The sequence below is a fragment of the Streptomyces sp. NPDC002835 genome, assembly GCF_053591995.1.
Genome location: NZ_JBSFUW010000034.1, coordinates 1 through 54,872, shown reverse-complemented (window position 1 = coordinate 54,872; position 54,872 = coordinate 1). Strand labels below are relative to the sequence as shown.

55 protein-coding genes and 2 pseudogenes (1 of these 57 running past the window's edge) are annotated in these 54,872 nt (G+C 71.5%); 24 read left to right on the top strand and 33 right to left on the bottom strand.

Going from position 1 to position 54,872, the window contains the following annotated elements; translation table 11 throughout:
* Positions 1–315, top strand: the final stretch of a protein-coding gene (locus ACWD01_RS28870) for an LCP family protein (protein WP_451165740.1). The gene continues 1,398 nt to the left of window position 1, outside the view; 315 of the gene's 1,713 nt are visible here — the last part of the coding sequence; the start codon falls outside the window, past its left edge; its stop codon occupies positions 313–315.
* 113 nt (positions 316–428) lie between these two features.
* On the opposite strand, the gene ACWD01_RS28865 is transcribed toward ACWD01_RS28870, so the two are convergent.
* The gene (locus ACWD01_RS28865) at positions 429–1,442 is read right to left on the bottom strand and encodes a glycosyltransferase family 2 protein (protein ID WP_451165738.1); all 1,014 of its coding nucleotides are present in this window, start codon (positions 1,440–1,442) and stop codon (positions 429–431) included.
* A gap of 61 nt (positions 1,443–1,503) precedes the next feature.
* Here ACWD01_RS28865 and ACWD01_RS28860 point away from each other — a divergent pair, with 61 nt between their 5' ends.
* Entirely contained in the window at positions 1,504–3,087 is a 1,584-nt protein-coding gene (locus tag ACWD01_RS28860; RefSeq protein WP_451165736.1) for an LCP family protein, read from the top strand.
* An 84-nt stretch (positions 3,088–3,171) separates the two neighbouring features.
* Here ACWD01_RS28860 and ACWD01_RS28855 read toward each other — a convergent pair whose 3' ends face one another.
* On the bottom strand, positions 3,172–3,720 hold the full coding sequence (locus ACWD01_RS28855; RefSeq protein WP_451165734.1) for an acyl-CoA thioesterase: 549 nt from the start codon (positions 3,718–3,720) through the stop codon (positions 3,172–3,174).
* Positions 3,721–3,828: 108 nt separating this feature from the next.
* On the opposite strand from ACWD01_RS28855, the gene ACWD01_RS28850 reads away from it, so the two are divergent.
* Positions 3,829–5,088, top strand: a complete 1,260-nt coding sequence (locus ACWD01_RS28850; RefSeq protein ID WP_451165732.1) for an LCP family protein — start codon at positions 3,829–3,831, stop codon at positions 5,086–5,088.
* Positions 5,089–5,370: 282 nt separating this feature from the next.
* A complete protein-coding gene (locus ACWD01_RS28845) occupies positions 5,371–6,972 on the top strand; it encodes a peptidoglycan recognition protein family protein (RefSeq protein ID WP_451165730.1) in 1,602 nt (533 codons plus the stop codon).
* 55 nt (positions 6,973–7,027) lie between these two features.
* On the opposite strand, the gene ACWD01_RS28840 is transcribed toward ACWD01_RS28845, so the two are convergent.
* Together ACWD01_RS28840 and ACWD01_RS28835 are read right to left on the bottom strand one after the other, a co-directional pair.
* Positions 7,028–7,234 carry a DUF397 domain-containing protein gene (locus tag ACWD01_RS28840; RefSeq protein WP_451165728.1) on the bottom strand — a complete coding sequence of 69 codons (207 nt, stop codon included), beginning with the start codon at positions 7,232–7,234 and terminating at the stop codon, positions 7,028–7,030.
* The gene (locus ACWD01_RS28835; RefSeq protein ID WP_451165726.1) at positions 7,231–8,088 is read right to left on the bottom strand and encodes a helix-turn-helix domain-containing protein; all 858 of its coding nucleotides are present in this window, start codon (positions 8,086–8,088) and stop codon (positions 7,231–7,233) included. The genes ACWD01_RS28840 and ACWD01_RS28835 overlap by 4 nt, the downstream gene beginning before the upstream one ends.
* Positions 8,089–8,232: 144 nt before the next feature.
* Here ACWD01_RS28835 and ACWD01_RS28830 point away from each other — a divergent pair, with 144 nt between their 5' ends.
* The 3 genes from ACWD01_RS28830 (at position 8,233) to ACWD01_RS28820 (ending at position 10,408) form a co-directional block, all read left to right on the top strand.
* On the top strand, positions 8,233–8,661 hold the full coding sequence (locus ACWD01_RS28830; RefSeq protein ID WP_451165725.1) for an ATP-binding protein: 429 nt from the start codon (positions 8,233–8,235) through the stop codon (positions 8,659–8,661).
* Between the two features lie 282 nt (positions 8,662–8,943).
* Entirely contained in the window at positions 8,944–9,828 is an 885-nt protein-coding gene (locus ACWD01_RS28825; protein ID WP_451165723.1) for a helix-turn-helix domain-containing protein, read from the top strand.
* 43 nt (positions 9,829–9,871) lie between these two features.
* Entirely contained in the window at positions 9,872–10,408 is a 537-nt protein-coding gene (locus ACWD01_RS28820; protein WP_451165793.1) for a Uma2 family endonuclease, read from the top strand.
* Between the two features lie 60 nt (positions 10,409–10,468).
* On the opposite strand, the gene ACWD01_RS28815 is transcribed toward ACWD01_RS28820, so the two are convergent.
* The 4 genes and pseudogenes from ACWD01_RS28815 to ACWD01_RS28800 all read right to left on the bottom strand — a co-directional run.
* Positions 10,469–11,227: a hypothetical protein gene (locus ACWD01_RS28815; protein WP_451165721.1), complete on the bottom strand. Its 759-nt coding sequence runs from the start codon at positions 11,225–11,227 to the stop codon at positions 10,469–10,471.
* A gap of 251 nt (positions 11,228–11,478) precedes the next feature.
* A complete protein-coding gene (locus ACWD01_RS28810) occupies positions 11,479–11,682 on the bottom strand; it encodes a hypothetical protein (RefSeq protein ID WP_451165719.1) in 204 nt (67 codons plus the stop codon).
* 323 nt (positions 11,683–12,005) lie between these two features.
* The gene (locus ACWD01_RS28805) at positions 12,006–12,674 is read right to left on the bottom strand and encodes a hypothetical protein (RefSeq protein ID WP_451165718.1); all 669 of its coding nucleotides are present in this window, start codon (positions 12,672–12,674) and stop codon (positions 12,006–12,008) included.
* Positions 12,675–13,179: 505 nt separating this feature from the next.
* Positions 13,180–13,476 (bottom strand): annotated as a pseudogene (locus ACWD01_RS28800) (hypothetical protein); the annotation flags it as partial.
* 189 nt (positions 13,477–13,665) lie between these two features.
* Here ACWD01_RS28800 and ACWD01_RS28795 point away from each other — a divergent pair.
* Positions 13,666–14,283 carry a dihydrofolate reductase family protein gene (locus ACWD01_RS28795; protein WP_451165716.1) on the top strand — a complete coding sequence of 206 codons (618 nt, stop codon included), beginning with the start codon at positions 13,666–13,668 and terminating at the stop codon, positions 14,281–14,283.
* Between the two features lie 51 nt (positions 14,284–14,334).
* Here the strand turns inward: ACWD01_RS28795 and ACWD01_RS28790 are convergent, their stop codons facing one another.
* Positions 14,335–15,357, bottom strand: a complete 1,023-nt coding sequence (locus ACWD01_RS28790) for a DUF5954 family protein (protein WP_451165714.1) — start codon at positions 15,355–15,357, stop codon at positions 14,335–14,337.
* 311 nt (positions 15,358–15,668) lie between these two features.
* Between ACWD01_RS28790 and ACWD01_RS28785 the strand changes: the two genes are divergently transcribed.
* Entirely contained in the window at positions 15,669–16,253 is a 585-nt protein-coding gene (locus tag ACWD01_RS28785; protein WP_451165712.1) for a dihydrofolate reductase family protein, read from the top strand.
* A gap of 182 nt (positions 16,254–16,435) precedes the next feature.
* Here ACWD01_RS28785 and ACWD01_RS28780 read toward each other — a convergent pair whose 3' ends face one another.
* Positions 16,436–17,593 carry an acyl-CoA dehydrogenase gene (locus ACWD01_RS28780; protein ID WP_451165711.1) on the bottom strand — a complete coding sequence of 386 codons (1,158 nt, stop codon included), beginning with the start codon at positions 17,591–17,593 and terminating at the stop codon, positions 16,436–16,438.
* Between the two features lie 176 nt (positions 17,594–17,769).
* On the opposite strand from ACWD01_RS28780, the gene ACWD01_RS28775 reads away from it, so the two are divergent.
* Positions 17,770–19,113: a UDP-glucose dehydrogenase family protein gene (locus ACWD01_RS28775; protein WP_451165709.1), complete on the top strand. Its 1,344-nt coding sequence runs from the start codon at positions 17,770–17,772 to the stop codon at positions 19,111–19,113.
* Positions 19,114–19,188: 75 nt separating this feature from the next.
* Here ACWD01_RS28775 and ACWD01_RS28770 read toward each other — a convergent pair whose 3' ends face one another.
* Positions 19,189–19,686, bottom strand: coding sequence for a CGNR zinc finger domain-containing protein (locus ACWD01_RS28770; RefSeq protein WP_451165708.1), 498 nt, complete (start codon positions 19,684–19,686; stop codon positions 19,189–19,191).
* Between the two features lie 86 nt (positions 19,687–19,772).
* Between ACWD01_RS28770 and ACWD01_RS28765 the strand changes: the two genes are divergently transcribed.
* Positions 19,773–20,147: a VOC family protein gene (locus ACWD01_RS28765; protein WP_451165706.1), complete on the top strand. Its 375-nt coding sequence runs from the start codon at positions 19,773–19,775 to the stop codon at positions 20,145–20,147.
* A gap of 15 nt (positions 20,148–20,162) precedes the next feature.
* On the opposite strand, the gene ACWD01_RS28760 is transcribed toward ACWD01_RS28765, so the two are convergent.
* From ACWD01_RS28760 to ACWD01_RS28745, 4 genes are all read right to left on the bottom strand, one after another.
* Complete coding sequence (locus ACWD01_RS28760; protein ID WP_451165705.1) at positions 20,163–21,305, bottom strand: membrane dipeptidase; 1,143 nt, start codon at positions 21,303–21,305, stop codon at positions 20,163–20,165.
* Positions 21,306–21,438: 133 nt separating this feature from the next.
* Entirely contained in the window at positions 21,439–22,668 is a 1,230-nt protein-coding gene (locus ACWD01_RS28755) for a dipeptidase (protein ID WP_451165704.1), read from the bottom strand.
* A gap of 21 nt (positions 22,669–22,689) precedes the next feature.
* Entirely contained in the window at positions 22,690–23,211 is a 522-nt protein-coding gene (gene purE, locus ACWD01_RS28750; protein ID WP_451165791.1) for a 5-(carboxyamino)imidazole ribonucleotide mutase, read from the bottom strand.
* A 5-nt stretch (positions 23,212–23,216) separates the two neighbouring features.
* The gene (locus ACWD01_RS28745; protein WP_451165703.1) at positions 23,217–24,410 is read right to left on the bottom strand and encodes a 5-(carboxyamino)imidazole ribonucleotide synthase; all 1,194 of its coding nucleotides are present in this window, start codon (positions 24,408–24,410) and stop codon (positions 23,217–23,219) included.
* Positions 24,411–24,519: 109 nt separating this feature from the next.
* On the opposite strand from ACWD01_RS28745, the gene ACWD01_RS28740 reads away from it, so the two are divergent.
* Positions 24,520–25,041 carry a GtrA family protein gene (locus tag ACWD01_RS28740; RefSeq protein WP_451165702.1) on the top strand — a complete coding sequence of 174 codons (522 nt, stop codon included), beginning with the start codon at positions 24,520–24,522 and terminating at the stop codon, positions 25,039–25,041.
* 17 nt (positions 25,042–25,058) lie between these two features.
* Here the strand turns inward: ACWD01_RS28740 and ACWD01_RS28735 are convergent, their stop codons facing one another.
* Together ACWD01_RS28735 and ACWD01_RS28730 are read right to left on the bottom strand one after the other, a co-directional pair.
* Positions 25,059–26,324, bottom strand: coding sequence for an ATP-binding protein (locus tag ACWD01_RS28735; RefSeq protein ID WP_451165701.1), 1,266 nt, complete (start codon positions 26,322–26,324; stop codon positions 25,059–25,061).
* A 74-nt stretch (positions 26,325–26,398) separates the two neighbouring features.
* Entirely contained in the window at positions 26,399–27,076 is a 678-nt protein-coding gene (locus ACWD01_RS28730; RefSeq protein WP_451165700.1) for a response regulator transcription factor, read from the bottom strand.
* A gap of 493 nt (positions 27,077–27,569) precedes the next feature.
* Between ACWD01_RS28730 and ACWD01_RS28725 the strand changes: the two genes are divergently transcribed.
* Positions 27,570–29,075 carry a peptide MFS transporter gene (locus ACWD01_RS28725; protein WP_451165699.1) on the top strand — a complete coding sequence of 502 codons (1,506 nt, stop codon included), beginning with the start codon at positions 27,570–27,572 and terminating at the stop codon, positions 29,073–29,075.
* 84 nt (positions 29,076–29,159) lie between these two features.
* Here the strand turns inward: ACWD01_RS28725 and ACWD01_RS28720 are convergent, their stop codons facing one another.
* The 6 genes from ACWD01_RS28720 to ACWD01_RS28695 form a co-directional block, all read right to left on the bottom strand.
* Positions 29,160–30,548 (bottom strand): hypothetical protein, encoded by a 1,389-nt coding sequence (locus ACWD01_RS28720; protein ID WP_451165698.1) that lies wholly within the window; start codon positions 30,546–30,548, stop codon positions 29,160–29,162.
* Positions 30,549–30,562: 14 nt separating this feature from the next.
* A complete protein-coding gene (locus tag ACWD01_RS28715; protein WP_451165697.1) occupies positions 30,563–31,573 on the bottom strand; it encodes a hypothetical protein in 1,011 nt (336 codons plus the stop codon).
* Between the two features lie 2 nt (positions 31,574–31,575).
* Entirely contained in the window at positions 31,576–32,322 is a 747-nt protein-coding gene (locus tag ACWD01_RS28710; protein ID WP_451165696.1) for a COG1470 family protein, read from the bottom strand.
* Positions 32,323–32,325: 3 nt separating this feature from the next.
* Positions 32,326–32,994, bottom strand: coding sequence for a peptidase (locus ACWD01_RS28705; protein ID WP_451165695.1), 669 nt, complete (start codon positions 32,992–32,994; stop codon positions 32,326–32,328).
* Between the two features lie 130 nt (positions 32,995–33,124).
* Positions 33,125–33,637 (bottom strand): ATP-binding protein, encoded by a 513-nt coding sequence (locus ACWD01_RS28700; protein WP_451165694.1) that lies wholly within the window; start codon positions 33,635–33,637, stop codon positions 33,125–33,127.
* 186 nt (positions 33,638–33,823) lie between these two features.
* Positions 33,824–34,192 (bottom strand): STAS domain-containing protein, encoded by a 369-nt coding sequence (locus ACWD01_RS28695; RefSeq protein WP_451165790.1) that lies wholly within the window; start codon positions 34,190–34,192, stop codon positions 33,824–33,826.
* A gap of 282 nt (positions 34,193–34,474) precedes the next feature.
* Between ACWD01_RS28695 and ACWD01_RS28690 the strand changes: the two genes are divergently transcribed.
* On the top strand, positions 34,475–35,380 hold the full coding sequence (locus tag ACWD01_RS28690) for an RNA polymerase sigma factor SigF (RefSeq protein WP_451165693.1): 906 nt from the start codon (positions 34,475–34,477) through the stop codon (positions 35,378–35,380).
* 184 nt (positions 35,381–35,564) lie between these two features.
* Positions 35,565–35,841, top strand: a pseudogene (locus tag ACWD01_RS28685) (DegT/DnrJ/EryC1/StrS family aminotransferase); the annotation flags it as partial.
* Positions 35,842–35,843: 2 nt separating this feature from the next.
* Here the strand turns inward: ACWD01_RS28685 and ACWD01_RS28680 are convergent.
* Complete coding sequence (locus tag ACWD01_RS28680) at positions 35,844–36,926, bottom strand: GNAT family N-acetyltransferase (RefSeq protein WP_451165788.1); 1,083 nt, start codon at positions 36,924–36,926, stop codon at positions 35,844–35,846.
* Positions 36,927–37,062: 136 nt separating this feature from the next.
* The gene (locus ACWD01_RS28675) at positions 37,063–37,752 is read right to left on the bottom strand and encodes an aspartate/glutamate racemase family protein (protein WP_451165692.1); all 690 of its coding nucleotides are present in this window, start codon (positions 37,750–37,752) and stop codon (positions 37,063–37,065) included.
* Positions 37,753–37,842: 90 nt separating this feature from the next.
* Here ACWD01_RS28675 and ACWD01_RS28670 point away from each other — a divergent pair, with 90 nt between their 5' ends.
* Positions 37,843–38,724, top strand: a complete 882-nt coding sequence (locus ACWD01_RS28670; protein WP_451165691.1) for an NAD(P)H-binding protein — start codon at positions 37,843–37,845, stop codon at positions 38,722–38,724.
* A 6-nt stretch (positions 38,725–38,730) separates the two neighbouring features.
* Here ACWD01_RS28670 and hutI read toward each other — a convergent pair whose 3' ends face one another.
* The 4 genes from hutI to hutU form a co-directional block, all read right to left on the bottom strand.
* The gene (gene hutI / locus ACWD01_RS28665) at positions 38,731–39,978 is read right to left on the bottom strand and encodes an imidazolonepropionase (protein WP_451165690.1); all 1,248 of its coding nucleotides are present in this window, start codon (positions 39,976–39,978) and stop codon (positions 38,731–38,733) included.
* Positions 39,979–40,013: 35 nt separating this feature from the next.
* Positions 40,014–41,351 carry a formimidoylglutamate deiminase gene (locus ACWD01_RS28660; RefSeq protein WP_451165689.1) on the bottom strand — a complete coding sequence of 446 codons (1,338 nt, stop codon included), beginning with the start codon at positions 41,349–41,351 and terminating at the stop codon, positions 40,014–40,016.
* On the bottom strand, positions 41,342–42,547 hold the full coding sequence (locus ACWD01_RS28655; protein ID WP_451165786.1) for an allantoate amidohydrolase: 1,206 nt from the start codon (positions 42,545–42,547) through the stop codon (positions 41,342–41,344). The genes ACWD01_RS28660 and ACWD01_RS28655 overlap by 10 nt, the downstream gene beginning before the upstream one ends.
* Positions 42,548–42,615: 68 nt before the next feature.
* Positions 42,616–44,352, bottom strand: coding sequence for a urocanate hydratase (hutU, locus tag ACWD01_RS28650; RefSeq protein ID WP_451165688.1), 1,737 nt, complete (start codon positions 44,350–44,352; stop codon positions 42,616–42,618).
* 109 nt (positions 44,353–44,461) lie between these two features.
* On the opposite strand from hutU, the gene ACWD01_RS28645 reads away from it, so the two are divergent.
* The 6 genes from ACWD01_RS28645 (at position 44,462) to ACWD01_RS28620 (ending at position 48,671) form a co-directional block, all read left to right on the top strand.
* Positions 44,462–45,778, top strand: coding sequence for a diaminopimelate decarboxylase (locus ACWD01_RS28645; protein ID WP_451165687.1), 1,317 nt, complete (start codon positions 44,462–44,464; stop codon positions 45,776–45,778).
* 68 nt (positions 45,779–45,846) lie between these two features.
* The gene (locus ACWD01_RS28640) at positions 45,847–46,311 is read left to right on the top strand and encodes an SRPBCC family protein (protein WP_451165686.1); all 465 of its coding nucleotides are present in this window, start codon (positions 45,847–45,849) and stop codon (positions 46,309–46,311) included.
* A gap of 209 nt (positions 46,312–46,520) precedes the next feature.
* Positions 46,521–46,919, top strand: a complete 399-nt coding sequence (locus ACWD01_RS28635; RefSeq protein ID WP_451165685.1) for a hypothetical protein — start codon at positions 46,521–46,523, stop codon at positions 46,917–46,919.
* Positions 46,916–47,692 (top strand): transcriptional regulator, encoded by a 777-nt coding sequence (locus tag ACWD01_RS28630; RefSeq protein ID WP_451165684.1) that lies wholly within the window; start codon positions 46,916–46,918, stop codon positions 47,690–47,692. The genes ACWD01_RS28635 and ACWD01_RS28630 overlap by 4 nt, the downstream gene beginning before the upstream one ends.
* Before the next feature lie 79 nt (positions 47,693–47,771).
* Positions 47,772–48,158 (top strand): roadblock/LC7 domain-containing protein, encoded by a 387-nt coding sequence (locus tag ACWD01_RS28625; protein WP_451165683.1) that lies wholly within the window; start codon positions 47,772–47,774, stop codon positions 48,156–48,158.
* Between the two features lie 141 nt (positions 48,159–48,299).
* Complete coding sequence (locus ACWD01_RS28620) at positions 48,300–48,671, top strand: hypothetical protein (RefSeq protein WP_356894236.1); 372 nt, start codon at positions 48,300–48,302, stop codon at positions 48,669–48,671.
* Between the two features lie 13 nt (positions 48,672–48,684).
* Here the strand turns inward: ACWD01_RS28620 and ACWD01_RS28615 are convergent, their stop codons facing one another.
* From ACWD01_RS28615 to ACWD01_RS28605, 3 genes are all read right to left on the bottom strand, one after another.
* Entirely contained in the window at positions 48,685–49,251 is a 567-nt protein-coding gene (locus ACWD01_RS28615; protein WP_451165682.1) for a hypothetical protein, read from the bottom strand.
* A 102-nt stretch (positions 49,252–49,353) separates the two neighbouring features.
* Entirely contained in the window at positions 49,354–50,190 is an 837-nt protein-coding gene (locus tag ACWD01_RS28610) for a MurR/RpiR family transcriptional regulator (RefSeq protein ID WP_451165681.1), read from the bottom strand.
* Between the two features lie 313 nt (positions 50,191–50,503).
* Positions 50,504–50,899 (bottom strand): glyoxalase, encoded by a 396-nt coding sequence (locus ACWD01_RS28605; protein ID WP_451165680.1) that lies wholly within the window; start codon positions 50,897–50,899, stop codon positions 50,504–50,506.
* Between the two features lie 143 nt (positions 50,900–51,042).
* On the opposite strand from ACWD01_RS28605, the gene ACWD01_RS28600 reads away from it, so the two are divergent.
* Positions 51,043–51,462, top strand: a complete 420-nt coding sequence (locus ACWD01_RS28600; RefSeq protein WP_451165679.1) for a hypothetical protein — start codon at positions 51,043–51,045, stop codon at positions 51,460–51,462.
* A gap of 338 nt (positions 51,463–51,800) precedes the next feature.
* On the opposite strand, the gene ACWD01_RS28595 is transcribed toward ACWD01_RS28600, so the two are convergent.
* A complete protein-coding gene (locus ACWD01_RS28595) occupies positions 51,801–53,186 on the bottom strand; it encodes a cystathionine beta-synthase (protein WP_451165678.1) in 1,386 nt (461 codons plus the stop codon).
* A 351-nt stretch (positions 53,187–53,537) separates the two neighbouring features.
* On the opposite strand from ACWD01_RS28595, the gene ACWD01_RS28590 reads away from it, so the two are divergent.
* Complete coding sequence (locus ACWD01_RS28590; protein WP_451165784.1) at positions 53,538–54,551, top strand: SGNH/GDSL hydrolase family protein; 1,014 nt, start codon at positions 53,538–53,540, stop codon at positions 54,549–54,551.
* Positions 54,552–54,872: the final 321 nt, after the last annotated feature.

Here is a 54,872-nt window from a genome sequence, read left to right as displayed (position 1 = left end):
GACAAGGGCTTCGGCCTGGCCAAGCCCGACACGACGCTCGACCCGCAGAAGACGACGGTCGTGCTGTACTCCAACGCCGAACTGGAGGGCGACGCGCAGGCGGTCGCCAAGGCGCTGGGGATTCCGCAGAGTTCGGTGAAGAGGTCCACGGACGCCACGGGCATCCAGCTGATCGTCGGCGCGGACTGGCGGGAGGGCGACACCTATCCGAAGTCGTCCGCCGAGCCGGACAACAAGACCCCGGACACCGCGAACGTCCTCCGGGGCGACAAGGAAGACGAGTGCATGCCGGTCCAGGACGGCTTCACCTGGTAGCAGGGCCATGAGGAAGGGCCCGGTCGCCATGACCGGGCCCTTCCTCATGGCCGTACGAGATGTGCCTGCGCGATGTGCCTGCGCGATGTGCCTACGAGCTGTCCGTACGAGCGTCAGGCCGCGGTCTTGACCGAGGGGCGCCTGCTGGCGATGACCTTCTTCGCCAGCGAGCGCGGGCTCGTGAGGAAGCCGTACCCCCACGACATGTGCATCGTCGCCAGTGCCACCGGGATCTGGAGGCGGGCCTTCAGCGAGAGGCCCTTGCCCGCCGGGAGCGAGCCCGCGGTGATCGCCGCGAGGTAGCCGCCGGGGACGACGAACGCCCACGGGGTCAGCGCGACACCGGCGACGACGCCCGCGGCGATGGCGCACACGGCGGTCGGCGGGGCCAGGTAGCGCAGGTTGATCGAGCCCTGGTGGTAGCGGGCGACGACGTGGCGCCAGCGGCCGTAGTCCTTGTACTGCTTGGCGAGCGCCCGCACGGACGGCCGCGGCCGGTACTGGACCTTCAGCTCCGGCGAGAACCAGATCAGCCCGCCGGCCTCGCGGATGCGGAAGTTCAGCTCCCAGTCCTGGGCGCGGATGAACTCCTCGTTGTACCCGCCCTGCTGCTCCAGCGCCTCGCGGCGGAACACCCCGAGGTAGACGGTCTCCGCCGGGCCGGCCCGGCCGCCGGTGTGGAACGCCGCGTTGCCGACGCCGATCTTGGAGGTCATCGCGGCGGCGACCGCGTCCTCCCAGGCGTTCTCGCCCTCGGCGTGCATGATGCCGCCGACGTTCTGCGCGCCGGTCTCCGCCAGCAGCCGGACCGCGGTCGCGATGTAGTTCGGCGAGAGCATCCCGTGCCCGTCGACGCGCACCACGACGGGGTGGCGCGAGGCGTTGATCGCGGCGTTCAGCGCGGCGGGGGTGCGGCCGGTCGGGTTCGGCACGGTGTGGACCCGGGAGTCCTCCCGTACGAGCTCGGCGGCGATCTCGTCGGTGCGGTCCGTGGACGGTCCGAGGGCGATCACCACCTCCATCTCTCCGTCGTACTCCTGCTCGAGGATGTGGCGGACGGAGTTGCGCAGATGCCGCTCCTCGTTGAGGACCGGCATGATCACGGAGACAGCGGGCGTGGCGTTCATCGCCCGCCACGTTACCGCGAACGGGGGACGCCCAGGCGCGGCGGCCGGTGCCGCAGATCGTATGGGCCTACGGTGCGGTGAATCCCCTGTCGTCCGCGGAGGTGTCCTCTTGCCCCCACCGCCCCGTCCGCGTCCCCGCCCCCGTCCGGCCCCGCAGCGCGGCGGCAACGGGCGGCCTGCCGCACGTCGGACGGCAGGGCCGGCGGCTCGGCGGGCGGGCGGCGGTGGCGGACGGCCGGGACGCCGGGACGGGCGCCCCGCGCGGCCGCGCCGCTGGGGCATGCGGATCGTGACATCTCTCTCGGTGCTGGTACTGGGCGTCGGCGGCATCGGGCACGCCGTCGTCACCGGTCTCGACACCGGGATCGACCGGGTCGACCCGTTCCGCGACATGAAGAACCGCCCGGAGGGCGGCCGCGGCACGAACATCCTGATCGTCGGCACCGACGGTCGCGACAAGATCACCGCGGCGGAGCGGAAGAAGTACCGGCTCGGCGGCGCGCCCTGCAACTGCACCGACACGGTCATGCTGGTGCACGTCTCGCAGGACCGGGAGCGGGCCAGCGTCGTCAGTCTCCCCCGCGACAGCTACGCGGAGATCCCCGCGCACACCGACACCACCACCGGCAAGCACCACGAGCCGCACCCGGTGAAACTGAACGCCGCCTACGCGGAGGGCGGTCCGGCCCTGACCGTGCGGACGGTCGAGAGCATGACCAAGGTGAAGATCCACCACTATCTGGAGGTGGACTTCACCAGCTTCATGAAGACGGTGGACGTGGTCGGCGGTGTGGAGGTCTGCACCGCGCGGCCCATGAAGGACTCGCACACCGGCCTGGACCTGCCGGTCGGCACCCACCGGCTGGACGGCGGCCAGGCGCTGCAGTATGTGCGCTCGCGCCATGTCGACGGCGCGGCCGACCTGGGGCGGATGCAGCGCCAGCAGCGTTTCCTGGCGGCGCTCGTCGACCGGGCGACCAGCGGCGGTGTGCTGCTCAACCCGGTGAAGTTCCGGAAGGTCACCTCGACCGTGCTGGGCGCGGTCCGCGCCGACAAGGGTTTCGGCACCCGCGAGATGCTCGCCCTCGGCAGGGCCATGCGGAACTTCTCCCCGGCCTCTTCCGAGTTCACGTCCGTGCCCGTCGGCGACGTCGACTTCCGCGTCAAGGGCATCGGCTCCACCGTGAAGTGGGACGACGCCAAGTCGGAGAAGCTCTTCGACCTGCTGCGCCACGACAAGCCGCTGGCACCGCACCGCCCGAAGCGCCCCAAGGCCACCGCCGTCGACGTCGCCCCGAAGCAGATCCGGGTGCAGGTCTACAACGGGACGCACGTCACGGGCCTCGGCGACGAGGTCGACAAGGCGCTCCACGGCATGGGCTTCGACACGACCCGCGCCCCGCGGAACGGCGGCAGCGGCCAGGTGAAGAAGACCTATGTGACGTACGACCCACGCTGGGACCGCTCAGCGAAGTCGCTCCAGGCCGCGCTGCCGGGCGCGGAGCTGCGCCCGGTGAAGGGCCAGGGCGCCACGCTGAAGGTGATGGCGGGCGCGGACTACAAGGGCGTTGCGGCGGTGCGGGCCCGGGAGACGCACCGCGGGGAGTTCGGCGCGGTGACGGGCGACCAGGTCGTCTGCCCGTAACGCCGGGCCGGCCGCGGCGACCGGTTCGTACGCCCGTGGCCCCGGGCCGGGATCGGAGTCGGGGGCCGGGGCCCCGGGCGGCGCTCAGTCCTCCATGCCGTCGGCCGCGCGCTTCTCCCGCAGCTCCCGGATCGCCCGCCGCCTGGCCAGCCGGTGCGTGCGCCGGATCTGCGCCTCCTGGTAGCGCCGCCGGTCCCGTTCCGTCTCCGGCATCACCGGCGGCACGGGACGGGGCTTGCCGTCCGCGTCCACGGCCGCGAAGACGAGGTACGCGCTGCCGACCTGCGTCGCCGGCGTCGACTCGTTCCAGCGCTCGGCCAGGACCCGTACGCCGACCTCCATCGACGACCGGCCCGTCCAGTTGACCTGTGCCTTCACATGGACCAGGTCACCCACCCTGACCGGCTCGAGGAACACCATCTCGTCCATCGAGGCGGTGACCGCGGGCCCGCCCGAGTGCCGGCCGGCGACCGCTCCGGCGGCGTCGTCCACCAGTTTCATGATCACGCCGCCGTGCACGGTGCCGAGGAGATTCGTGTCACTGCCGGTCATGATGTGGCTCAGGGTGGTACGGGACGCCGAAGTGGGCTTGCCCGGAATTTCATCCTCCGGGCGCGGGGCCTGATCTGTCATGCCGTCCACCTTATGCCTGGCCGGAAATGCATCAGCTTCGCTACAGCCCTGGTCCGAATCGCCACCCGCCCTGTCTGGGCGGGCACCGCGACCGGCACACTGTTCGCCATGAATGACTGGCCCGAGGGATGGTCCGCCAACGGCGGCAACGGCGACGCACGCGGCTACGGACGCGGCAGCGCCGGCGCACAGCCGGAGAGCGCGCGCGTCATGCGCCACGTCCAGCGACCTGCCGCGCCCCCGCACGGTGTGCCCCCGCAGCAGCGCGGTTACGACCAGGGCCAGGGCGGCTACGCGGAGCCCGGTTACAACACCGGCCAGGTCTACGGCGGCGGCCGCGGCAACATCCCGCCGCAGGGCGGCGCCCCCTACGGGCAGCCGGGCCCGGCGCCCGACTGGCGGCGCCGGTTCAAGGTCGGCTCGATCGTCGTCCTCGTGGCGGTGCTCGCCACGACCATCGGCACGTACTTCTGGGCCGACTCCAAGGTGCGGCGCGAGGTCGACCTCTCCAAGGTCATCGAGCGTCCGGCCGAGGGCGACTGCACCACGTACCTGATCGTCGGCTCGGACAGCCGTGAGGGCCTGTCGGCCGAGGACAAGAAGCGCCTCCGCACCGGCTCGGCCGAAGGCAAGCGCACCGACTCCATGATGATCCTCGCCGCGTGCGGCAGCGGGAACACGATGGTGTCGCTCCCTCGTGACTCGGACGTCGAGATACCGACGTTCGTCGGCTCGGAGTCCGGCAAGACGTTCCCGGGCACAGGCCGCCGGGTCAAGCTCAACGCGGCCTACGCGGAGGACGGCCCGGAGCTGCTCGTGCGCACGGTCGAGCACAACACCGGTCTGCGCATCGACCATTACGCGGAGATCGGCTTCGCCGGCTTCGCGAACATCGTGGACGCGCTCGGCGGTGTCGAGATGGACATCGAGAAGGGCTTCAAGGACAAGAATTCCGGCGCCGACTTCAAGGCAGGGAAGCAGACCCTCGACGGCGAGCAGGCCCTCGCCTTCGTCCGGACCCGTTACGCGTTCGCGGGCAGCGACCTGGACCGGACGAAGAACCAGCAGAAGTTCCTCTCGACGCTGGCCAACCAGGCCGCGACCCCGGGCACGATCCTCAACCCGTTCAAGTTGTACCCGACGCTGGGCGCGGGGCTCGACACCCTGGTCGTCGACAAGGACATGTCCCTGTGGGACCTGGGGTCGATGTTCTTCGCGATGAAGGGCGTCAGCAGCGGCGACGGCACGTCGATGAACATGCCGATCTCCGGCAGCCGCGGCGGCAACCTCGTCTGGGACAAGGCGAAGGTGCAGCAGTTGGTGCAGCAGATCCAGAACGACGAGAAGGTCACCGTCACGGGCAAGTGACCGGCGGTGCCCACGGGCCCGTGTCGCGCTCGAAGCGCGGTACGGGCCCGTTGCCGTGCGGCGGCACCACGTGTCGTTCTGAAATGCTCGGTCTGACATGTTCCTGCGGACACCTGACCTGGACGCGTCGGTGTGCTTGAGTTGTCAACGCGCGTAGCTGCAGGGTGAGTTGGAAACTCATCATTGTCATGGCCATGTCTCTTTTGCCCTTGCGGCGAAGACCTCACCTCCCCCTGCCGCGCGCACGAGCGACCGCTGTCCCACCACTCTCAGGAGCCCCCCATGTCCCTGTGCACGACAGCAACCCGTCGACGCCTCACGACGGCGACCCTGGTCGCTGCGGCCCTCTGCGGACTGACCCTCGCCTCGGTGCCCGCCGCCGCGATCCCCTCACCCGCGATCCCCTCCCCCGCACCGCACGCCACCGCCGACCAGGCCCAACAGGGCCCCGTGGGCCGCGCCTTCGCCGAGGCCGCCGCCCGCCACGACGTGCCACGCGACCTGCTCGTCGCCCTCGGCTGGAGCGAGACCCACCTCGACGGCCACGGCGGCGCCCCGAGCCAGGCGCACGGCTTCGGCGTCATGCACCTCACCGACAACCCCCGCAACCGCACCCTCCGCGAGGCAGCCGCGCTCACCGGCCACTCGCTCGCCCGGTTGCGTACCGACACTGCCGCCAACATCCACGGCGCCGCCGCCGTCCTGCGCTCCTACGCCGACGACCTCGGGCTGAACGCCGCCGAGCGCCGCGACCCGGGCGCCTGGTACGCGGCCGTCGCCCGCTACAGCGGCGCCGGCAAGCAGGCCGCCGCCCTGTACGCGGACAGCGTCTACGGCTTCCTCGCGGACGGTCTGCTCGCCCGGCCGGGCGGCCCCCGCGGCACAGAGGAGGTCGTCGTCCTCGGACAGTCCGTCAACCCCGACAAGGGCGCGTACGCCAAGGCCGGGCTGTCCATCCAGAGCACCGACTACGGGCCGGCCCGGTGGGTGCCCGCCTCGTCGACCAACTACACGTCCGGGCGCTCCGCCTCGATCAACAAGGTCGTCGTCCACGTCACCCAGGGCTCGTACGCCGGCGCGATCAGCTGGTTCCAGAACCCGTCCTCGAACGTCAGCGCGCACTACGTGATCCGCTCCTCGGACGGCGAGATCACCCAGATGGTCCGCAACCGCGACACCGCCTGGCACGCCCGCTCCGCCAACTCGTCCTCCCTCGGCATCGAGCACGAGGGCTGGGTGGACAACCCGAGCTGGTTCACCGACACGATGTACCGCTCCTCGGCCGCCCTGACCAAGCACCTGTGCGACACCTACGGCATCCCCAAGGACCGGGCGCACGTCACCGGCCACAACGAACTCCCCGACAACGACCACACCGACCCCGGTCCGCACTGGAACTGGACCTACTACATGCAGCTCGTCGGCGGCACCTCCGGCAGCGTGGACGGCATCAGCTTCACCTCCTACCCGACGCTGACCAGCGGCGCGACCGGCCCCCACGTCAAGGCACTGCAGACGCTGCTGAAGTCGCAGTCCTTCGACCCGGGCTCGGTGGACGGGCAGTTCGGGCCGGCGACGCTGAGCGCGGTGAAGGCCTTCCAGACGTCACGGAAGCTGGCCGCCGACGGCACGGTGGGCCCGAAGACCTGGACCGCGCTGCTCTCTGCCGGTGACCGGCCGACCCTCCGCCAGAGCAGCACGGGTGAGGCCGTCAAGCGACTGCAACGCGCCCTGACAGCCGCGCTCGGCAAGACCGTCACCATCGACGGCAGCTTCGGCCCGGGCACCGACTCCGCGGTCCGCTCCTACCAGAGCAGCCGTGGCCTGGTGGTGGACGGCATCGTCGGCGCCGGCACCTGGACCGCGCTGCAGGCGGGCCGCTGACACCTCGCCCACGCGTACGCGCGCCCCGTCTGCTTACGGGGCGCGCGTACGCGGGTCAGTTGCCGGACGCGTACGTCACGAAGTCCGTCCACGCGGAGGGCGTGAAGCCGAGCTCGGGACCGGGCACGTTCTTGGAGTCCCGGACGTGTATCGCGCCGGGGGCGACGGCGGCTTCGACGCAGTCCGGGCCGTCGTTGGTGCTGTAGCTGCTCTTGAACCACGCGAGCGTGGGACCGCCTCCGTTGGAGGGCTTGAGGATCATGTCTCTCCCCGCAGTTTCTCGATGAAGGCCAGCGACTGGCGTGGCGTCAGGGCTTGCGCCCGGATCATGCCGTACCGCATCTCAAGGATCTGGACCTCCTTGGGATCGGAGACCAGCCGACTGGTGAGCTGTACTTCATCGTGCCCCACCGCTGTGCCGTCCTTGAGCTTCAAGACGCGCAACGAGCCAGCCAGCCCTGCGTGTTCACCGTTCTCAGTCGGCATGACCTGAATCGCCACCCAACCCAAGCTCCCCATTTCCAGCAGGTGTTCGAGCTGGCGCCGCAGGACCATTCTGCCTCCAACCAGCCTCCGGAGAGTCGCCTCCTCCTGGACGAAAGTCAGCAGCGGGGCAGGGCGTCGCTCAAGGACCGCCTGCCGCCCGATGCGAGCGGCGACCAGTTGCTCCACGCGCTCCGGCGTGTACGCGGGCTGGCGTTGCTCGAACAGTGCTCGCGCGTACTCCTCGGTCTGCAACAAGCCCTGAATGCCGGTGTTGACGTACGCACCCATCTCGACCGCGTCCGCCTCCAGCTTCGCCAGGTCGCGGACCTTCTTCGGGTATCGCGCCTCCGCGACGTCCTTCTTCATCGCGGCCAGCTTGCCGCCCGCGCCCAGGACTTCGTCCGCCCGGTCCAGGAACTCGGGCTTCGGGATGCGCTTGCCCGCCTCCACCTTGTAGACCTGGTTCTCGCCGTAGCCGATCGCCGCGCCCAGCTCCGCCGCCCTCATGCCCGCCGCCTCGCGCCAGAGGCGGACCTGCCGGCCGACCGCCGCGATGACCGCGCCCGAGTCGTCGTCGTCCACGTCGAGCTCCCGGTCCGGTTCCTCCGTGCCCTCAGCACCCTCCGTCATACGAAACCCGCCTCCGCCCGTACTTGTACCGCGACTTGGACGACGCCGTACCGGTTGGACAGGGCCGTACACCGCCGGGACGGTCACGGTCCGTACACGCGTCGCTCTGTTCAGCGTAAGCACGAACCGGCCACGCTGAGTCACGTGAATCAGGAAATCACTCGAACCGAACCTTCCGCTCCTGCTCGCCAGTTCACCGTGCTGCTCTCCCCCACCCGCCGGGGAGCCCGGCTGGCGCGGCTGCTGACCACGGCCCAACTGGGCTCCTGGGGCCTGCCGTCCGAGTCGGCCGCGCAGATCGTCGCCGAGCTGGCGACCAACGCGGCGGTGCACGGGCGTGTGCCGGGCAGGGACTTCCGGCTGGAACTCGCCGTCGAGGACGGCGGCAAGCGGCTACGGATCGCGGTCAGCGACACCCGTGGCGACCGCCTCCCCCGCGCCTCCGCTCATGCCGCCGACTCCGAGTCCGGGCGCGGGCTGTTGATCGTCGAGGCGCTGGCGGACCGGTGGGGCGTGGCGCTCGGGTCCGTACCCCGGAAGACCGTCTGGGCGGAGCTGGATCTTGTTTCGTGACTGGTGGGACCGGGTCGCGGAGACACGCGACCCGGTTGTCCGCGACGCGGGTCCGCACGATGCAAAAGCTCTAAAGAACGCTTGAAAGAAACGGGTAAAACCACCCACCCCACCCGACCCCGGTGCTGTCACTCGCGCGGGTGACATTGACCAATCGGACTGGATTTCGGGCGGGTTGGCGGGCATATGCTCGCCGCGACAACACCAGACATGCGACGGCCCCCGGCCGGGACTGCGAATCCCGATCGAGGGCCTGACCACCGAGGAAGTTAGGGCTTCCCGATGGACACCCAGCAGATTAGCGCGCCCTCGCGCGCCTCGTCCCGTGTTCCCGGCCGCGCCACGGTCTTCGGCGTGATCCATGTGAACTCGATCCACACCACGCGCTTCACGATCGTCGGCAACCATCTCGCCCAGCACGGGCAGTTGTCGCTCACCGCGATCGGGCTGGCCGTGCACATCCAGTCGCTGCCCGAGGGGGCGAAGGTCGGCATCAAGGTGCTCGCCGACCGCTTCCCGGAGAGCGAGGCCAGGATCGCGGCGGCGCTGCGCGAGCTGGAGGAGCACAGCTACCTGGCGCGCAGGCTGGAGCGCCTGCCCGGGGGCAAACTCGTGACGCGCACGATCTCGTACAACCATCCGGAGGCGGCGGCCGCCGCGTGCCCTCCTCCTGTACGGGAACCGGAGCCTGCGCCGGAGCCCGCGCCGGAGCCCGAGCCCGTACCGGAACCGGAACCGGCCCCCGCACCTCCGCCCGCACCCGCACGCCCGCCGCTGCCGCAGCCCGAGGCCCCCGACCTGGAACGCCACCGCGTGGCCACGGACCTGCTCGCCGGCCTGCGCCGCGACGAGCCCCGGCTGATCCTCGGCGAACGGGACGTCCGCCGCCTGGCCCCGGCCGTCGCGGCCTGGCTGGAGCGCGAGGCCACCCCGGAGGCCGTACGCCAGGCGCTCACTACGGGGCTGCCCGATCTCGTGAAGCAGCCAGCCGCGCTGCTCGCCCACCGCCTCACCGCACTCCTGCCCCCACCGCTCCCGGCCCTGGCCCCGCCCCCACCACCCAGGGCCCCGCTCCAGAACTGCGACAAATGCGACCGCGCCTTCCGCGCCCCGACCCCGGGCGAATGCCGCGACTGCAGACCCGCCGCCCTCGCACAGGCCGCCTGACGTGACCGGGGCACCTCCGCACGACGCCCACCGCTACCGGGCCATGCGGCGCTCCGTGACGTCGATGGACGACGCCCTTCCCGGGAAGTTCGAGATCACCAAGGAAGGGATCGTCCACGACCTGGCGTCGCCCGCCAGACCGCACGAGCTCACCGTGCTGCGGCTGCGCAAGCGCCTCGAAAAGATCCTGCCGGACGATCTGGTGGCCCACACCGGCACCCCGGATGTCGAGTACGTGCCGGAGGGCATCATGCGGCACCCCGACGTGATGGTGATCGCCGAAGCGGACATGGAGGGCGAGGGACCGTTCGATCCCCGCACCCTTTTCGCGGCGATCGAGGTCGTTTCCAGCTCGAACCCGGACAACGACTGGGTGAGCAAGATGCGGGACTACCCACTCCTCGGCATCCCCGTCTACGCCCTCTTCGACCCGCGTACCGCCTCGGGGGCCGTGCTCAGCGACATCCACAGCACCCCTCGCGGTCCTCGCTACGCGACCCGCAAGGAGTTCGTGTACGGCGAGGACGTCACCATCGGCGAGTGGACGATTCCGACCACGGACCTTCCCCGGTACACGTAGCACCCGTCGCACGGCCGACCCGCTCAGCGACGGGCCCGCGACAGCTTGCCCCGCCGGGCGTCACGAGCTGCCGTAATCCTCCACGTACGTCGCGATCAGCTCGAGCAGGGCGTCGGCCCGGTGTCGGTCCTCGCGCTGGGCGCGCAGAGTCGCGTCGGCGGCCCGGAGACGGGCCACGGCGGCCGGCTCACCGTCCACCAGGTCGTCGACCACCGACGTATTCATCAGGTCCAGGCACTCGGTGAGCATCCGCCGAGTGGCAGGGGAGGGCGGGGTGGGGTCCGGATCGGCGTACGCCGTGGTCAAGTACTTTGCCGGATCGGTGAGGCTCCAGCCCACGACGGCACCGTGCTGGACGAGGAGCGCCACATCAGGGGCGATGCCGACGCGGGCCTCCAACGGCTCATCGAGGACGTCGAGATCGCGGAGACAGGTCAGCACGGCGTCCCCGGGAGCGCGGCACAGCACCGTGCACATCTCGTGCCGGAAGTCCCGGACCTCGTCCGCGCGGAGCCCGCCCTGGCGTACGGCTGGCATGACGGGAACGCGATCGGAAGTCTCGGAGTAAGCGGAAACGTAAGGCATCTGGAGTTCGGCCCCGACCAGCTTCCGGCTGTCCGGAGCGAACCGGAAGACGTCAGGCATGTCCCACAGCCAGTGCTCGCTGCCAAAGGTGTCCGCGACGAACAGCTCACGCTCCTTCACGTCCGCGTAGGCCACGAGGCTCACGGAACCGCCTGCGAAGCGGGGGGTGACGGTAAGCGGATCGTCCGTCACCGTGGCGCGCCAGTCGCCGTCGAACGACAGTTTCGAGCTCATTCCCGCCTCATCTGATCTGCGTTCGTCCCCCAGGCCGGGTTGCCGACCTGCCAGGAATTCTGCCCTCCACGAGGTCCTCGTGAGCAACCGGTTTACCGGGGTCCCGACCGACTGGCTCCGGGCCGCTGCCGCAGCTCCGGAGCCGACGACCTCGCCGAGGCCGCACAAGCCTCGCGGGGAGTCCTCGTGGGCGAAAGGCGTCGGGGCGAAGGCAGCCGGCGGCTTTCACGACCTGCTGACTCATGGACGCATTACGAGCCCGGCGGAAGTTGCTTCTTCTCGGCGTAATAGGCGTAGGCAAAACCGCCGTCCTCGGAGCCGGTGAGGATGGCGCCGAAGCTGAGAGGGCGAGTTGAGGACACGTCGACGCTCCGCTGGAAGATGGAGCCGTCGCACTTCTGGGAACCGGCTGCCGACGGAACCTCTTTGCCTCCGACAGCGACTTCCAGTCCCACCTCGGCGCCACCTGTACATGTGAACGCGAATGTCACGCTCAGGACGCCGTCAGGGGTACCGGGGTGGGTATTGCCGAAGTGTGACGTCAATCGGCCTGACCCGCCACCGAGGGATTCCCTGCCGACAAAGCTTCCGTCCAGGACGGCCTTTGCCCCACCGTCCACGGGAGTACCCGTACCGGTTGAAGGCTTCTCGGATCCCGCCGGGCTCGAACCCGAAGCGGACGAGTTGGGCCCATCCTCCGGACTGCAGGCCACCGCGAGGAGCAGGGCGGCAGCCGAGAAACTCAGAACGGCCTTCCGGTTGGGTCCACTGACGCGCTTCATGAATTCTGCCGCCCGATCGACATGTCGCCCTTGCGGGGAGCCAGGACGACGATGGTCTTCTTCTTGACGTTGCAGGGACGAGCAATCCATGTCTTGACACCCGTGAGCTTCCAGCCGACTTGGCCGAGCACGGCTCGATAGCCCTTCGAGGTGGTGTTCGTGTCGGTGACGGTCTGGGTTCCGGTCCACGTCCACGCGTTGCTGATCTTGGTGTCGACACTGACCTTGGCCTTGGCGAGGATGGCTCCTGCCTCAGCTTCGGCGCTGGCCCCGATGTCCCAGGTGAAGGTGTGGCTGCCGGTCACGGTCCACGCCACGGTCTGGCGGGGCAGCAGCCACGTCGACTGCGGCTTGGCCTTGTCGGGAATGAAGTACGGCGTTCCCTTGACGGTGTACGTCGGTTTGTTGTTCACCTCGGGGCATGCCATCACGGTCGCGTCCCCCTCCCCCGGCCTGGGCAGGGCCTCGGACTCCTCGTCGCCCTCGAACATGAAGGAGATCGTTTCACCGACGCCCACGACACGTCCGTCGTCCAGGACAATCTTGGCGCTCTCGGCAGGACGCGGTTCCTCGACCGTGTCGGCGGCACCGGTCCCTGCCCCTGCAAGCAGTAGGACTCCGGCGGCAAGGAGAGGAAGTGCGGTGCGTATCGTGGCGTGGCTCATGAGCCCCCCGTTTCGATGAGTGCTACGAGACGACTCCTGGTCAGGGAGCCGGGGCAGGCCACGTGTCCCATCGCGGCATCACGTGGCGTGCACACGCCATTACTAGCCCTTCGTGACCCTGAATCACAATCAGAAGTGATGCACATCACTCGATTACCCGAATCAGACGTCAGTAAATCGCAGAAAGCTCAAGCAAGCCTCAAATGACGAACACGGGAAGGAGCCTCCCCGTAGCCCTCGGGGCAGGAGGCAAGCCGCCTGCACAGCAATTTACCGCCTAGCGAATGGATGAAAATGAATCTTGCAGCGAAATTTAGCGACGACATCGTCGTCAGGCTAATATTTGCCCCATTCATGCTCACGCTTGGCCTTTTGTTCTTGCTTAATCACAGAAGGTTTATCGATCGAGCCTACTTTCACGCTCACGGGAAGACGCCCCCGCCTTACCGGGTAATCGCTTTCCGCATAGTTGCCTCCGTATGGGTGATCGCCGCAATCACCTTGCTCATTGGCATCTGGTGACGGCTGCGACCGTGCGGCCGATGCGGTTGGTGTTGCAGCGGGCTTTGCGGAGGATCCGCCATTGCTTGAGGCGCGCAAAGGCGCGTCCGCCCGGCACGCGCAGCCGGGCGTGGTCCCGGTTGAACTGGGCGTACTTCTCGGCGGCCACGACCTGCACGTTCATCCCGTGACGGCGGTGCTTCATCGAGTAGTACGGCTCGTCCGCCGCGATGCGGTCGGTGGCGGTCAGGGTGCCGTCGAGGATGGCGAACCCCTCCGGCGGCAGCTCGTGCAGGCTCGGGCGCGACCGGCGAGCCGGTGTTGTCGCACCGGACGGAGAGGGCGCGGTCCGTCGGCACCGGGCCGGCCGGGGCCTCGCTCTCCGGCGACCATGAACCGATTCGGCGCCGCGTCACCGATGAGTTCCGGCGGCTCCCGTCGTCTACTAGGGCGAGAACCTACGAACCCACAACTTGGTTGGAGAGCCGACATGAGGAAGATCGTCGCTCAGCTGTTCATCTCGCTCGACGGCGTTGTGGAAGCGCCCCACGAGTGGCACTTCCCCTACTTCAACGACGAGATGGGCGCCGCCGTCGACGCCGCGCTCGGCGGCGCGGACACCTTGATCCTGGGCCGCAAGACGTACGACAGCTTCGCCGGCGCATGGCCCGAGCGCGAGGCCGCGGGTGGCGAGGACGCGCCCTTCGCCAAGGCCCTCGGCGACGCGCGGAAGATCGTCGTGTCGAACCAGCAGCTCGATCTCACCTGGCGGAACTCGGAGCAGCACAAGGGCGATCTGCTCGACGCGGTCACCGCGCTGAAGAACGAGCCCGGCGACACCCCCATCGGCATCAGCGGCTCGGTGTCCGTGGTCCGCCAGCTGCTGGCCGCGGGGCTGCTCGACGAGCTGAACCTGCTGGTGCACCCGGTCGCCGTCCGCAAGGGCATGCGCCTGTTCGACGAGGGCGAGGCGCCGATCCCGCTGAAGCTGCTCTCCTCGCAGAGCTTCGAGACGGGCGTGCTCAACCTGTTCTACGGCCCGGCCGCGCCGGCCGCGGAGGCGACGTACGAGGACGCCAAGGCGCACCTGTCCCAGCCGGAGGAGTAGCGGGGCCGGGCCCCGCCGTACAGCCGGGACCGGGACGGAACCGGCCCTGGGTCAGGCGTCGTCGCTCTCGTACGTGATGGTCCCCCACTCGTCCATCGTCGGATGCAGCTGCATCGGCTCCTGGCCGTTCAGGTCCGACGGGCGCGGCGTCTCCGGGCCGTCGGGCCCGATGCGCACCATGCGCTCCACCCGGGCGATGTGGAAGCGCCGCCCGCGCACCACCAGTTCGTCGGGCCGGGTCCGCTGCTTGAAGCGCTCGGCGGCCCGGGCGTACACCGCGGCCTCCTTCTCTTCGATGTCCTCCAGCATCGGCATGAACTCCTGGAGGTAGTTCACGAGAGAACGCCGGGCGTCCTGCGGCGTCGGAAGCGGGGCGGAGACCATCGACCATCCGTCCTCGCTTCTCTCCGTCACCCGGAACGCCACCGGCAGCAGCACCACTCCCGGATGCGTGCGCAGGGCACGCCGGGAGTCGGCCCGCACGTCGGCGGGGTAACGCTCCGAGGAGTACGCGAAGTTGACCAGCGTCGCCCGGTCGAGACCCTCCGACAGCCCTACCGCGGAGGCGTGGTCGAGCACGAATCCCTTCGTACGCGACTCGCTGCGCACCGAGCGGTCCCAACCCACGGAATCCACGTCCGTGGGCCGTGGCGGCTCCGGCCGGCCGTCGCCGATCCTCACGAACTCGTCGGCGCGGACGATGCGGTAGCGCGTCCCGGCCACCTTCAGCTCGTCCACCCGCTCCTTCTCGAGCCGGGCCACGGCGTCCAGCAGTTCGCGTCGCTCACGCGGATCCTCGGTCTCGTCCTTGGCCTTGAACCAGAGATACGAGTTGAGCGTGTCCCGCGCCACCTGCGGACACCCGGAGGAGTCCAGGTCCGCCAGCAACCGCCACCGGGGCCGCTCCCCGCGCCGTTGCTCCGCCACCCCGAACAGCGGTCCGCGCACCACGATCTTCGAATACGTCGCATGGGAGGCGAAGGCGTCCACCTCGGTGACCTCGGCCACCGGGTCGTCCTGCTGCTGGATCCTGATGACGAGATGGCTCGGAACTTCCGAGGGGTGATCGACCATGCACACAGTGTGGCGGTGACCCGGTCAACTCGTCAGAGATTCCGGCGAATTGCGGTGCGAAAGCACAGGCGGGCGCGCTCGGAGGACCGGGCGTGAGCCACCGTCAGCACAAACCGTTCGATCATGCCTGCGCCCACCCGTACAGCTGGCCGAGTGACGTGTGCACGACCGTGCCAGGATCGGCAGGGGCGTTCGTCGTCGGCGCAGGGGCCCGCTACGGCAGGTTGCGGGCAGGTCCGACGGCGATGAGTTTCACTGTGGGCTCCGGTCTGAATGCGCGTACCCGACCGGCCACACTCGAGGAGAGCGTCATGACCGCGACCTACACCTTCGATGTCTTCTGCAGCCTCGACGGCTTCGGCTCCTACAACGACGACGGTGACTGGGGCGGCTACTGGGGCAAGCAGGGCCCCGAGTTTCTCGACCGGCGTCTCGCCCTGTACGGCGAGGAGCAGCGCATGGTCCTGGGGGCCAACACCTTTCGGCAGTTCGTGGAGGTGCTGGGCCCGAGCACCGAGGCCGCCCGGGTCAGCGACCCGGTGAACACCCGGATGAGGAACATGCCGACCACGGTCGTGTCGACGACACTCGAAGGCCCCCTGGACTGGCCGGACGCGACCCTCGTCAACGGCGACGCCGTCGACGTCGTCGCCCGGCTCAAGAAGGAGTCCGACCTGCCGTTGCGCTCGCACGGCAGCCTGTCGATGAACCGGGCGCTGATGGCCGCCGGCCTGGTCGATCGCGTCCAGCTCACGATCTTCCCTGTGATCACCGGCCGGACCGGACTGGACCCGGCCTTCCAGGGCGCGGCCGACTTCGACCTCGAACTGATCGAGAGCCGGACGCTCGACGGCCACACCCAAGAACTCATCTACCGGCCCACCCTGCACGCCTGAGCGGCGCGGTCGGGGGCCGTCGCCGCGCGCGGCGGCGCCGCCGCACCCGAGCACCGGGCCCGGACTTCCCGCCAGTTCGACCGGACCGGGGCCATGACAACGGCCCCCGGCGTGCTGCCGGGGGCCGTCCGAGCCAGTCGCCCTGTCCGGCCGGACAGGGGAGGTTGACCTGCGCGATCCCGCTACGGCAGGTTGCGGGCCATCACGATCCGCTGGACCTGGTTGGTGCCCTCGTAGATCTGGGTGATCTTGGCGTCGCGCATCATGCGCTCCACCGGGTAGTCGCGGGTGTAGCCGTAGCCGCCGAGCAGCTGGACGGCGTCCGTGGTGACCTCCATCGCGACGTCCGAGGCGAAGCACTTGGCGGCCGCGCCCTGGAAGGTGAGGTCGGCGTCGCCGCGCTCCGACTTGGCCGCGGCCGCGTACGTGAGCTGGCGGGCGGCCTCGATCTTCATGGCCATGTCCGCGAGCATGAACTGGACGCCCTGGAATTCCGCGATCGGCTTGCCGAACTGCTTGCGCTCCTTGACGTACCCCTTGGCGTAGTCGAGGGCGCCCTGCGCGATGCCGAGGGCCTGGGCGGCGATGGTGATGCGGGTGTGGTCCAGCGTCTTCATCGCGGTGGCGAAGCCGGTGCCCTCCTCGCCGATCATGCGGTCGGCGGGGATGCGGACGTTGTCCAGGTAGACCTCGCGGGTCGGAGAGCCCTTGATGCCGAGCTTCTTCTCCGGAGCGCCGAAGGAGACACCCTCGTCGCCCTTCTCGACGACGAAGGCGCTGATGCCCTTGGAACGCTTCGACGGGTCGGTGACGGCCATCACCGTGTAGTACTCGGAGACGCCGGCGTTGGTGATCCAGCGCTTCACGCCGTTCAGGACGTAGAAGTCGCCGTCACGGACGGCCTTCGTCTTCATGCCCGCCGCGTCGGAGCCCGCGTCGGGCTCGGACAGGCAGTACGAGAACATCCCGTCGCCCTTGGCGAGCGGCCCCAGGTACTTCTTCTTCAGCTCCTCGGAGCCGGAGAGGATCACCGGCAGCGAGCCCAGCTTGTTCACGGCCGGAATGAGGGAGGACGAGGCGCAGACCCGGGCCACCTCCTCGATCACGATGACCGTGGCGAGCGCGTCGGCGCCGGCACCGCCGTACGTCTCCGGCACGTGCACCGCGTGCAGGTCGGAGGAGACCAGTGCGTCAAGCGCCTCCTGCGGGAAGCGGGCCTCCTCGTCCACCGCGGCGGCGAACGGCGCGATCTTCGCCTCGGCGAGAGAGCGGACGGTCTCCCGGAGCATGTCGTGCTCCTCGGCCGGGCGGTACAGGTCGAAATCAGCGGTTCCCGCCAACGTCTCTCACTCCCCAGAATGTTAACTACCGTTAAGTATTTCAATTTTAGACGCCCGCTCCGCACAAGGCATACGTGACCTTGGCGACAGCGGCTCCACCTCATGCGGAACCTCCCCCGCAGCCGCCCGGATATGCTCGGGCGCGCACCTCTCCCGCGTCACCACTGGAGCACCCCATGGCCCTCAAGATCACCGTGATCGGCACCGGCTACCTCGGCGCCACGCACGCCGCGGCCATGGCGGAGCTGGGCTTCGACGTCCTGGGGCTGGACGTGGTCCCGGAGAAGATCGAGTTGCTCGCGGCCGGCAAGGTCCCCATGTACGAGCCGGGCCTGGAGGAGCTGATGCGGCTGCACGTGGCCGGGATCGAGGGCTCCAGCGGGCGGCTGCGTTTCACCACCTCCTACGAGGAGGCGGGGGAGTTCGGCGACGTCCACTTCATGTGCGTGAACACTCCGCAGAAGCATGGCGAGTACGCGTGCGACATGAGCTACGTCGACGCCGCCTTCGCCTCGCTCGCCCCGCACCTGAAGCGCCCGGCGCTCGTCGTCGGCAAGTCGACCGTGCCGGTCGGCTCCGCCGAGCGGCTCGCCCGGCTGCTCGCGGAGAAGGCCCCGGCCGGGCAGGACGTGGAGCTGGCCTGGAACCCGGAGTTCCTGCGCGAGGGCTTCGCCGTCGACGACACGCTGCACCCGGACCGGATCGTGGTGGGCGTGCGGAGCGAGCGCGCGGAGAAACTGCTGCGTGAGGTGTACGCGACGCCGCTCGGCGAAGGGTCGCCGTTCGTGGTGACCGACTTCCCGACGGCGGAGCTGGTGAAGACGGCGGCGAACTCGTTCCTCGCGACGAAGATCTCCTTCATCAACGCGATGGCCGAGGTGTGCGAGGCCGCCGGCGGCGACGTCGTGAAGCTCGCGGAGGCCATCGGGCATGACGAGCGGATCGGCAAGAAGTTCCTGCGGGCCGGGGTCGGCTTCGGCGGCGGCTGCCTGCCGAAGGACATCCGCGCGTTCATGGCACGCGCGGGCGAGCTGGGCGCGGACCAGGCGCTCACCTTCCTCCGCGAGGTCGACTCGATCAACATGCGCCGCCGCGGGCACATGGTGGAACTGGCGCGGGAAGCGGTGGGCGGCACGTCGTTCCTGGGCAAGCGGGTCGCCGTGCTCGGCGCGACGTTCAAGCCGGACTCGGACGACGTCCGCGACTCGCCCGCGCTGAACGTCGCCGGTCAGATCCACCTCCAGGGCGGCCAGGTGACGGTCTACGACCCCAAGGGCATGGACAACGCGCGCCGCCTGTTCCCCACGCTGGGCTACGCGGACACGGCGCTCGAGGCGGTACAGGGCGCGGACGTGGTGCTGCACCTGACGGAGTGGCGCGAGTTCCGCGAGCTGGACCCGGCGGAGCTGAAGGAGGCGGTGGCCTCGGCGATCATCCTGGACGGCCGCAACGCGCTGGACCCGGTGGCGTGGCGCGAGGCGGGCTGGACGTACCGCGCGATGGGCCGCCCGCGGGCGTAGCTTCCCCCCACCCCGCCCGTTCCCGAAACCCTGCCGGGGCTGGGGGGCCGGCCGCCCGCGGGGCGGCCGCCGCGGTTATGGCGTGCGGCGGGCGCGGTAGGTGCGCATTTTGGTGCGGGCGCCGCAGACGGACATGGAGCACCAGCGGCTGCGGCCGCCCGGGCTGCGGTCGTAGTAGGCCCAGTGGCAGTCCTCGGCCTCGCACGCCTTGAGGCGGGCCCATGTGCCGTCGGCCGTCGCCGTGGCGATGGCTTCCGCGACGCGGGAGAGGAGCGTCGCGGGGCCGAGGGCGCGGACCGCGGCCGAGCCGTCGGGGGCGATCGCCACGCGCAGGGGTGCGTCGGCCAGGAGCGTGTCGAGGGCGGTCGCCGTGCCGTGGCCGGCGTGGGCGAGGCAGGCCGCGCGGAGTGCCTCCCGGAGGTCGCGCGCCGCCGGGAGGTCGGGCGGGGTGAGGGTGAAGCGCTCGCGGGCCTCCGGCGTGTCGAGGCCGTCCGCGCCGGTCTCGATGTCCAGCGTGTTCACCAGCGCCTCGATCAGCGCGAGACCCCCGGGTGCGGGCGGCCGGTCATTCATGGTTGCGACGTTACCTGTAATACGGGAGCATGCGGTAACCGCGTTACCGGTTGGGAGCAGTTGCCGGTAACTACCGAGGAGGAACCATGAGCATCGGCAAAATCGGCGCCGTCGTACTGGACTGCCCCGACCCCGTGGCCCTCGCCCGCTTCTACGCCGAACTCGTCGGCGGAACGATCGAGGAGGTCGAGGATTACGGGGAGGGCGGCTGGGTGGACCTCAAGGGGTCCGAGGGCGCGGCCCTCGCGTTCCAGGCGGCGCCCGGGTTCGTACCGCCGAGCTGGCCGTCGGGCGACCGGTCGCAGCAGATCCATCTGGACGTGACCGTCGAGGACCTGGACGCCGCGGAGGCCAACGTGCTGGCGCTGGGCGCCACCGTGCTGGAGGCGGAGGACCGCAAGCGGTCCTTCCGCGTCTACGCCGACCCGGCGGGGCATCCGTTCTGCCTCTGCGCCTGCTAGAGCCCGCCAGGGCCGTCAGAGGTCCAGCGCGCCGATGGCCGCCCGTGAGGGCGCCCGGCGCGGCTGCGCGGCGCGGGCGGCGAACTCGGTGCCGCGCAGCACCCGGGCCACGTTCGACCAGGTCAGGCCGGTGACCTCGGTCTCGGACCAGCCCCGTTCGAGCAGCTCCGCGATCAGCCTCGGCACACAGGAGATGTCCTGGAGGCCGGCCGCGTGCGCCAGGCCCGTGTCGTACGCGCCGCTGAGGGCGACGGACTCGGGCCCGGCGATCTCGCGCACGCGGTCGAGCAGGTCGGCGGTCTCGGGGAGCGTCCCGGCGGTGGCCATCACCATGCAGACGCCGTCGTTGGCACGCAGAGCGCGCAGTACGTCGTCCGGCAGGGGCTCCGCCTGGTGCGAGAAAAGCACCGGGGCCCTGGCGACGGAGAGCGTGCGGCGCACGGTGTCGAACGAGCAGCCCGAGAGGTCCACGAGGACGCCGAGCCGGTTCATCTCGCGGACCATCTCGTGGCCGAAGGGCGTCAGACCGCCGCTCTGCGTCCAGCGGGTGCCGGCGAGGGCCACGCTGCGGACGCCGAGCGTGTACATGGCGCGCAGCGCGGCGAGCGAGTCGCCGAGCGCCGTGCCCCCCATCGGGCCGAGGAGTACGGAGATCCGCCCGCAGTTGCGGCTGTCCACGACGTCGTCGGCGCTGAGCGCGAGCCGCAGCCCTTCGGGGCATTCGGCCACGGTGGCCCGTACCAGGTCGATCAGTTCCAGCGTCGCGCCGAGGAAGGAGGCGTCGTCGCTCTCGGCCGGTTCCCGCAGGGACCAGAACTGCGCGCCGATCCCGCCACGCCGCAGCCGCGGGACATCGGTCTCCAGCAGGCTCTCGCCGGCTTCGAGGTCGTACCAGTGCATGCTGCGCAGCACGGGTGCGAGACCGCTGTAGCCGTCGATCAGGGGGTGGCCGCGCAGCAGCCGCCGGGCGCGGGTGAGCGGATCGGCGGCCTCGGGCGCCGACGGCCCCGGCGGTGCCTCCACTGCCTCCACTCCCCCCGGCGCCGGGGAGTCCGGATCGGGAGGCGCGGCCGCCGCGGCCGCGAGTGCGTCGAGATCTCCGTCGAGGTCGTCCAGTTCGACGGTGCTGAGGGACGAGGCGTCGTGCAGATCTGCCATGTGCTGCTCCGGGTTCGCCGGCGAATGCCGTTACGCCGACCGTGGCACGGGAGCAGTGGGGGGTCGCGGCGAATGGTGCGTTCGGAGTACGCGGCCGGGCGCGGCCGCGACGACGGCCGCGCCCCGGGGCAGCTCAGAGCGCGTCGAGTTCCTCGATCGTCACGTTCGACGGGCCGCGGCCGGCCGCCTGGAGGTCGGTGGCCACGTCCTCGGCGGCGCGCAGGACTCGGACCGCGTTGTGCCAGGTCAGTTTGGCCAGGTCGGCGTCGGACCAGCCGCGGTGGAGCAGTTCCGCGATCAGGTTCGGATAGCCCGCGACGTCCTCCAGGCCGGCCGGGGTGAAGGCCGTCCCGTCGAAGTCGCCGCCGATGCCGATGTGGTCGATGCCGGCGACCTCGCGCATGTGGTCGAGGTGGTCGGCGACCGTGGCGGCGGTGGCGACCGGGCGCGGGTGGGCCGCCTCGAACGCCTCGTGGATCTTCATCGCCCGCTCCGTGGTGTCCAGGTGGTGCAGGCCGTGGGCGCGGAGGTTCTCGTCGGCGGCGCGGGTCCACTCGACGGCGGCGGGGAGGACGAACTTCGGTACGAAGGTGACCATCGCGACGCCCCCGTTGGCGGGCAGCAGGGCCAGCACGTCGTCGGGGATGTTGCGCGGGTGGTCGCAGACGGCCCGCGACGAGGAGTGCGAGAAGATCACCGGCGCGACGGAGGTGGCGAGCGCGTGGCGCATCGTCGTCGCCGCGACGTGCGACAGGTCGACGAGCATGCCGATGCGGTTCATCTCGCGCACGACCTCGTGGCCGAAGGCGGAGAGGCCGCCGACACCCGGCTCGTCGGTCGCGGAGTCCGCCCAGGCGATGTTGTCGTTGTGCGTGAGGGTCATGTAGCGCACGCCCAGCGCGTACAGGGCGCGCAGTGTGGCGAGCGAGTTGTTGATCGAGTGGCCGCCCTCGGCGCCCATGAGCGAGGCGATCCGGCCCTCGTCGCGGGCGATCTCCATGTCCTCGGCGCTCAGGGCGCGCACCAGGTCGGCGGGGTAGCGCTCGAGGAGCTGGTCGACGACGTCGATCTGCTCCAGCGTGGCGCTCACCGCCGTGTCACCCGCCATGTCGCTGCGGACGTACACCGACCAGAACTGCGCGCCGACCCCGCCGCTGCGCAGCCGCGGGATGTCGGTGTGGAGCCGGCCCCGCTGGTCGGCCGCGATGTCCATGCGGTCGAGGTCGTAGCGGGCCTTTCCCCTCGCCTCCGGCTGGGGAGACCCCGTCCGCAGTGCCCAGGGGAGGTCGTTGTGGCCGTCGACGACGGGGTGCGCGGCGAGCAGCTCGCGGGCCCGCTCGAGAAGATCGGTGGGGGTGTCCATGGGCTGTTACTTCCCGGCGCTCTACTTGCCGAAGCCGAAGGAGTCCCCGCCGCCGACCTTGGCGCGCAGCCGCTTGCCCTTCTCGGTGGCCTGGTCGTTCAGCTCCCGCTGGAAGTCCTTCATACGGGCGAGCAGTTCGGTGTCGTGCGTGGCGAGGATGCGGGCGGCCAGCAGTCCCGCGTTGCGCGCGCCGGCGACTGACACGGTGGCGACGGGCACGCCGGCGGGCATCTGCACGATGGACAGCAGGGAGTCCATGCCGTCGAGGTACTTCAGGGGGACGGGGACGCCGATGACCGGCAGCGGCGTGACGGAGGCGAGCATGCCCGGCAGGTGGGCCGCGCCCCCGGCGCCGGCGATGATCGCCTTGAGCCCGCGGTCGGCGGCCTCCTCGCCGTACGCGATCATCTCGCGCGGCATCCGGTGCGCGGAGACGACGTCGACCTCGTACGCGATCTCGAACTCGTCGAGCGCCTGCGCGGCCGCCTCCATGACGGGCCAGTCGGAGTCGGACCCCATGACAATGCCCACGACGGGACTCATGCTGTTCACTCGGTGATCGTTCCTCGCAGATAGCCGGCGGCGTGGCGAGCACGTTCGAGCGCGTCGGCCAGGTCGTCGCCGTATGTGTTGACGTGCCCCACCTTGCGGCCGGGCTTCACGTCCTTGCCATACATATGGATCTTGAGCTGCGGGTCCCGGGCCATGCAGTGCAGGTAGGCCGGATACATGTCCGGGTAGTCGCCGCCCAGCACATTGCACATGACCGTCCACTTGGCGCGGGGGCGCGGATCGCCCAGCGGCAGGTCGAGCACGGCGCGGACATGGTTGGCGAACTGCGAGGTGACCGCGCCGTCCTGGGTCCAGTGACCGGAGTTGTGGGGGCGCATCGCGAGTTCGTTGACGAGGATGCGGCCGTCGGCCGTCTCGAACAGCTCGACGGCGAGATGGCCGACGACACCGAGCTCCTTGGCGATGCGCAGCGCCAGTTCCTGCGCCTGGCCCGCCAGCTCGGGTGCAAGGTCCGGTGCGGGCGCGATCACGGTGTCGCAGACGCCGTCGACCTGCTGCGACTCGACCACCGGGTAGGCGACGGCCTGGCCGTGCGGGGAGCGGACGATGTTGGCCGCCAGCTCGCGGCGGAAGTCGACCTTCTCCTCGGCGAGGACCGGGACGCCCGCCTTGAACGGGGCCGCGGCGTCCTCTTCCGTACGGACGAACCAGACGCCCTTGCCGTCGTAGCCGCCCTGCACCGTCTTCAGGATGACGGGGAAGCCGTCGCCCTCCTCCGCGAACGCCGTCACGTCGGCCGGGTCGGCCACGATCCGGTGGCGCGGGCAGGGAGCGCCGATCTCCATGAGCTTGGCCCGCATCACGCCCTTGTTCTGGGCGTGCACCAGGGCATCGGGGCCCGGGCGGACCTTGATGCCCTGGGCCTCCAGGGCGCGCAGGTGCTCGTACGGCACATGCTCGTGGTCGAAGGTGATCACGTCACAGCCGCGCGCGAACTCGACGAGCGTGTCCAGGTCGCGATAGTCGCCGACGACGACATCGCTCACCACCTGGGCAGCGGAGTCCTGAGGGGTGTCACTGAGGAGCTTGAACTTCAGGCCGAGGGGGATACCCGCCTCATGGGTCATGCGGGCGAGCTGACCGCCGCCGACCATGCCGACTACCGGGAATGTCACTCTCCTAGGGTATCCGCCCAGCCGGCGGGCCCTTCCTTCCGTATGTTCCGACAACCGTTGTACCGCGCGTCACATCGGTCCCACGGCTCCCGGGCGACTCGGAGAGCCGCTGGTTAGCATGGCGAATACGACGATGCCGATCTGATGAGGCTGGGCTCGCACTATGGGTGAACGAGGCGGAGGGCTGCGCGGGCAGCTGCACCAGCTCGTCCGGGAAGCGGCGAAGTTCGGCGCGGTCGGCGGGGCGGGGCTGCTCGTCAATCTCGCGGTCTTCAATCTCCTGCGGCAGGTCACCGACATCCCGGTCGTCCGGGCGTCGGTCCTCGCGACGGTCGTCGCGATCGCGTTCAACTACGTGGGCTTCCGGTACTTCACCTACCGCGACCGGGACAAGAGCCGCCGCACCCGCGAGCTGTCGCTCTTCCTGCTGTTCAGCACCGCGGGTCTGGTGATCGAGAACGGCGTCCTCTACACGGCGACGTACGGCTTCGGCTGGGACACCCCGCTGCAGAGCAACATCTTCAAGTTCCTCGGGATCGGCGTCGCGACGCTGTTCCGGTTCTGGTCGTACCGCACGTGGGTGTTCCGCGCGCTGCCGCCGAGGGGGTCCGCGCCGCAGGCGGAATCGTTTCTCGGCCAGCGGCGACCGGAACCGGAACCGGTGAAGGACCCCGTCGGGCGCTGACATGCGCCAACTTCCGGCTATCTGACCGGCGGCTTCTCGTCCTTGCGCTTCTTCGCCACCCGGCTCAGGAAGAGCGCGAACACCGGCGGGTGCTGCTGGAGGAGCTCCAGCCGGCCGCCGTCCGCCTCCGCCAGGTCGCGGGCGACCGCCAGTCCGATGCCGGTCGAGTTGCGGCCGCTGATGGTCCGCTCGAAGATCCGCGCCCCGAGATCGCTGGACACACCGGGGCCCTCGTCGGTCACCTCCACCACCGCCTGGTTGCCGGTGACCCTGGTGCGCACGGCGATGGTGCCGCCGCCGTGCATCAGCGAGTTCTCGATCAGCGCCGCGAGCACCTGGGCCACCGCACCGGGCGTGCCGACGGCCCGCATACCCTGCCGGCCCGAGCAGACGATGGCCCGGCCGGCGCTGCGGCAGACCGGGCGCCACTCCTCGAGCTGCTGCTTGACCACCTCGTCCAGGTCGAAGGCGACGGCCGAGCCGGTGCGCGGGTCGCGGGAGTTCGTCAGCAGCCGCTGGACCACGTCCGTGAGCCGCTCCACCTGGGTGAGGGCGATGCTCGCCTCCTCCTTCACGGTCTCCAGGTCGTCGGTGACCGTGATCTCCTCCAGCCGCATCGACAGCGCGGTCAGCGGCGTACGGAGCTGGTGCGAGGCGTCCGCCGCGAGCCGGCGCTCCGCGGTCAGCATCCGGGCGATCCGCTCGGCGCTGGCGTCGAGCACGTCGGCGACCCGGTCCAGCTCCGGCACGCCGTAGCGGCGGTGGCGGGGCCGCGGATCGCCGGAGCCGAGGCGTTCCGCGGTCTCCGCGAGGTCGGTGAGCGGTGAACCGAGCCGGTGGGCCTGGCGCACCGCGAGCAGTACGGCCGCGACGACGGCGAGCAGCGCCACCGCGCCGATGATCAGCAGGGACCGGCCGACCTCGCGGTTCACGGAGGAGCGGGACTCCTCCACGGTGACCGTGATGCCCCGCTCGCCCTCCGCCGTGCCCCGGATGACGCTGCCGGTGGGCCGCTCGCCGATCTCGATGGTGCCCCGGCCGGGGACGCGGACCTCGGCGTAGCGGGTGATGTCGCTCTGCTCGGCGAGGATGTCCGGATTGACCGGCTCACCGCCGACCTGCCGGCTCTCGACGATGCTCACCAGGCGCAGCGCGTCGGAGTCCACGCTCTCCTGGGCGCTGCTGGTGATGGTCCGCGTCTCGACCAGGACCAGGGACACGCCGAAGACGGCGATGACGACGAGCACCACGGCGAGCGTGGAGGTGATCAGACGGCGGCGCATGGTGCCCGGCCTTCCTGGGGGCCTGGGGATTCTGGGTTGACCCGGGGGTCAGTGTCGGGTCAGGACTTCTCGGGTCAGGACTTCTCGAAGCGGAAACCGACACCGCGCACCGTGGCGATGTAGCGGGGGTTCGCCGCGTCGTCGCCGAGTTTCTTGCGCAGCCAGGAGATGTGCATGTCCAGGGTCTTGGTGGACGACCACCAGGTGGTGTCCCAGACCTCGCGCATCAGCTGTTCACGGGTGACGACCCGGCCGGCGTCCCTGACCAGGACGCGCAGCAGGTCGAACTCCTTGGCCGTCAGCTGGAGTTCCTCCTCGCCCATCCAGGCGCGGTGCGACTCGACGTCGATCCGCACTCCGTGCGTGGCGGGCGCCGGGACCGGCTCCGCGGCGCCGCGCCGCAGCAGGGCCCGGACCCGGGCGAGCAGTTCGGCGAGACGGAACGGCTTGGTGACGTAGTCGTCGGCGCCCGCGTCGAGGCCCACGACGGTGTCCACCTCGTCGGCGCGTGCGGTGAGCACCAGGATCGGGATCGAGTACCCCTCGGCGCGCAGCCGTCGGGCGACCTCCAGCCCGTCCATGCCCGGCAGCCCGAGATCCAGCACCACGAGATCCACCCCGCCCGCGAGCCCCGCGTCGAGCGCGGCCGGGCCGTCCTCGCGCACCTCGACCTCGTATCCCTCCCGGCGCAGGGCGCGGGCCAGCGGTTCCGAGATGGACGCGTCGTCCTCGGCGAGCAGTACACGGGTCATGGGCTGATGGTAGTCCGCGGGACCCCGCCCCGTGGCTGGATCATGAGGACCTGTGCCTATGGGGTGCGATCCTGGTTGACACCTTCGATTCAGGGCAAGCGGTTCCATATTTACCTGTGATCCACCTCTCAAGTCCCGTCATATGCGGCAGTGTCCCGCAGTGTCATGTCGTATGGTGGCGAGACGCCCGTAGTACGACCGGGGACCTTTGGCTGCCTTGCGCACCAGGGGTCTCTTTGCTGTGCCGAGGCCGGGGCCCGATACCGTCTGAGCCGTTTCGAGCCCGGCCCGACGCAGTCAATGACCTGTTGGCCGGGCTCCGGGTGCGATTCGGCTTCCGGGGCGTGGATCCCGGTGCGGACCGTTCCCAGCCTCCGAATCCGCGGAGGAGCCCCTGAAAGGCGTGGGGGTGGACCGCCGCCGGTGCCGGCCTCCCCCCACCGGGCGCGTGCCGCTCACGAAGCGCCGCGTCCCGAACAAGCAAGGATCGACCATGGCGTCCAGCCTGACGAAGGACTCCGCCAGTACCCCTGGCAGCGACAAGACCTTCTTCGGCCACCCCCGCGGTATGGCCACGCTGTTCATGACGGAGATGTGGGAACGCTTCTCCTGGTACGGGATGCGCGGCATCCTGGTCCTCTATCTGGTCGCGGGTGTCCTCGACGGACCACTGGCCGGCCGTGAGGCCCTCGCAGCCTCCATCTACGGCGTCTACAACGCCGTCGTCTACATGGCCGCCATGCCCGGCGGCTGGATCGCCGACCGGCTCTGGGGCGCGCGCAAGGCGGTGCTCGTCGGCGGCATCGTCATCGCCCTGGGCCACTACACCCTGGCGATCCCCTCGGACGCGGCGTTCTTCGCCGGCCTCGCGCTCATCGCCGTCGGCACGGGTCTGCTGAAGCCGAACATCTCGGCCATGGTCGGCGGCCTCTACGAGGGCCAGTCCAGCGCCCGCCGCGACGCCGGTTTCACGCTCTTCTACATGGCGATCAACATCGGCGGCATGGCCGCCCCGCTGGTCGTCGGCTACCTCGGCGAGAACGTCAACTGGCACCTCGGCTTCGCCGTCGCCGGTGTCGGCATGACCCTCGCCGTCGTGCAGTACGTGCTGGGCGGCCGCCACCTCGGCGACATCGGCAAGCAGCCCGGCACCCCGGCCACGCCCGAGGAGAAGCGCGCGGTCCTGCGCAAGGTCCTGCTGTGGACCGGGATCGCCGTGGCCGCTCTGCTGGCCGACATCGTGATCGGCACGTACGACATCGAGCACATCGTGAACGTGCTCGCCCTGCTCGGAATCGCCGTTCCGGTCATCTACTTCGTGGCGATGTTCCGCAACCCGGCGCTGACCGCGCAGGACCGGCCGAAGATCCAGGCGTTCGTCTGGTTCTTCGCCACGGCCGTGCTGTTCTGGATGATCTACGACCAGTCCGGCTCGCTGCTCACCCTGTTCGCGGACGGCAAGACCGACCGCATGATCGGCGGCTGGGAGTTCCCGGCGTCGTGGTACCAGTCGGTCAACCCGGCCATGGTCATCGTGCTGGCCCCCGTCTTCGCCACGCTGTGGGTCAAGCTCGCGCAGCGCAACCGCGAGCCCAGCACCCCGATGAAGTTCGCCCTCGCGATGCTGCTCATCGGCGGCTCCTTCGGGATCATGGGCCTGGCGGGTGCCGCGGCCGCCAACAGCGACACCGGCAAGGTCACCGTCTTCTGGCTGCTGAGCGTCTACCTCGTCCAGACCATCGGCGAGATGTGCCTGTCCCCGGTCGGCCTCTCCCTGTCGACCAAGCTGGCACCGAAGCAGTTCGTCGGCCAGATCATGGGTCTGTGGTTCCTGGCCACGGCGACGGGCAACGCCCTGAACGGCTGGACCACGAAGCTCAACAAGCCGCTGGGCGACGCCATGTACTACTCGCTGTGGGCGGTCGTCGCCGTCGCGGCGGGACTCACGTTCATGACGGCGGGCCGCCGTATCCGCGCCCTCATGGGCGACGTGAAGTAGCAGCCCGTGCGGTACTGATACGCCGCTCACCGGTCCGGCCCGGCACGCCCCACGCGTGCCGGGCCGGACCTGTTTCCCGGCGCGTCAGCGCGTACTGTGCAGCCGCTGCCACGGGGTGAAGGTGAACACCGCGCCGCCGAGCAGGATCACCGTGCCGGCGACGAGGGCGAGGGCGCGCAGGGCGCCGGTGTCCGCCGCGCCGGTCTCGGCGAGGCCGCCGCCGGAACTGCCGCCCGCACCGCCCGAGGTGCCGCCCGACGTGGACGTGCCGCCGCCGGTGCTCGTGCCGCCCGCCGCGCCGCCCGGCTGGGCCGACGTGTCGAGCTCCAGGGAGACCGGGACATCGGCCGGCGGAGTGCAGGTCGTGGTGGTGCCGAGCGCCTCGACCGTGAGGACGCCCGGGCTGAGCGTCGCCCTGCCGGTGGCGCCCGGCTTGTACGTGCCCGTGAGGTCCGGGATCTCGATGGGGTCGCCGGACTTGATGGGTTCCTTGTTGGTGGGGCCCTCCACATGGACGAAGCCCTTGTCGGCGCCGCCCAGTTCGACCTCCATGGAGGGCTTCACCGAGTCGGCCGGGATGTCGGCGGGGCTGTCCATCACGGACTTGGAGAACTTCACGGTCAGGTCGTAGTTCCCGCCGTTCTTCCTGGCGTCGATACGGACCGGGGAGACGGCGTTCTTGTCGCCGATGGGGGTCTTGCAGGCGTACGCGACCTCGACCTCCTTGCCCTTGAAGTCGCTCGGACCAGGGTCCGAGGGGGCGGGGTCGCTGGGCGCGGGGTCGGTGGGGGTCGGTTCGCCACCGCCGGAGGCGGACCCGCCGGAGGCCGTGCCGCCCGACGAGCCGGTGCCGCCGGAGGAGCTGGTGCCACCGGAGGAGCTGGTGCCGCCGGAGGAGCTGGTGCCGCCGGACGTCGTCGTGCCGCCCGAGGTCGTACCGCCGCCGCCTTCCGTCACCTTGATCGTCGCGCCGACCTGGACCGTCTCCTTCGGCGCGCACTTGGTGTCCGTCGAGATCGGCTTCGAGACGTTGATGGCGTACGCGCCCGGTGTCAGCGTCACCTCGCCCGCCTTCTCCAACTTCAGCGTGGCCTTCATGTCCGGCAGGATCATGGGGCTGTTCTTCGGGATCGGCGGGTTCTGGCGCGGGCCCTCCATTTTCAGCTCGCCGCTCGCCGCGCCGCCCAGGGCGATCGTGCCGGTCGGCTTGACCGTGTCCTTCTGCAGGTCCAGGACGTCCGGGTTCCTGGACGCGGCCTGGACGGTCTGCCACACCACCTCCACCTCGTCCCCCACCTTCGCCTCCGCGGGCGCGTCGATCCGCACCTTGGTGGTGCCCTGCACGGGCGGCAGGCCGGAGATGGGCGGCGGGATGCACTCCGTCGCGTACGAGACCTCGGCGGCCTGCGCGGGGCTCGCGGCCAGCAGTATCCCCGCGCCGCCGAGCATCAGCGCGACCCCGGCCGCGCTCATCCTCCGTTGCGTACTCACGAATGTCCCTTCGTCGTGGGTCGGTTCTCTGACGGTGCGGAGTCAGGGACTTGCGGTGCCGTCCCGGGCGGTGGCGCCCGATCCGGTACGGGCGCGGGCGCGGTACGGGCGTGGCGCGGCCGCGGCGGGCGGACCTTGTCGACGACGGCCATGCCGATACGGAACACGGCGGCCGGCACGACGAGCGCGAGCAGGACCCAGAAGATCGTCACGCCCCACGGCACGGGCACGCCCCACGGCTGCTCCGCGAGGACCTTCCCGCCGTACTTCACGGAGATCGAGTAGTCGCCGTGCGCCCCGGCCGCGAGCTGCACCGGCAGCTCGATCCGGGCCTTCTCGCCCGGCTTGATCGTGCCGCGCCACTGCTGCTCCTCCCACTGCGGGGCGAACACGCCGTGTGCCGTGCCGATCTGGAACACCGGGTCGCGTACGGGGCCGGTGCCGAGGTTGCCGACGGTGAACTCGAAGGTCCGGGCCGGCGGGGCGCCGAAGAAGACGAGGAGTCCCGATTCGCCCTCGAGCCGGGTCGTGCTGAGCACGGCGAGCCTGCCGCCGCCGGTCTGCTCGGGCAGCGGGGCGGTGGGGTGCCCGGCCACGACGAACTCGGCGTCCACGACCTGCTGTTCGCCCGTGACGGTGGCGACGTGCACCACGCACGGGCACGGCACGGGCGGCTCCGCGACCGGGATCTTCTTGCTGAACGAGCCCTCCGCGTCGGTGGTGACGGCGCGGCCGTCCCCGTTGGCGCAGGAGTTGGTGCCGCCGATCACGCCCTGGCCGGGGGTGGCCCGGCCGCAGATCAGCATCATGAGGAGGGTGCCGGGCCGCCAGTGGGCGCCGCTGACGGTGAGGTCGCCGCCCTGGCCGGCCTGGGGCGCGGAGAGCCGCACCTCGGGTGGGGGCGGGGCTGCGACGGCGGGCGCGGTGGCGGCGAGCAGGAGCAGGGCGGCGACGGCGGCGCTCACGCCCCGGCGTACACGTACAGGTCCAGGGAGAACGTGAAGCATCGTCAGCCTCCTGCTCTCTTGGCGCGGCGGCGCAGCCACAGAGGTACGGGCAGCAGCAGAAGCCCGAGCACCGGAAGCAGGACCGGCCAGGGGACGAAGGTCCGCGAGATCGCCGACTCCGCGCGCACCCCGCCCGCCGCCGTGGCCCGCACCCGGAGGTCGACGGCGTCCAGCGCCGGGGCGTCCCACCGCTCGGAGAGCGAGACCCGGCTCGCCGGCGGCAGGGGGCCGGGCTCGCGGGGCGGCCGGGCGGCGGGGCCGGTGAGGAACCCGTCGCTGTGGAGGGCCACGCGCGGCGACAGGGGCGTGTTTCCGCGGTTGACGAGCGTGTAGTGGACGGACCCGCCGGAGTACGACACGTCCTCGACCGTGAGGGCCGGGACCTTCGGGCCGCTCACCCGCAGATGGATGCGGATCGGCTCCGACCGGCCGCCGGCGGACGCCGTGATCGTCGCCGTCTGTTCGCCGGGCGGTGTGTCCGCGGGGACGGTCACCGTGAAGGGGACCTCCGCCCGGGTGCGGGCCGGGATCGTCACCCTGCCCGCCGCGAGGGCGATCCACGGCGTCGGGGCGCGGGAGGCCCGCAGGTCCACGGTGAGCCGCCGCGGGCCCGGGTTGACGACGGAGAACCGGTCCTCGAGGACCGCGCCGGGGCCGCCTTCGAGATACACGTACTCACGCCCCGGCTCCCAGCCGGCCGTGGGCGGCGGCGCGGCCAGGGCGAGTACGAGCGCGACGGCGGCCCGCACGGGTCAGCCCGCGGCCCGGCCGTGTGCGCCGCCGCGCCGGGTCAGCCACAGGACACCGGCCGCACCCGCCAGCAGAACCGTTCCGCCCAGTGTGCCGAGCGCCATCGCCGAGTCCAGTGGCCCGGTCTTGGGGAGCTCAGAGGGGGGCGAGGAGCCCGCCGCGCCGCCCGCCGCGGTGACGTCCAGTTCGAGGGAGGGCCCGGGACTGTTCTTCGGCGTACACGTCGTGGTCGTGCCGAGCGCCTTGATCGTCAGCACGCCCGCCGTGAAGGTGACCTTGCCGCTCTTGGCCGGCTTATACGTACCGGAGAGATCGCTGATCCGGATCGGCGTCTCGGCGGGCACGGCGGCCGCGTTGGGCGGGCCCGAGACCCGGATCTGCCCGGTCTCCGCGCCGCCGAGCTCGATGACCGCGCTCGGCTTCATGGCGCCCTTGCCCAGTTCGACCGGGCTGGAGGAGACGCCCTTGCGGAAGGACATCGTGATCTTGTACGCGCTGCCGCTCTGCACGGCCTTGATGTCGATCGGCGAGACCGCGCCCTTCGGGCCGATCGGCGTCTCGCACTGGTAATCCACGTCGACGACGGCGGCCTGTGCGGCGGGGGCGGCCAGCAGCACCACCGGGCACACCGCCGCTGCCAGCGCGAGAGCTGTTCGTTTCCGGTGCAACACGTCGGGTCCCCTCGGCCGCACGGTAACTGACGACACATCAGATCGGCCGCCAAGGTACGCCGGAGCCCGTGGGGAGGGAAGACAAAGAGCACGCCGTATCGACGTGCTCCACCGGAGATCCGGGAAGCCCTCACGCGGGCGCGGCAAGCTCCGCCCACACGGTCTTGCCCGGCGACCCCGGAGTCCTCATGACGCCCCAGTCCATACAGAGCCGCTGGACGATGAACATCCCGTGCCCGCCGGGCCGTCCGGCCCGGTGCGGGGTGCGCGGCGACGGCTGGCCGGTGCCGCGGTCGACGACCTCGAGGCGCAGCATCTTGCCGTCGCAGCCGACGCGCAGCTCCTCGGGCCCCTCCGCGTGCAGGCAGGCGTTGGTGACCAGCTCGGAGACGACGAGGAGCACGTCCTCCGCGGCAGCCCTCCGGTCGGCGGTCGCGGCGGGCAGCCATCCCCAGTCGTGGAGTGCCTGCCGCGTGAAGTCGCGGGCGAGCGGGACGATGCCGCTCGCCGCACCCAGGGCAAGCCTGCGCACGGCACCGCCGGCGACCCCCGGGGACTCCGGGGCGGGTACGGCCGGTGCCGCGCCGGCGCCACCCGGCTCGGGGCCGAGGTCGCCCGGCTGCTGCTGCCGGGTGGTGCTCATCAGCGCTTCACCTCACCGATTCACCGATTCACCGATTCACGAGATCGCCATGGCTCAAGTAGCAGTTGCTGTACGCAGAGTGCTGGGCGTTCAACGCTCTGCGGGGTTCTCCTGCCCGACCGAATCGTGACAACACCCACGTAGTCCACTCTGCCCGCGTGACACAGGCAACACAGGACCGGTCGGTCAGTTGACCAGCGCGTCCTCGAGGGAGTCGTGCACGGTGAAGACCGCCTCGGCCCCGGTGATCTCGAAGACCCTGGCCACCACCGGCAGCATTCCGGCCAGATGGACCCCGCCGCCGCCGGCCTCGGCCTTCAGCCGGGCTCCGAGCAGCACGTTGAGCCCGGTGGAATCACAGAACTCGAGCTGTGAGCAGTCGATGACCAGGCGTACTCTTCCCTGCTCGATGGCCTCCTCCAAGGGCACACGCAGCAGGTCGGCGGTGTGGTGATCGAGCTCACCCGCCGGTTTCACAATCTCGCTGCGCCCCTCGGTCCGAACGTCGACCTGAAGCCGGCCCCGATTCACGCTGCCGACCGTCTCGCGGTCCATGCCGTCCCTTTTCGCCGTGTCGTTCACTGCGTCGTCCACCGTGTCCTGCATCACGTCAGACACCGTCGACGGACAGCGCTGACGTCCGTCGAACCCTACGCCCTACCTGCGCCTCTCGGTAGCCGAACTAGCCGACAATAGGGACAACCTGCAGATATGCCACTTGCGATCGTCACTGCCGACCGGGTAGGGCTAGTAGGGACACAACCAACACGACCGGCTTTGGAGGCGCCGCTCACCGCAGCAGCATGTATGGGCATCGGCAGCCATATGCCGAGAACGATGGAGGAGACCATGTCACCCCGGCTCGACGCCACGGGCAACCCCCACGCGCCGTCGACACTGTCCACCCCCACCGACGAGATGGCCGCGGAGCCGCAGGGCCTGGACGGCCTGCCCGAGATCCCGCCTTTCGAAGAGGTGGGAGCGGTGGACGCGCGAGAACTGTCCAAGACGCTCTTCGCACGCCTCGCCTCCCTCGAGGAGGGCACCCACGAGTACGCGTACGTCCGCAACACTCTGGTCGAACTGAATCTCGCGCTCGTCAAGTTCGCCGCCTCCCGGTTCCGCACCCGCAGTGAACCGATGGAGGACATCGTCCAGGTCGGCACCATCGGCCTGATCAAGGCGATCGACCGCTTCGAACTCACCCGGGGCGTAGAGTTCCCCACCTTCGCGATGCCGACGATCATCGGCGAGATCAAGCGCTTCTTCCGCGACACCAGCTGGTCGGTGCGGGTCCCGCGCCGCCTCCAGGAGCTGCGGCTCGACCTGGCCAAGGCCGGTGACGAGCTCTCCCAGAAGCTGGACCGCGCGCCCACCGTGGACGAGCTCGCCCAGCGCCTCGACATCGGCAGGGACGAGGTCGTCGAGGGCATGGCGGCGAGCAACGCGTACACCGCGAGCTCGCTGGACGCCCAGCCCGAGGAGGACGACTCCGAGGGCGCCCTCGCCCACCGCATCGGCTACGAGGACCACGGACTGGAGGGCATCGAGTACGTCGAGTCCCTCAGGCCGATGATCGCGAGCCTCCCGCCGCGGGACCGCAAGATCCTCTCCCTCCGTTTCGTCGCCAATATGACGCAGTCCGAGATCGGTGAGGAGCTGGGCATCTCGCAGATGCACGTCTCCCGGCTGCTGTCCCGCACCCTGAGCAGGCTCCGCAAGGGCCTCACCCTCGAGGAGTGAGCGGGGGAACCCGCTTCAGGCGCCCGCCGCACCGGCCTCCAAGGGCCCGTTCCGTCAAGGAATGGGCCCTTCCGCGTTATGACGGGTCAGTCCTGATCAGTCCACACTGACCCGGGGCAAGTGGGGGGAAGCACATGGCTCTTGGGGAGGCTGCCCACAGGCGCACGCACCGCTCGAAGAGCTGATGCGACGGCGTCTGGGCAGAGAGCGCCTGTACGTGCCGTCGCGCCGTCTCGGGCTCTACGTCGCGCTGCGCCACTGGTGCCGGCCCCGCGACCGGGTGCTGATGTCGCCGGTCAACGACGACGTGATCTTCTCCGTGGTGCTCGCGGCCGGACTGCGCCCCGTAGAGACCCCGCTGCGGGCCGACGACGGGACGATCGACGTCGCGGCCGTCCCCGACTCCGTGTGGCGGCCTGTCCGCCGTCCTCACCGCCGTACGCCCGGACCGCCCCTGCCCCCGTCAGCGCCCGCCCCGCAGCCGGGCCGCCCCGTTCAGCGCCCGCCGGGCCCGCGCGGCGAGCCGGGGGTGGTCCCGTACGAACCCGTGAGCGCGGCGCACCGGTTCGCGGCCGAGCCAGTACAGGCCGGCCAGCGCGCCCGGCCGCAGCGTCGTGCCCTCGTGGACGCGCAGCTCGCCCGTCTTCAGGGCGTCCTTGTACTCGGCGGCCCCCCGCCCCAGGTCCAGCAGCGCGATGCCCTCGCCGGCCGCGGCCTCCGCCATCCGCAGGTGCAGGACCAGCCCCGGCGAGTACTTGGCGAACTCCGGGTCGTACGCGGGGAACCAGCAGGACAGCACGGTGTGCGAGCGCAGTCCGAAGTGCGCGGCGACCGGCCGGCTCCCCGCGTACAGCACGGAGAGCACGCCGCGGCAGCCCCCGGCCCCCGGCGACTCGTGCAGCCGGCGCACCAGGGCGCTGATCCAGCGCTGGGCGAACCGGTCCCGGCGGCCGGTCCTGCGGTACTGGGCCGACTTCCAGGCCATCAGCCGGCGCAGCGCGGCCGGGTCGCGCTCGTCGAAGACGAACCGCACGCCGCCCGCCTGCCGTTCCAGCCGGCGTTCCTTGGCGAGGGTGGTCCGCAGGAACTTGGGCGAGTGGTCCCGCAGCCGCCGCTCGTAGGCCGCGTATCCCGCGCCGACCTCGATGACGGGCGAGCCGAACCCCTCGGCGGCGTCCGGCTCGAAGAGCTTCTGGCCGGCCTCCAGGTTGTCGAACTCCCAGGTGGCCAGCGAGCAGGCCCGCAGCAGCTCACGGGGGTCGATGCCGAGACCGGGCCGCAGCACCGCGCCCTGGCAGTCGGACACCCCGAGCCCGATCGCCCGGCCCTGCCCCAACGGCCCCTGCTCGTACGGGAAGAACCCGGCCGCTTCCCCGCCCTGCCAGAGCACGGCCACCCGGGCCCGCGGCCGTACGCGGCCGACGGCGAGGGTGAACTCCGGTTCCATGAACGGGTTCGCGGGCGTGCCGGTCGCGGCGCGCAGCTCCCGCCACGCCTCCGTGTGCCCAGCGCCCAGCTCCCCCGGCGTCACGACCTTGATGCGCACATCACTCAACTCGACACCCCGGTCCGACTCTTGAGCTTTCAACGACTGCCCCCGAAGAGGACGCTACCGGGCGAAATCCCAATACGACAGGGAGCGTCACGGTTCTTCTGGCGCGTACGTGTCCGGCCGTGCGCCCTCAGGCGAGCGCGGCCGCGACGGCCGCCTCGGCGTGCAGCCGGGTCGTGGGGAACACCGGGACCGGGCTGTCGTCCGCCCCGATCAGCAGCTCGATCTCGGTGCAGCCGAGGACGACGCCCTCGGCCCCGGAGTCGACCAGCTCGTCGATGACCTGCCGGTACGCGGCCCGCGACTCGTCACGCACGACGCCGAGGCACAGCTCCTCGTAGATCACCCGGTGCACCAGCGCGCGCCCTTCGGCGTCGGGCGTGAGGACGTCGAGACCGTGCCCGGCGAGACGTCCTCGGTAGAAGTCCTGCTCCATGGTGAAGGCGGTGCCCAGCAGACCGACGCGGCTGAGGCCGGCGGCCCGTACGGCGTCGGCGGTGGCGTCGGCGAGATGCAGCAGCGGCACGCGGACGGCCGCCTCGACCTGTCCGGCGACCTTGTGCATGGTGTTGGTGCAGATCAGCAGCAGATCGGCGCCTGCGGCCTCCAGGCCCCTGGCCGCCTCCGCCAGGATCTCGCCCGCGTGCTCCCACTCCCCCGCGGACTGCAGCTGCTCGATCTCCGCGAAGTCGACGGAGTGCAGGACGCACCGCGCCGAGTGGAGGCCGCCGAGCCGGTCCCGTACGAGCTCGTTGACGAGCCGGTAATACTCCGCGCTGGATTCCCAGCTCATGCCGCCGATCAGCCCGATGGTTCGCATCCGCCCACTGTCGCATGTCGCGCGGCGTGAACCCGGGGCGGTTGACGAGACTTGGGCCGACACCGGCCGGACCCAGGGAAGGACACCGCCATGGCCCCAGTCATCGCAGTCACCGGAGCGAGCGGCCGCGTCGGCGGCCGGGTCGCGCGCCGGCTCTCCGGTGCGGACGCCGCGACACGGCTGATCGGCCGCGACCCGCGCCGGCTGCCCGAACTGCCGGGCGCGGTGCCCGCACAGCCCGCCGAGTACGGCGACGGAGAGGCGATGCGGCGGGCGCTGGACGGCGCTCAGACCCTGTTCCTGGTCTCCGCGCACGAGTCGCCGGACCGGGTGAAGGAGCACTGCACCGCGGTGGAGGCGGCGGTCGCGGCGGGCGTCGAACGGATCGTGTACGTGTCGTTCACCGGCGCGGCGCCGGACGCGACGTTCACCTTCGCCCGCGACCACTGGCACACCGAGCAGTACATCCGCTCCTGCGGGGTGCGCCACACCTTCCTGCGGGACAACCTGTACCTGGGCGCGCTCCCGGCGATGACCGGCTCCGACGGCGTGCTGCGCGGACCCGGCGGCCAGGGCCGGGTCGCCGCCGTCGCCCACGACGACATCGCCGACTCGGCGGCGGCCGTGCTGCTGGACGGCACCCGCACGCACGACAGGGTCGTGTACGACCTCACGGGGCCGGCCGCGTTCACCCTCGCGGAGGCCGCCCGGGCCCTGAGCGAGGTCTCGGGCCGCGACGTCACCTACCACCTGGAGTCCCGCGAGGAGGCGTACGCCTCCCGGGCCGGCTACGGCGCCGAGGAGTGGGAGGTGACGGGCTGGGTCACCTCGTACGAGGCGATCGCCGCCGGCGAGATGGCGGGCGTCTCCGACGCCGTCCCCCGGCTGACCGGCCACCCGGCCCAGGGCCTGCGCGACTACCTGGCCGCCCACCCGAGCAGCTGGCGCCATCTGCTGCCGGGCGCGCCGTAGGGCCCGCTAGACGGCTCTGCGGCCCGCCCGCCAGACCTGGTTCACCAGGGGGACGCCCGGACGGTAGGCCAGATGGACATGGCTGGGGGCGTCGAGGAGGACGAGGTCGGCGCGGGCGCCGGGGGCGAGGCGGCCGACGTCCGTGCGGCGCAGGGCCGCCGCGCCGCCGGCCGTCGCGGACCACAGGGCCTCGTCCGGGGTCATCCCCATGTCCCGTACGGCCAGGGCGATGCAGAACGGCACGGAGGACGTGAACGACGAGCCCGGGTTGCAGTCCGTCGACAGGGCGACCGTCGCGCCCGCGTCGAGGAGCCGGCGGGCGTCGGGCCACTGGGCGCGGGTGGAGAACTCGGCGCCGGGGAGGAGCGTCGCGACCGTCGAGCCGTTCGCGAGCGCGTCGACGTCGGCGTCGGTGAGGTGGGTGCAGTGGTCGGCGGACGCGGCGTCCAGCTCGACGGCGAGCTGCACGCCGGGGCCGTAGGTGAGCTGGTTGGCGTGCACCCGGGGCAGCAGGCCCTTGGCCCGGCCCGCCGTGAGGACCGCCCTCGCCTGGTCGCCGTCGAAGGCGCCCTTCTCGCAGAAGACGTCCACCCAGCGGGCGTGCGGGGCGCAGGCGTCGAGCATCTCGCCGGTGACGAGCGCGACATAGGCCGCCGGGTCGTCGGCGTGTTCGGGGGACACGATGTGGGCGCCGAGGAAGGTGACCTCGTCGGTGTGGCGGGCGGCGATCCGCAGGGCGCGGGCCTCGTCCTCGACGGTGAGCCCGTAGCCGGACTTGGTCTCCATGACCGTGGTGCCCTGGCGCAGGGCCTCCGCGAGATAGCGGGCGACGTTGGCGTCGAGCTGTTCGTCGGTCGCGGCGCGGGTGGCGGCGACGGTGGTGCGGATGCCGCCCGCGGCGTACGCCTGCCCGGACATACGGGCGTTGAACTCGGCGGTGCGGTCCCCGGCGAACACCAGGTGCGAGTGGGAGTCGACGAAGCCGGGGATCACGGCCCGGCCGCCGGCGTCGAGCCGGTTGTCAGTGGCGGGTGCTTTGCTTTTCTCACCGACCCAGACGACGCGGTCGCCGTCGATGACGACGGCCGCGTCCTGGATCAGTCCGAGAGGGGTTCCGTCACCGAGGGAGGGGTCGTTGGTGACCAGGCTGGCGATGTTGGTGATGACGGTGGCCGTCGCCGCGACGGCGCTGTTCGTCGTCGCGGGGGCGGGCGTCGCCGGGGCGTTGTTCGTCGTCTCGTGGCCGCTGCTCATGATGCGGGGGGTCTCCTTCAGCCGTGCGGTGCGGTTCAGCGGTGCAGGGCGGCGATCGCGTCCGTCAGGGCCCGTGCCGCGTCGGGGACGGCGGCATGGACCCCGTCCCGTACGATCTGGCGGCCGCCCACGACCGTGTGGCGCACATCCGCTGCCGACCCGGCGAATACCGCTGTCTCAGCTGCCAGACGCGGCGGCGGTCCCGCTGTCCTGACGGTGTCCAGCGCGAGGGTGGTGAAGTCCGCGAGCGCGCCGGGTTCGAGACGGCCCGCCTCGTGCCAGCCGAGCGCCGCGTGCCCGTCGGCCGTGGCGGCCCGCAGCAGGGCCGCCGCCGTCCAGTGGCCGCGGGTGCGCGAGCGCAGGCGCTCGTCGAGCTCCATGGCCCGCGCCTCCTCGAAGAGGTCGATCACCGCATGGCTGTCGCTGCCGAGGGACAGGGAGGAGCCCGCCGCCTGGAGGGCGGGGGCGTGCCCGATGCCGTCGGCGAGGTCGCGCTCGGTCGTCGGGCACATGCAGGTGCCCGTCGTCGTGCCGCCGAGCAGCGCGATGTCGTCGTCCGTGAGGTGCGTGTTGTGGACGCCGGTGGTGCGGGCGCCGAGGACGCCGTGGTCGGCGAGCAGCCGGGTCGGGGTGCGGCCGTGCGCGGCCCGGCAGGCGTCGTTCTCCGCGGTCTGCTCGGAGAGGTGGACGTGCAGGGGCGCGTTGCGGGCGGCCGCCCAGGCGGCGACGGTCGGCAGTTGGGCCGCGGGCACGGCGCGTACGGAGTGGATCGCGGCCCCGATGCGTACGTGCTCGCCGTCCTTGAGGCCGTCGGCCCGCTCGGCCCACGCGTCGGCCGTGCCGTCGCTGAAGCGCAGCTGGTGGCGGTCGGGGGCCTTCCCGAAGCCGGCGGAGAGGTACGCGGTGTCGAGGAGGGTGATCCGGATGCCGGCCTCGCCGGCCGCCGCGATCAGCGCCTCGCCCATCGCGTTCGGGTCTGCGTAGGGCACGCCGCCCGGCGCGTGGTGCAGGTAGTGGAACTCGCCGACGGCGGTGATGCCGGCGAGCGCCATCTCGGTGTAGGTCGCACGGGCGAGCGCGAAGTACGTGTCCGGCGTGAGCCGGTCGGCCACGTCGTACATGACCTCGCGCCAGGTCCAGAAGGTCCCGGAGCCGACCTGCACCGTGCCGCGGAGCGCACGGTGGAAGGCGTGGGAGTGGGCGTTCGCGAGGCCGGGGAGGGTCAGCCCGCGCAGCACCTCGGCGCCCGGCGGCGGGGTCTCCACCCCGCCGCGTACGGCGGTGACGCGGCCGTCCGCCACGTCGAGGGCGACGCCCGGTTCGACGTGGGCGCCGAGCCAGGCGTGTTCCAGCCAGTAGGTGGTCACCTGCACGCCAGGCCCTCCAGTACGTCGGCGAGTGCGAGCACCCCGGCCACGCAGTCGTCCTCGGCGGCCGACTCGGCCGGGGAGTGCGAGACCCCGGTGGGGTTGCGTACGAACAGCATGGCGGTCGGGACGGACGTGGAGAGGATTCCCGCGTCGTGTCCCGCTCCCGTGCCGAGCACGGGGACGGCGCCGCCGAGGATCTTGTTCAGCTCGTCCCGCAGGGCGTGCTCGAACTCGATCACGGGCGTGAACGACTCGCGTACGACGGCGAGGTCCACGCCGTCGCGTGCCGCGCGCTCCCGGGCGGCCTGCTCGACGGCGGCGACGACCGTGTCGAGGGTGGCCTGGTCGGGGGCGCGGGAGTCGAGCCAGCCGCGGACGAGGGACGGGATGGCGTTGACGCCGTTCGGCTCGACGGAGACCTTGCCGAAGGTGGCGACGGCGCCCGCGAGTTCCGCCTCGCGGCGGGCGGCGAGCACGGTCTCGGCGTACGTCAGCATCGGGTCGCGCCGGTCGGCGAGCCGGGTGGTGCCGGCGTGGTTGGCCTCGCCGGCGAAGTCGAACCGCCAGCGGCCGTGCGGCCAGATCGCGGACGCGATGCCGACGGCGTCGCCGGTCAGGTCCAGGGCGCGGCCCTGCTCGACGTGCAGTTCGACGAACGCGCCGATACGGGCCAGGCGTTCGGGGTCGGGCCCGATGGCGTCCGGGTCGTATCCGGCCGCCTCCATGGCCTGCGGCAGGCTGATGCCGTCGGCGTCCTCGAGGTCGTACGCCTTCTCGCGCGTCAGCTGCCCGGCGGCGAGCCGGGAGCCGACGCAGGCGAGCCCGAACCGGGCGCCCTCCTCGTCACCGAAGTTGGCGACGGCGACCGGGCGGGTGAACTCCGCACCCCTGCGGCGGAGTTCGTCGATCGCGGCGAAGGAGGACACGACCCCGAGGGGGCCGTCGAAGGCGCCGCCGTCGGGGACGGAGTCGAGGTGCGACCCGGTGACGACGGCGTCGCCGGCGGTCACGTCCTTGTATGTCGCAGCGCCCAGCCAGGCCCACTGGTTGCCGTTGCGGTCGACCTCGCAGGCGAGCCCGCGCCGCGCGGCCTGCGCCTCGAACCAGGCGCGGCAGTCGGCGTCGGCGGCGGTCCATGCGTAGCGGCGGTAGCCGCCGCTACCGCTGTCGCGGCCGACGGGGCGCAGGTCGGCCCACATCTCCTGGAAGGACGGCGGGTTCCCCCCGGCCCCGTCCCCTCCCGGGGCCGGCGCTCCGCGAAGGTCGCTCACGCGCCGTCACCCTCTCGCATGGGGATGCGCACGCCGCGCTCCGAGGCCACCGCGTCGGCGGAGTCGTATCCGGCGTCGACGTGCCGGATGACGCCCATCCCGGGGTCGTTGGTCAGCACCCGGCGGATCTTCTCGCCCGCGAGCTTCGTGCCGTCCGCGACGGACACCTGGCCCGCGTGGATCGAGCGGCCCATGCCGACGCCGCCGCCGTGGTGGAGGGAGACCCAGGACGCGCCGGACGCGACGTTCACCATCGCGTTCAGCAGCGGCCAGTCCGCGATCGCGTCGGAGCCGTCGAGCATCGCCTCGGTCTCGCGGTACGGGGAGGCGACGGAGCCGCAGTCGAGGTGGTCGCGGCCGATGGCCAGCGGGGCCGCCAGCTCGCCGCTCGCCACCATGTCGTTGAAGCGTTCGCCGGCGCGGTCGCGCTCGCCGTAGCCCAGCCAGCAGATCCGCGCGGGCAGGCCCTGGAAGTGGACCCGCTCGCCGGCCATCTTGATCCAGCGGTGCAGGGACTCGTTTTCGGGGAAGAGGTCGAGCATCGCCTTGTCGGTCTTGGCGATGTCCGACGCCTCGCCCGACAGGGCCGCCCAGCGGAAGGGGCCCTTGCCCTCGCAGAACAGCGGCCTGATGTACGCCGGGACGAAGCCGGGGAAGGCGAAGGCCCGGTCGTATCCGGCGAGTTGCGCCTCGCCGCGGATCGAGTTGCCGTAGTCGAAGACCTCGGCGCCCGCGTCCATGAAGCCGACCATGGCCTCCACGTGCCGGGCCATCGACTCGCGGGCGCGGGTGGTGAAGCCGGCCGGGTCCTTCGCCGCGTAGGCGGCCATGTCGTCGAAGTCGACGCCGACGGGCAGGTAGGAGAGCGGGTCGTGGGCCGAGGTCTGGTCGGTCACGATGTCGATGGGCGCGCTCTCGGCGAGCATCCGGGGCAGCAGTTCGGCGGCGTTGCCGAGCAGGCCGATGGAGAGGGGGCGGCGGGCGTCCCTGGCCTCCACGGCGAGGGACAGCGCGTGTTCGAGGGAGTCTGCGCGCACGTCCAGGTAGCGGTGCTCGATGCGGCGCTCGATGGCGCGCGGGTCGCAGTCGACGCAGATGACGACGCCGTCGTTCATGGTGACGGCGAGCGGCTGGGCGCCGCCCATGCCGCCGAGGCCGGCGGTCAGCGTGATCGTTCCGGCCAAAGTGCCGCCGACCCCTTTGCCCATTGAATGCAGCTTGGCGGCGACGGCGGCGAACGTCTCGTAGGTGCCCTGGAGGATGCCCTGCGTGCCGATGTAGATCCAGGACCCGGCGGTCATCTGGCCGTACATGGTCAGGCCGAGCTGTTCGAGGCGGCGGAACTCCTCCCAGTTCGCCCAGTCGCCGACCAGGTTGGAGTTGGCGATGAGGACGCGCGGGGCCCACTCGTGGGTCTGCATGACGCCGACCGGACGGCCGGACTGGACGAGCATCGTCTCGTCCTGCTTGAGGGTCCGGAGCGTGCGCACCATCGCGTCGAAGGAGCGCCAGTCGCGGGCCGCCTTGCCGGTGCCGCCGTAGACGACGAGCTTGTCGGGGTGCTCGGCGACCTCGGGGTCGAGGTTGTTCTGCAGCATCCGGAGGGCGGCCTCCTGCTGCCATCCCAGGGTGCTCAGCTCGCTGCCGCGCGGTGACCGTACGGGGCGAGAACCAATGGGCGGCCCGGAGGGCCTCGGTTGAGGGTGGCGGTGGGAGACGGGCGGGACTGACATGGCGATGCCTCCTCGCGAGAATGTGTCGATTTTCTATTCACATAGTCGCTTTCTGAATAGATGTAGTCAACAGCTGCGGCGCGACCCGCCGGATGATTGGCTGGCCGGCATGACTGCCGACCGCCGTGATCTGGCCGTGAGAGCGGCCGTGGAACAGGGACTTCTCACCGAGGAACAGCCCGTGACCGCCCTCCTCGACGTGGCGGGTATCCGCTCGTCCGTGGCGGAGCTGCGGGCCGCGTTCACCGCCGTCACCGACGCACCGGTGCTGCACGCCTTCGCCGTCAAGGCCGCCCCGCTGGTGCCCGTCCTGGCGCTGCTCCACGCGGAGGGCATGGGCGCGGAGGTCGCCAGCCCCGGGGAGCTGGCCCTGGCACGGGCCGCGGGACTGCCGCCGGAGCTGATCGTGCTCGACTCCCCCGCCAAGACCGCCGCCGAGCTGCGGGAGGCCCTGGACCTCGGCATCGCCGTCAACGCGGACAACTGGCAGGAGATCGCCCGCATCGACGCCCTGCTCGGCGCGGGACCGTCCGCCTCACCACTGGGCCTGCGGGTGAACCCCCAGGTCGGGGGCGGTTCGATCGGAGCCCTCTCGACGGCCACCCCGACCTCCAAGTTCGGCGTCGCCCTGTGCGACGAGGGCGCCAGGGACCAGGTCGTACGCGCCTTCCTCGACCGCCCCTGGCTGACCCGGCTGCACGCCCACTCCGGCTCCCAGGGCATGCCGCTGGCCCGGATGACGCAGGGCATCCTCGCGGTGTACGACCTCGCGGAGGAGATCAACGCGGCGGCGGGCCGGCAGCAGATCGACACCGTCGACATCGGCGGCGGCCTGCCGGTCAATTTCGCCTCCGACGACCACACGCCCACCTTCACCGAGTACGCCGCCCTGCTCAAGGAACGCGTCCCCGGACTGCTCGACGGCAGATACGGCCTGGTCACCGAGTTCGGCCGTTCGCTGCTCGCCAAGCACGGGACGGTCCTCGCCCGGGTCGAGTACGCCAAGACGGCCGGGTCCAGGCCGATCGCGGTCACCCACGCGGGCGTCCAGGTCGCCACCCGCACCGTCTACGACCCGCTGTCCTGGCCGCTGCGCATCACCGCGTACGACGCCAAGGGCCGGCCCAGGACGGGCCCCGGGGTCGAGCAGGACGTCGCGGGCCCGGCCTGCTTCGCCGGCGACCTGCTCGCGGAGCGGCGCTCGCTGCCGCGACTGGAGGCGGGCGACGTCATCGCCGCGCTCGACACCGGCGCGTACTACTTCTCCAGCCACTACGGCTACAACAGCCTGCCGAGGACCGCCGTGCACGGCTTCACCGCGGGACCCGACGGCGGGGTGCGGTTCGCCGCCGTGCGGGAGGCCCAGAGCGTCGAGGCCATCGTCGCGGAGTCCGGCGGCGCGCAGCGGGACGCACTGCTCGGCTGACCACCGGGCGAAACCGGACGTCCCGCGCAACAGGCGCGATTGTCACAGGCCGGTGCTTCCATGGACGCATGACTACCAAGAGCGTCGTCGTCGAGCGCCTGATCCTGGCGCCGCCGGAGACCGTGTGGCGCGCACTGACCGACATCCAGGGCTGGGAGAGCGTGCTCAGCGGCGTGGAGCGGATCGAGGTGCTCTCCAGCGGTCCCTTCGGCGTGGGCACCCGGTGGCGCGAGACGCGGCGGATGATGGGCAAGGAGGCCACGGAGGAGATGTACGTGACGGCCTGCGAGCCTCCCGAGCGCTATGTCGTGGAGGCCGATTCGCAGGGCGCGCACTACGTCTCGGAGTTCAGGCTGCTGACGGCGGGGCCGGAGACGACCACGGTCCGGCTCTCCTTCGGCGCGGAGCCGCCCGGCGGCTTCATGGGCGTGCTCGCCAAGCTCCTCGGCGGCCTCGGCGCCAGGGCGGTGCGCAAGGCACTGGCCGGCGATCTCGACGACGTGGCCGCCGCCGTCGAGCGCCGCGGCGCCTGACCCGGGCACCCGACCGGGGCGTCCCCAGCAGGCCGCCACGGGCGCTGTGGCCGCCACCCGTTCCGAAGGGACGCGTGGCGGACCTTAACGGGCGTGGGCATGTTCCGCTGGAAAATGCCAGAACTGCCCCCCAGAGGAGGCACGTTGAGTAACCTCTCCGTCACTGCCGCGTTCGTGCGCGGCACACCGAGGCGGGGAGGGGAGTCCGCGTGCCCGGAATCGACGAGTGTCTGCTGCAAGCCATGGTGGTGCCGGGGGCCCGGGGAGCCTCCATCGTGGACTGGACCAGCGGGCTCGCCCTCGGCACCGTCGGGGAGACCCCCGGCGGCGACCACGAGGCGACCGCGGCGGAGACGGCCGAGCTCGCCAGGATGGCCACCGAGTACCCGACCTTCGCGCCCGACGAGACCTCCGAGTCCGGGGCCAAGGGGTTACCCGTCGAGGACCTGATCGTCACCACCCGCACCGGCTACCACGTGATGCGGTTCGTGGAGACCACATTCGACAGCAGTGTGTTCCTGCATCTGTGGCTCGACCGGGACACCGGGAATCTGGCGCTCGCCCGGCTGCGCCTCGCGGACCTCGCAGAGCGGCTGGTCCTCGGATGACCGCGGCGGCCAGGGCCGTCTCCCCCATGCTCGTACGGCTGGCGGAGGAACGGGCCACCGGCGTCCTGGTCCGTGACCACGGCGTCCTCTACCTCGCCGACGGCGAGGTGGTGCACGCCGAGAGCCCGGCCGCCCCCGGCCTCGACGTCCTGCTGACCGCTGGCGGCCACCTGGCGCCCGAGGGCTGGGAGGAGGCCGTCGCCAGGGCCGGCGCACGCCGCGAGGTGGCGCGCTTCCTCGTCGAGAGCGGCCGGGTCACCGACGGCGCTTTGGAGATCTGCCACCTCGGCGCCCTCCACGACGCCGCCTTCTTCGCACTGGCCCCCGGCAGCGGGCCGACCCGTTTCCGCTACGGCGTCGCGCACTGGATCGGCAGGGTGCGTCCCGTACCCGCCGCGGCCGTCGTACGGGAGGCGCGGCGGCGGCGCGGCCTGCTCGACTCGGTGTGGCCGCACCCCGAGGTGGACACCGCGCCCCTGCGGCGCCGTCCGCGCGGCCACGGCGCGTGCGTCGCCACCCGCCGGCAGCGGACGCTGCTGGAGCTCGCCGACGGTGTGCGCACCCCCTCGGCGATCGCGCGGGCCGCCGGCCGGCCCGCCTTCAACACCCTGGTCGAGGTACGGCGGATGGCGGCCGCCGGGCTCGTCGAGACGCCCACTACCCCGGAAGCGCCGACCCCGGCCCCCCTGCCCGACTGGGTCGCCGGCTTCTCCGCCGACCCGGACATCGCCCTGTTACGCCGACTCCGCGACGCTCTGGAGGCAAGCCTGTGACACACCGCACGACCCACCGGGCCCTGCGCACACCGTCATGAGGCGCGCTTTGCGGCAGCGTGCCGAGAGGAGACAGCTCATGACGGCCGAGACCGAGGTGCTCGGTGAACTCAGAAGGCTGCGCGCCCGCGTCCCGCAGCTGACCGGTGTGCTCGCCGCGAGCGTCGACGGCCTGGTACTGGCGACGGACACCGCGGAGGCCGAGAGCGTCGCGGCCCTCACCGCCGCCGCGCTCGGAGTCGCGATGCGGCTGACCGAGACCACCGGACAGGGCGGCTTCAAGGAACTGCTCGTCCGGGGCGAGGCGGGCTACGTCGCCACCTACGCGGCCGGCTCGTCGGCCGTGCTCACCGTACTGGCCGAGCCGCGCATCAACGTGGGCCGGCTCCATCTCGAGGCCCGCCGCGCCTGCACCCGCATCGGGGCGCTGGTGGACGCGGCCCTCGAACGACCGCAGGAGGCCTGACAGATGGCCGCCGACGCCCCCACGGATCCCCCCGCGCGAAACCGCGCCGCAACCCCCCGCACCACGACCGCCCGCACCGGATCCAACGCGAGAACCAACGCCAGAACGACAACCGACCGACGGAAGGAACGTGCGCCTGCCATGGCCAACACCGAGACCGCGCTCAAGGAAGCAACCACCATCGAGGGCGCCATCGGCGCCGCCCTCGTCGACTACACCAGCGGCATGGCGCTGGGCACCATCGGCGGCGGCAAGGACCTCGACCTGACCGTCGCGGCCGCGGGGAACACCGACGTGGTCCGCGCCAAGGTCCGCACCATGGAGCACCTGGGCCTCAAGGACGAGATCGAGGACATCCTGATCACCCTCGGCTCGCAGTACCACCTGATCCGCCTGATGAAGAGCCGCGGCGCCAACGGCCTCTTCCTGTACCTGGCGCTGGACAAGGACCGCGCGAACCTGGCGATGGCCCGCCACCAGCTGAAGAAGATCGAGTCCGAGCTGGAGGTCTGAGCCGGCCCGCCCGTCAGCTCCGGCGACGCCGTGCCCCTCCGGGCGCGGCGTCGCCGGCGGCGATCCCCGTCGTACGGAACCCCTTGACCGGCTTGCCGACCGCGCCCTTGGCCACCCAGTCGGTACGCATCCACAGCAGCGTCTCCTCGGCGCGCTCACGGCGGCCCAGCCACACGGCCTTGAGCCACAGGCCCGCCCCGGCGCCCGCGAGCACCGCTCCGCCCGCGGCCGGCAGGACCAGCGAGCTCGCCAGGGCGGCCAGGAAGGCGAGCAGCAGCCACCAGCGGCGGGCCCGCCGCACCCCCCGCAGCGTCACCCGGCGGTCCTGGAGCACGTCGTGCCGTCCGGCACGGGTCGCACAGCCCGCCAGATGCGTGTACCGGCGGCGCCTGGCCAGGGCGACCGCGGCGGCGGTGACCAGGAACAGCGCGGCGCCGGTCAGGACGCCGATACGGCGTCCGGTGAGCCCGGGCAGCAGCAGCCCCGTACCGGCGGCGACAACCCCCAGCCACCACAGGGGCGCCGCCCCGGCTCTCACGACCACCGCCACCCGCGCCAGCGACTGCGTCCCGCGCCCCACGTCCGTGCTCCCTCCGAGAGATCGAATGCTGTGGGCGGGGAGATTAGCGGCCGTATCTGAACGCCGTCTGAGAAACGGCCCGATCCGTCCGGACGCGTCCCGTCACTCCGCGAAGAGACCGCGCTCCGCCGCCTGCGCGTCGAAGTCCTCCAGGCGGGCCTGCGCGTCCGGCAGTCCGTCGCACAGCGCCTCCAGCAGGACCCGCCCGAGCAGCATCGGCGCGCACGCCGTGTCGAAGGCCAGACCGGTGCCTACGGCCGCCGGGATCAGCAGATCGCTGTGGGCGGCCACCGGGGCGAACGCCGAGTCGGCGACCGTCACCACCGTCAGACCGGCCGACCGCGCGTACGCCAGGGCCTCCACGACCTCCTTCGGGTGGCGCGGCAGGGCGAAGCACAGCAGCGTGCTCGCCCCGGCCCGCCGCGCCGCGCCGATCCGGTCGGCGAGCATCGAGCCGCCCTCGTCGAGGAGCCGTACGTCCGGGTGCACCTTGGCCGCGAAGTAGGCGAACCCGCGGGCCTGCGACGAGGCGGCCCGCAGCCCCAGTACCGGCAGCGGCCGGGACGCCGCGAGCAGCCGGCCGGCCCGCTCGACGGCCGCCGGCTGCGCGAGCATCTCGGCGAGGTGCCGCAGATTCTCGATCTCGGCGTGCACGGCCTGCTGGTACTCGTTGTACGTGTCGCCGTCGTCCGGCGTCTCCGGCGGGACGACCTCGCGCAGATGCCTTCTCAGCGCGGGATAGCCGTCGAACCCGAGCGCGACGGCGAAGCGGGTGACGGACGGCTGGCTGACCCCGGCCAGCTCCGCGAGCTCCACGCTGGACAGGAACGGCACATCGGCGGCCCGGCGCACCATGCAGTGCGCGATACGGCGCTGGGTGGGTGTGAGCCGATGCCCCTCGAACAGCTGCTGCAGTCGTGCGGCAGGGCTGTCGCTCATGCCATCCCCCTCGTCCGGCGCACCTATTCAGTCAACAAGAACTCTGCATGACGATATGCAGCCGGGGCAAGCGCTTCCCCGGCCGCCCGGTATGCGCCGGCGGGCGACGCCGGTCGCACCTGCCGATCAGCCGGGCAGCGTCCCCGCCGGCGGCCGCAGGAACGACAGGACGCGCGGCGCCCCTTCGTCACGCCGGCACAGGACCCGGGCGTCCGTCCCACCTGGCGGCGCACTCGACCACGGCCCGCACCGTGGCCGGCAGCAGCCGCTCCCCCGTGTCGTGCCTCTGGCCCCCTCGGTCACTTTGACGCGGTCATGCCTGTGGGTGCGGTTCCAGGAACTCCAGCCGGTTGCCGACCTTGTCGTAGGCGTAGAAGCGGTCGTGGCCGGGAAAGGCGTCGTCCCACGTCACCTCGTGGCCGGATGCCTCCAGCCGCTCGGCGAGGTCCCGCAGGGAGTGGACCAGGATGCCGGGGTGCGCCTTGCGGGCGGGGGAGAAGTCCTGCTCGACGCCGAGGTGGACCTCGAGGCCGCCGCCCCGGAACCAGCAGCCGCCGCGGGCGGCCAGCACCGGCGGCTTCTCCAGCTCGGCCATGCCGAGGACGCCTCCCCAGAAGCTCCGGCACAGCTCCTCGGCGCCGGGCGGGACGGCGAGCTGCACATGGTGCAGACCGCGGAAGGTGTGGTCGGCGGTGTCCCCGGTGCTCATGGCGGTCTCCCCCTGTGCCCCTGTGAATCCTTGAACCCGTGCAGGCTGCCACAGCCGCCCGGCGCGGCTCCAGTTGTCCCCGGGGGCAAGACGGGTGCTACCCCCACTGACGCGGCGGCCCCGCCGGCCGTAGCTTCGGTCTCATGGAAGCCCGCGACCCTGAGCTCAAGAAGGAGCTCGACGCCACCCTGCACGCCCGCCGCGATCTGGGGGAGGAGTACGACTCCGCGCTCGTCGAGTCGTTTCTCGAGAAGGTCGAGCAACGACTCGACGCCACGGTCGACCGCCGCGTCCGGCGTCAGGTCGCCGAGCAGCGGACGGCCGCGGCACGCGCCCCCGGGCGGCAGCGGTCCGGCGACAACTTCGGCGAACGCTTCGGATTCGGCATCGTCACGATGATCCTCGCCGTCCCGCTCTCGGCGATCGGCGTGGCCAACGCCGGCCTGGCCGGCCTCGTCGTCACCTGGCTCGGCATCGTCGGCGTGAACGTGGCCCACGCGGCACACGCCTGGCCCTGGCAGCAGCGCAAGTCCCGTGACGCCGGGTCCGACTGGAGCGACTGACCGCCCGTCACGGGCCGACGGCCGCGTGCACGGGGCGCGAGGACTGTACGCGGGGACCGCCGCACCCCCGGCCCGAAGGCCGGGGGCCGGGACGACAGCGGTCCCCGCGTGGGACACGGGCCGGGTCAGGACCGGCCTGCCGTGTCCGGGGCGTCCGTGGAGTCCGGGAGCCGCTCCGGAAGTCCTGTGACGCCGCCAGTGGCGCCGGCCGGGATACCTGCCCGGTCCCCCCGCCGACATCCATCACTGTGCCGGACACGTGTTAAGCGGGTGCTGCGCGGACGTGACGCGCTCGTACCTATTGCGCGCCCATTGCGGATACGGACGTACGGACCGGACTACTTGGCGCCCTTGGCGAGGAACGCCAGCAGGTCCTGACGGCTCACCACACCCGTCGGCTTGCCCTCGACCAGCACGATCGCCGCGTCCGCCGAGCCGAGCACCGACATCAGGTCGGCCACCGGCTCGCCGGAGCCGACCTGCGGCAGCGGGGCCGACATGTGCTTCTCCAACGGGTCGCCCAGCGACGCGCGCTGCGTGAACAGCGCGTCCAGCAGCTCCCGCTCGACGACGGAGCCGATGACCTCCGCGGCCATCACGTCCGGGTGACCGGCGCCCGGCTTGACGATCGGCATCTGGGAGACGCCGTACTCGCGCAGCACCTCGATGGCCTGGCCGACGGTCTCCTCCGGGTGCATGTGCACCAGGCTGGGGATGCCGCCGTGCTCCTTGTCGCGCAGGACGTCGCCGACGTTCGAGGCCCCCTCGCCCTCGAGGAAGCCGTAGTCGGCCATCCACTCGTCGTTGAAGATCTTGCTCAGGTAGCCGCGGCCGCTGTCGGGCAGCAGCACGACCACGACGTCGTCGGGGCCGAGCCGCTCGGCGACGCGCAGCGCCGCGACGACCGCCATGCCGCAGGAGCCGCCCACCAGCAGGCCCTCCTCCTTGGCGAGGCGGCGCGTCATCCGGAAGGAGTCCTTGTCGGACACGGCGACGATCTCGTCGGTCACGGTCCGGTCGTACGCGGACGGCCAGAAGTCCTCACCCACGCCCTCGACGAGGTACGGACGGCCGGAGCCGCCCGAGTAGACGGAACCCTCCGGGTCCGCGCCGATGACCTTGACCTTGCCGTCGCTGACCTCCTTCAGATACCGCCCGGTGCCGGAGATCGTGCCGCCGGTGCCGACGCCGGTGACGAAGTGCGTGATCCGCCCGTCCGTCTGGTCCCACAGCTCGGGACCGGTGGTCTCGTAGTGCGAGCGCGGGTTGTTCGGGTTGGAGTACTGGTCGGGCTTCCAGGCTCCCGGCGTCTCCCGGACCAGCCGGTCGGAGACGTTGTAGTACGAGTCCGGGTGCTCAGGGTCGACGGCCGTGGGGCACACGACGACCTCGGCCCCGTACGCACGGAGCACATTGATCTTGTCGGTGGACACCTTGTCCGGGCAGACGAAGATGCACTTGTAGCCCTTCTGCTGGGCCACGATGGCAAGTCCGACGCCGGTGTTGCCGCTCGTCGGCTCGACGATCGTGCCGCCGGGCCGGAGGGCGCCGCTCTCCTCCGCCGCCTCGATCATCCTCAGCGCGATCCGGTCCTTCACCGACCCGCCGGGGTTGAAGTACTCGACCTTGGCAAGGACGGTCGCCGAAATGCCTGCGGTCACGTTGTTCAGCTTCACCAGCGGGGTGTCGCCGACAAGACTGATCATCGAGTTGTGGATACGCACAATGTTCTCCGGGGTCTCCGTGATGGTTCGCCCAGCGTAAGCGGGCGGACGCGGGATTGGGCGACGGTTGCTACGGGGCAGTTAGCTGTAGGGCCCTTGTTCCGGATCAGGCCGGATCAGTGAGCGGGGTCCGGTGCGTGCAGCTGCAAGGCGGAGGAAGGAGTCCACGCGGAGCGTCGGCGACTGACGACAACGCAGCAGATGTGCGTGCCGGGGCACGCGAGCCCGGTCCGATCCGGAACAAGGGCCCTACGTACGGCGACGAGGCCCGCGAGGGCCGCGGCCCCCCAACGAGGCGGCCGCGGCCCCGCGGGCTGCGAGGAGGTGGCTCGGACTGTGTCGAGAGCGAGGGTGGCGCGGCGCATCGCGGCCGGCGCGGCATACGGCGGGGGCGGCATCGGGCTGCTCGGAGCGGCCGGACTGGGCCTGGTCATGGCCGAAGTCCACCTGGCGAAACGCACGGTGGGCGGGGGCCGTGCCCCGATCCCGCCGCGCGGCGACGGTCTGTACGGGCTGGCCTTCGGCCGGGAGAACCCGCTGCGCCTCGGCATCCTCGGCGACTCGACCGCGGCCGGCCAGGGCGTCCGCCGTGCGGGCCAGACGCCCGGCGCACTGCTGGCCTCGGGCCTCGCGGCGGTGGCGGAACGCCCCGTGGAGGTCCGCAACATCGCGCTCCCCGGGGCGCAGTCCGACGACCTGGAGCGCCAGGTCACCCAGCTCCTCGCGGACCGGAGCCGGACACCGGACGTCTGCGTCATCATGATCGGCGCGAACGACGTCACCCACCGGATGCCGCCGACCCAGTCCGTGCGGTACCTGGCCTCCGCGGTACGCCGGCTGCGCACGGCGGGCACCGAGGTCGTCGTCGGCACCTGCCCCGACCTGGGGACGATCGAGCCGGTCTACCAGCCCCTGCGCTGGATGGCCCGCCGCGTGAGCCGGCAGCTGGCCGCGGCGCAGACCATCGTGGTCGTGGAGCAGGGCGGGCGCACGGTCTCGCTGGGCGACCTGCTGGGCCCCGAGTTCGCTGCGAACCCGCGGGAGATGTTCGGCGTCGACAGCTACCACCCGTCGGCGGAGGGGTACGCGACCGCGGCGATGGCGGTGCTGCCGACGCTGTGCGCGGTGCTCGGCCTGTGGCCGGAGACGGACGCGCTGGACGCGGACCGGGACGAGGGCATGCTGCCCGTGGCGCGGGCGGCCGCGACGGCGGCGTCCGAGGCGGGTACGGAGGTCACGGGGGCGCGCGCCCCGTGGGCCCTCCTCAAGCACCGCCGACGCCGCCGCCTCCCCGCGACGACGGACGCGCCGCCGTCCACGACGTCGTCCGCGCACCCGACGGAGGACCGGGTGGGTCCGACGTGAGGGTTGGGGCGCGTTGCCGCTGCGCGGGCCTGTTCCCCTACCCGCCCCTTCTCGAGACCGGGCTCCGCCCGGGCCCGCGCCTCAAACGCCGGCGGGGCTTGAACGTGCCGGTCTCGTCGGGGCTCCGCCCGGGCCCGCGCCTCAAACGCCGGCGGGGCTGGGACTTGCCGGTCCCGTCGGGGCTCCGCCCCGAACCCCGCGCCTCAAACGCCGAGGCTGACAGAGTCAGCCCGGCCTGGGGGTACTCCCCCTACGCCTGGCGGCGTGGGAGGTGCCCCCACCCACGGCCGCCAGGCCGTAGGGGGAGATTGAGGCCACCGC

What these genes read in the sequence shown, in the direction of transcription:
- ACWD01_RS28865 (WP_451165738.1), bottom strand. Translation starts at nt 1,442, where the DNA reads ATGAACGCCACGCCCGCTGTCTCCGTGATCATGCCGGTCCTCAACGAG.
- ACWD01_RS28860 (WP_451165736.1), top strand. Translation starts at nt 1,504, where the DNA reads ATGGGCCTACGGTGCGGTGAATCCCCTGTCGTCCGCGGAGGTGTCCTC.
- ACWD01_RS28855 (WP_451165734.1), bottom strand. Translation starts at nt 3,720, where the DNA reads ATGACAGATCAGGCCCCGCGCCCGGAGGATGAAATTCCGGGCAAGCCC.
- ACWD01_RS28850 (WP_451165732.1), top strand. Translation starts at nt 3,829, where the DNA reads ATGAATGACTGGCCCGAGGGATGGTCCGCCAACGGCGGCAACGGCGAC.
- ACWD01_RS28845 (WP_451165730.1), top strand. Translation starts at nt 5,371, where the DNA reads ATGTCCCTGTGCACGACAGCAACCCGTCGACGCCTCACGACGGCGACC.
- ACWD01_RS28840 (WP_451165728.1), bottom strand. Translation starts at nt 7,234, where the DNA reads ATGATCCTCAAGCCCTCCAACGGAGGCGGTCCCACGCTCGCGTGGTTC.
- ACWD01_RS28835 (WP_451165726.1), bottom strand. Translation starts at nt 8,088, where the DNA reads ATGACGGAGGGTGCTGAGGGCACGGAGGAACCGGACCGGGAGCTCGAC.
- ACWD01_RS28825 (WP_451165723.1), top strand. Translation starts at nt 8,944, where the DNA reads ATGGACACCCAGCAGATTAGCGCGCCCTCGCGCGCCTCGTCCCGTGTT.
- ACWD01_RS28820 (WP_451165793.1), top strand. Translation starts at nt 9,872, where the DNA reads ATGCGGCGCTCCGTGACGTCGATGGACGACGCCCTTCCCGGGAAGTTC.
- ACWD01_RS28815 (WP_451165721.1), bottom strand. Translation starts at nt 11,227, where the DNA reads ATGAGCTCGAAACTGTCGTTCGACGGCGACTGGCGCGCCACGGTGACG.
- ACWD01_RS28805 (WP_451165718.1), bottom strand. Translation starts at nt 12,674, where the DNA reads ATGAGCCACGCCACGATACGCACCGCACTTCCTCTCCTTGCCGCCGGA.
- ACWD01_RS28795 (WP_451165716.1), top strand. Translation starts at nt 13,666, where the DNA reads ATGAGGAAGATCGTCGCTCAGCTGTTCATCTCGCTCGACGGCGTTGTG.
- ACWD01_RS28790 (WP_451165714.1), bottom strand. Translation starts at nt 15,357, where the DNA reads ATGGTCGATCACCCCTCGGAAGTTCCGAGCCATCTCGTCATCAGGATC.
- ACWD01_RS28785 (WP_451165712.1), top strand. Translation starts at nt 15,669, where the DNA reads ATGACCGCGACCTACACCTTCGATGTCTTCTGCAGCCTCGACGGCTTC.
- ACWD01_RS28775 (WP_451165709.1), top strand. Translation starts at nt 17,770, where the DNA reads ATGGCCCTCAAGATCACCGTGATCGGCACCGGCTACCTCGGCGCCACG.
- ACWD01_RS28770 (WP_451165708.1), bottom strand. Translation starts at nt 19,686, where the DNA reads ATGAATGACCGGCCGCCCGCACCCGGGGGTCTCGCGCTGATCGAGGCG.
- ACWD01_RS28765 (WP_451165706.1), top strand. Translation starts at nt 19,773, where the DNA reads ATGAGCATCGGCAAAATCGGCGCCGTCGTACTGGACTGCCCCGACCCC.
- ACWD01_RS28760 (WP_451165705.1), bottom strand. Translation starts at nt 21,305, where the DNA reads ATGGCAGATCTGCACGACGCCTCGTCCCTCAGCACCGTCGAACTGGAC.
- ACWD01_RS28755 (WP_451165704.1), bottom strand. Translation starts at nt 22,668, where the DNA reads ATGGACACCCCCACCGATCTTCTCGAGCGGGCCCGCGAGCTGCTCGCC.
- purE (WP_451165791.1), bottom strand. Translation starts at nt 23,211, where the DNA reads ATGAGTCCCGTCGTGGGCATTGTCATGGGGTCCGACTCCGACTGGCCC.
- ACWD01_RS28740 (WP_451165702.1), top strand. Translation starts at nt 24,520, where the DNA reads ATGGGTGAACGAGGCGGAGGGCTGCGCGGGCAGCTGCACCAGCTCGTC.
- ACWD01_RS28735 (WP_451165701.1), bottom strand. Translation starts at nt 26,324, where the DNA reads ATGCGCCGCCGTCTGATCACCTCCACGCTCGCCGTGGTGCTCGTCGTC.
- ACWD01_RS28730 (WP_451165700.1), bottom strand. Translation starts at nt 27,076, where the DNA reads ATGACCCGTGTACTGCTCGCCGAGGACGACGCGTCCATCTCGGAACCG.
- ACWD01_RS28725 (WP_451165699.1), top strand. Translation starts at nt 27,570, where the DNA reads ATGGCGTCCAGCCTGACGAAGGACTCCGCCAGTACCCCTGGCAGCGAC.
- ACWD01_RS28720 (WP_451165698.1), bottom strand. Translation starts at nt 30,548, where the DNA reads ATGAGCGCGGCCGGGGTCGCGCTGATGCTCGGCGGCGCGGGGATACTG.
- ACWD01_RS28715 (WP_451165697.1), bottom strand. Translation starts at nt 31,573, where the DNA reads ATGCTTCACGTTCTCCCTGGACCTGTACGTGTACGCCGGGGCGTGAGC.
- ACWD01_RS28700 (WP_451165694.1), bottom strand. Translation starts at nt 33,637, where the DNA reads ATGAGCACCACCCGGCAGCAGCAGCCGGGCGACCTCGGCCCCGAGCCG.
- ACWD01_RS28695 (WP_451165790.1), bottom strand. Translation starts at nt 34,192, where the DNA reads ATGGACCGCGAGACGGTCGGCAGCGTGAATCGGGGCCGGCTTCAGGTC.
- ACWD01_RS28690 (WP_451165693.1), top strand. Translation starts at nt 34,475, where the DNA reads ATGGAGGAGACCATGTCACCCCGGCTCGACGCCACGGGCAACCCCCAC.
- ACWD01_RS28675 (WP_451165692.1), bottom strand. Translation starts at nt 37,752, where the DNA reads ATGCGAACCATCGGGCTGATCGGCGGCATGAGCTGGGAATCCAGCGCG.
- ACWD01_RS28670 (WP_451165691.1), top strand. Translation starts at nt 37,843, where the DNA reads ATGGCCCCAGTCATCGCAGTCACCGGAGCGAGCGGCCGCGTCGGCGGC.
- hutI (WP_451165690.1), bottom strand. Translation starts at nt 39,978, where the DNA reads ATGAGCAGCGGCCACGAGACGACGAACAACGCCCCGGCGACGCCCGCC.
- ACWD01_RS28655 (WP_451165786.1), bottom strand. Translation starts at nt 42,547, where the DNA reads ATGTGGGCCGACCTGCGCCCCGTCGGCCGCGACAGCGGTAGCGGCGGC.
- hutU (WP_451165688.1), bottom strand. Translation starts at nt 44,352, where the DNA reads ATGTCAGTCCCGCCCGTCTCCCACCGCCACCCTCAACCGAGGCCCTCC.
- ACWD01_RS28645 (WP_451165687.1), top strand. Translation starts at nt 44,462, where the DNA reads ATGACTGCCGACCGCCGTGATCTGGCCGTGAGAGCGGCCGTGGAACAG.
- ACWD01_RS28640 (WP_451165686.1), top strand. Translation starts at nt 45,847, where the DNA reads ATGACTACCAAGAGCGTCGTCGTCGAGCGCCTGATCCTGGCGCCGCCG.
- ACWD01_RS28630 (WP_451165684.1), top strand. Translation starts at nt 46,916, where the DNA reads ATGACCGCGGCGGCCAGGGCCGTCTCCCCCATGCTCGTACGGCTGGCG.
- ACWD01_RS28625 (WP_451165683.1), top strand. Translation starts at nt 47,772, where the DNA reads ATGACGGCCGAGACCGAGGTGCTCGGTGAACTCAGAAGGCTGCGCGCC.
- ACWD01_RS28620 (WP_356894236.1), top strand. Translation starts at nt 48,300, where the DNA reads ATGGCCAACACCGAGACCGCGCTCAAGGAAGCAACCACCATCGAGGGC.
- ACWD01_RS28610 (WP_451165681.1), bottom strand. Translation starts at nt 50,190, where the DNA reads ATGAGCGACAGCCCTGCCGCACGACTGCAGCAGCTGTTCGAGGGGCAT.
- ACWD01_RS28605 (WP_451165680.1), bottom strand. Translation starts at nt 50,899, where the DNA reads ATGAGCACCGGGGACACCGCCGACCACACCTTCCGCGGTCTGCACCAT.
- ACWD01_RS28600 (WP_451165679.1), top strand. Translation starts at nt 51,043, where the DNA reads ATGGAAGCCCGCGACCCTGAGCTCAAGAAGGAGCTCGACGCCACCCTG.